Source organism: Loktanella sp. F6476L, from assembly GCF_023015725.1.
GTDB lineage: Bacteria > Pseudomonadota > Alphaproteobacteria > Rhodobacterales > Rhodobacteraceae > Yoonia.
Window position 1 is genome coordinate 99,656 of the sequence record NZ_JALKAR010000002.1, and the last position, 57,101, is coordinate 156,756.

Here is a 57,101-nt window from a genome sequence, read left to right on the forward strand (position 1 = left end):
CAGGAAGAAGCCAACCGCATTGTGGCCATACCACCACTGGGTCATCGCATCTTGAACGCCTGCGAAAACCTGCACCGATTTACTGCCCCAAATGGACACAGGCACGGACAGGTTATTGACGATATGCAGCATCGCGACAGTGACGATAAAGCTCAGGAAGAACCAGTTCGCCACGTAGATATGCTTTTCTTTGCGAGTGAAGATCGTCCCGAGATACACGACAAGATAGGCGACCCAAACAATGGTCAGCCAGATATCAACGTACCATTCAGGTTCGGCATATTCTTTGGATTGGGTAGCGCCGAGGAGATAACCAGTGGCCGCCAAAACAATAAACAAATTATAACCCCAGAACACGAACCACGCGAGGTTCCCGCCCCACAACCGCGACCCGGAGGTCCGCTGCACAACGTAAAACGAAGACATGATCAACGCGTTGCCACCAAAGGCAAAAATCACCGCACTTGTGTGCAGTGGGCGTAACCGACCGAAGTTCGCATAGGGTTGGGCCCATTCAAGGTTGAGCGCCGGAAAAGCCAATTGGAAAGCAATCACAACGCCGACCAAAAATCCGACACAGCCCCAGAACCCTGTGGCAATAACACCGTAACGGATGACGCCATCCATATAACCGTTGGTATCAACCAACGTGACCGGCTCGTCCGTTTGGCGCAAAACCCAAATGAACATGCCGGACGCAACAAGCATGATTAATACAGCGTGGACCTGATAGGCCACATCGCGTGCGAAACTCGACGCGACCGCTGCGAACAAAATAACGATGCCTAACGCAAGAAGCTTTAGGTAGTTCAACATCGCAAATACCCCTTTCTTGAGACCCCGACTCAATTGGACGCGGTCCTATTCATTGGCCCGTTTTGGCTCACGGCGGCGTGAGCGACATTGATCTGGGTCAAGAAATGGAAGGAAAAGATATTGCGCTAGATCAAAGACCCCTTCGACAAGTTACGGCACCTTGCCCGCACAACATCGGAGGATGATCATGACCTACACATCGATAGCGACGATTCTTCACAATAAAGATGCGGACAATTCCGCGCTGGAATTCGCGATTAGTTTTGCACGCCATCACGACGCCCATTTGCATGTGCTTTGCACAGGCGTCGATGAAACAGAGCCTGGTTTCTATTATGCAGGCGCCCACGCCATCGCGGTCCAACAAAACTTCGATTTGGCGCGCGAAGAAGCCGACCAACTTGAAACCGCCGCACAAGCGCGTTTGGCATCAGAAGATATCAAATGGGACGTGCAGTCCGTGACCGTGATGCCGGGCGGGCTTGATCCGTTTTTGGCAGACCATATGCGCTTTTTTGACCTGACAATCCTGCCCGCCCCGCATCAAGGCAACAATGACCGCATTGATGCTATGACCTTTGAGGCATGTTTATTTGGCGCAGACGTGCCTGTTTTGGTGGTGCCCCAAGGCGTTGAAATGAAGGGCAACTTTACCAACATCAAAGTCGCATGGGACGACGGGGTCGAAGCTATGGCAGCAGCCCGCGCAGCGCTCCCCCTAATGAAAGATGCAAAGATTACGACCATTGCGATTGTCGACCCACCGATGCACGCCCCGGACCGGTCGGATCCCGGTGGAAAACTTGCGGCATACCTTGTGCGCAACGGTGCAAAAGTTGACGTCGCTATTCATGCCCGCACGCAGCCGTCTATTGCGGCGCAGCTATTGGCAAGAGCGGCTGAGACAGACGTCGAACTCATGGTCATGGGCGCATATGGTCATTCAAGAATGCGCGAAGCGATCTTGGGGGGCGTCACGCGGGACATGCTACGGCTGACCACCCTACCCTTACTTATGGCGCATTAACCTAGGTCAGATCCCGTTTCTGCCTGAAGGGCACCCACATCAGGGATCGTGATGACACGCTTTCCGTCCATCACGATCAACCCGTCCTTGCGTAGCTTGGAAAATTGGCGGCTGACTGTTTCTAATGTCAGCCCCATGTAATCTGCCATCGCTTCGCGTGTCAGTGGCAAGCTGATCTTCTTATTTGCTACAGCAGCGGGCGTTTTTTCTTCACTCGTCCGGCGCACGATCATCATCAGGAACGTCGCAATTTTCTCGCGGGCTGTTTTGCGGCCAAGCAGCAACATCCAGTCCCGCGCGGCGTCCAATTCATCCAGAGCCATTTCCATCAGACGTTGGGCCACGTGTGGCGTCGCCTCGACCATCTTTTCAAAGCTATCTCTGCGGAAACAGCACAGCGTGACATCGGTGACAGCCGTTACATCATAAGTCGCTGTTTCCCGCCCGGGACGCCCGATAAAATCAGAAGGCAGCAGCAAACCCATCGTCTGCTTACGCCCGTCTTCCATCAGTCGTTCAATTGTTGCGGTGCCGCTTACGACTGACCCTACAAACGCCATAGGGTCACCAGCCCACATAATTGGCTGGCCCGCATCGAATGAACGATAATACTTCATTTCATCGAGCACGAGGATTTCGTCTTCATCACAGGTCGCACACACGGCGCGATGACGAATTGGGCAGCCACTACAGTTGCGATCTTTTTCAAACGACGCCTGAAGGTCCATTATTTGCCTGCTAAATACTGAGATTGATATGAGTATGCCACGATCAGCTAAGGATTGTCAGCTCTTGCGATGTCGCAGGTGACGTTGTGTTAGCCTCTCATTTTGCGAACCGCCAAATGTCATGACCCAAAACGAAAAAAGCCGCGCTAGATGCGCGGCTTAACTCTTCCAAAGATGGGATCAATTTACTTGATCTTACCTTCTTTGTACTCAACGTGCTTACGCACAACAGGGTCGTACTTCTTGATGACCATCTTTTCAGTCATTGTACGTGCGTTCTTTTTTGTGACGTAGAAGTGCCCGGTCCCTGCAGAGGAGTTCAGGCGGATTTTGATGGTGGTAGGCTTCGCCATGGCTCATCTCTCCGGTATGCGGCCCAAACGGCCTGCGGGTGAATATCTATAGAAGCTGCCTTTTACCCGTGCAGCGGTCCGAGTCAACCGCAATAACCCGCTTTTGGGCCAGCATTAGTGCTTTGTTACGGGGCGGGACACCGCGAGCACAGAAGCGACGTCGCCAGCTTCATCAAAAATCGGCGAAATCCGGATGTCCCAGTCAACAGGCAAGCCTTCAGCATTCGGAAACCGCGCCCAATATGTTGAGACGATTCCGCGCCACGCGCGATTTAATGCAACAGTTAACGGGGCATGCGCATCTGCGGGCCATGTCTTGCACCAACTCCGACCAATAATCTGGGTTGCGTCATCAAGACCGATCGTTTCGACAAATACGTCGCTTACCAGTGCGACACGACCCGTGTCAGATAAAACTGCGACGCATGTCGCGGCACTGCGGACATCGTCACGTCTTAGTCTTGGGGCGGTGGCCCCGATCATTTCCAGTGTGGTTGGGTCATTTTGAACTATCATACGATCCCCTCACAAAGCAGAACGACTCACTTCGGGATTGGTTCCAGCTTGGGATGAAATGGTTAACAAACGCCAGAGAAATCAACATTCTGCGAAACAAGAAATTTTGCGCGGACGGCCTATAAGCCGGATTTTGTCCTTCGGGTTGCCCCGAATGGATGACCATTCATCTGACGACGTTGTTGCCAACGCCGCTCTAGCTGCCAACCCGGACCTGCTGGGGGTCAAGCATCCCCGTCTCCCTTGCGGGCGACACGCGGTCCCTATTTGGCATTGCTCCCGGTGGGGCTTGCCGTGCCGTCCGTGTTGCCACGTCCGCGGTGGGCTCTTACCCCACCGTTTCACCTTTTCCCGCGCGGACGCGGGTAGTTTACATCTCTGTGGCGCTGTCCCTAGGGTTACCCCCGCCGGGGATTACCCGGCACCGTGCTTTGTGGAGTCCGGACTTTCCTCGACATCGAAATGCCGCAGCCATCCAGCCATCCGCGCAGATGCCGCTTAGGCCGTGGCCGGGCCTGCGTCAACGGGGAAACGGGTGGCGAGATCAGTGATCAACGCAATGTCGGTGGCATCAAGCGGACCTGCCGCCCATGGCCGGAAACGCATCCGAAACACGGACAACAGTAAATCCGGATCATCACAGCGATAGCCAAATCGCGCGGCCATCTCTGCAAAGCTGACGTCAGACGCACCTGATTCTATGGGCCAAACGCCTAACCCTTCGCACCACAAGCGACGCCAGTCGAACCGCACGCCAGGATCAATCTTGCGTCCTGGCGCCATATCAGAATGCCCAATGATCCGTTCAGGTTTGATTGACCAGCGCTGTGTGATCCCATGAAGCAGCACAATCAGCGCATCTATCTGTGGCATCGCAAACGGGGAAAATCCATCATTCGCGATCTCAATCCCGATCGAGCGGCTGTTCACATCAACAACATCACCCCACGCGCCTGCACCCGCGTGCCAAGCACGCTGATCTTCGGCAACCATCGACCGAACGGTGCCATCCTCGTCAATCAAATAATGGGCTGACACTTCGTTGTCGGGATTACACAACGTTCGGCACGCCGCATCTGCAGACGCCATTGCTGTGTAATGCAAAACAACCATATCCGGCACACACGCTTCTCGGCGTGGGCCAAAGTTCGGCGATGGGTGTGTAAGGGTCAGTTTCCAGCCGCCGCGCGGAATGGCGCAGGATCCCAGCCACAAGCGAACCCGTCACCATCCGGATCAATCCCACGCGGATCGCGTTCTGGGCCACCACGAATCAAGAAATCACGCTGTGCGGCATCTGGACTGCCATAAGTCGCACAGTTGCTTGAAAACCGCGATTCGCCAGACAGGATCGAACGGGAATACCATTCCTGCCCCTTCTGGTTTGGCGCGTTAATCGCATAAGACACGATATTCGGACCAGAATCAGCACGTGTTTCTGGCAGTGGAACAGGTTCGACAACGATCAACGCTTCGGCCTGTTGGGCACGACGCTGCGCGTCACTTTCGATCGTTTCGCGGCTCGACACAGCGTCAAAGCTGTTTTCGTCCGAAATCTCTGGGTTATTTGCCAGGCGACGCTCGCGTTCTTCTGCTGTTTCACCGATTGGTGCCGCAGAGGTCGCGTTGAGCGGCGCAGTCGTCACAGCCGCGCTTGTTCCGATTCCCGCAGCAGCCAAATCTGATGTCGGAATCGCTTGTTCTGACGTGGTAGCGCCTGCCGCGCTTGGTGTTTCATTCGAAATCACAGGCTGACGCGTCGCGGAAAGCGGGGCACCAATAGTTTGGCCCTGCAACTGCGCCTCGCGCCGTGCGCGATCCAATTCGAAATCAGCGTAATCGCCAAAACCGACACCACGCCCGCTATCAGGGACAGCGGGTGGTGTTACTTCACATGCGGCCAAGGCCAAAACAGCCACAAGGCTGAAACTACCAATTTTCACGAGGTCACACCCCAATCGTTTGAAATCAGCGGTGTGTTTACCACCACTTCGCCGGTTTGGCCACAAATCCTGCGGCTTGTTCAAGCGCATAGGCAACGTTCAGCAGATCGCCCTCTTCCCAAGGACGACCAATCAACTGCAGACCCAGCGGAAGACCGTTTTTATCAAGGCCCGCAGGCACTGCGATCCCTGGCAGACCAGCCAAGTTCACTGTGACCGTAAAGACATCGTTCAGGTACATCTGGATCGGATCGGCATCCTTCATAGCGCCAAGCGCAAAAGCAGACGACGGCGTTGCTGGCGTCAGGATCGCGTCAACACCGCTTGCATAAACTTTATCAAAGTCCTGCTTGATCAGCGCACGCACCTTACGGGCACGGTTGTAATAGGCGTCGTAGAAACCGGCGGACAGTACGTATGTCCCCACCATCACGCGGCGCTGCACCTCAGCGCCGAAGCCTTCCGCGCGGGTTTTTTCGTACATTTCGGTGATGCCGTCGCCCGCTTCGAGCTTTGCACGATGACCGAACCGCACACCGTCATAACGGGCAAGGTTGGATGACGCTTCTGCTGGCGCAATCACATAATACGCAGGCAACGCATATTTCGTGTGCGGCAAGGAAATGTCACGAATTTCGGCACCTGCGTCTTTCAGCATTGCGGTGCCGTCTTTCCACAGCTTTTCAATTTCTTCGGGCATGCCGTCCATGTGATATTCTTTTGGAATACCAATGACTTTACCTTTGATATCGCCTGTCAGGGCTGCTTCAAAGTTGGGCACTGCGATGTCAGCGGACGTCGAATCCTTCGGGTCGTGACCACACATCGCTTCCAGCATAATCGCGCTGTCGCGTACGTCTTTGGTCATCGGACCAGCCTGATCAAGCGACGACGCAAAAGCGACAACGCCCCAACGGGATACGCGGCCATAAGTTGGCTTAATGCCGGTTGTGCCGGTAAACGCGGCTGGCTGGCGGATAGACCCGCCAGTATCGGTGCCTGTCGCACCAAGACACAAATCAGCGGCAACGGCAGACGCAGACCCACCAGAAGACCCACCCGGTGTCAGTTCAGCGTCAACTTTCCAAGGGTTCACGGCATTGCCGTAAACAGAGGTCTCGTTTGACGACCCCATCGCAAATTCGTCCATGTTCAGCTTACCAAGCATAACGGAACCCGCGTCGAATAACTGCGTCGTCACAGTCGATTCATATTCCGGCTTGAAGCCTTCCAAGATACCGGACGCCGCTTGGGACGCGACACCTTTGGTGCAGAACAAATCTTTGATGCCCAACGGGATACCGCACATGTCAGGGGCATCGCCCGCTTTGATGCGCACGTCCGCAGCTTTGGCCTGATCCATCGCGATATCAGGGGTGTGATGCACAAATGCGTTCAGCGCGCCGGCCCCTTCGATGGATTTCAGATAGCTTTCGGTCAATTCCGCAGAAGACACGTCGCCCTTGCGCATTGCATCGCGGGCACCAGCAATTGTCAGTTTGGACAGATCAGTCATTATTCAACCACCTTCGGCACAGCAAAGAACCCTTCACGAGCATCAGGGGCGTTGGCCAGCACTTTTTCCTGCTGGTCGCCGTCGGTCACGACATCTTCGCGGCGCTTCAAACGCTGCGGCGTGACAGAGGTCATCGGTTCAACACCGCCCACATCAACTTCATTAAGCTGCTCAATGAACCCGAGAATCGCGCTAAATTCGGACGCCAGCGCAGGCAATGCGTCGTCCTCTACCTGAATGCGGGCAAGTTTTGCCACGCGGCGGGCGGTTTCTGTGTCAATGGACATGGGGCCGTGTCTCCGTCTGATATCGAGGTCGCGTTTACCGTCCCGTGGGGTGGCCTGCAAGGACATGCGGCGGTTGGAATGCGAAAACCTAACGCCTGCGAGACGCAAAGAAGGATTTGAGCATTTCTTCAGACGCGAGCGCATCAATTCCGTCGTAGATTTCGGGGGCATGATGGCACTGGGCATGTGCAAAGACACGCGGGCCCTGAGCGACACCACCTGATTTGGGGTCGGCCGCCCCATAGTAAAGCCGCGCGATCCGCGCATTGCTGATTGCGGCCGCACACATCGGACAGGGTTCCAAGGTCACATACAGGTCGCATCCAGTCAGGCGTTCCTGTCTTAGTTCGGTACAGGCTGCACGAATAGCCAGGACTTCGGCGTGCGCTGTCGGGTCGTTGAGTTCACGGGTCCGGTTGCCGGCTCTTGCAAGCACGGCGCCTTGCCGCACGATCACGGCCCCGACTGGTACTTCACCACGCGCAGCCGCATCTCTGGCTTCGGTCAGCGCAATATCCATGTAACTTTGAAACTTCATGCGGTGTTGTCACGCAAATGTAGTGTCTGGCGCAAGTGTCGGATGCCTCCGGAGGGGATATTTAAGGCCAAAAGAAAGGCGGGCCATTGCCTCGACCGCCTGTGGTGCGTAAGGCTGCACACATGTCAGATGATATCCCAAAGGGCGACCGGATCGCCAAAGTTTTGTCCCGTGCCGGGATTGCGTCCCGCCGAGAAGCCGAACGTATGATCGCCGAAGGGCGTGTCACCGTAAACGGCAAGGTCATTGATAGCCCTGCCCTGAATATCATCGGTGGCGCGCGGATCACTGTTGATGGCAAACTTGTGGGCGAACCTGATCCGCCCCGCATTTGGCTGTATCACAAGCCCGCAGGCCTCGTGACGACCGAACGCGATGAACGCGACAGACCCACCGTTTTTGCAAACTTGCCTGAAGATATGCCCCGCGTGATGTCTGTGGGGCGGTTGGATATCAATTCCGAAGGCCTGCTTTTGTTGACCAATGACGGTGAATTGAAGCGCAAACTGGAATTGCCCAGCACAGGGTGGCTGCGCCGGTATCGCGTTCGGATCAAAGGGTCCGCATCAGAGGCCAGCCTTGACCGTTTGCGTGAAGGTATCAGCGTCGAAGGTGTTAATTACCAGCCTATGACCGTCACCTTTGACCGCCAACAAGGTGCCAACGCATGGCTGACCATCAGCATCCGCGAAGGCAAGAACCGCGAAATCCGCCGCGCAATGGAAGCCATCGGCGCGACCGTGAACCGTTTGATCCGCGTCAGCTATGGCCCGTTCCAATTAGGCGCACTGGCGCAAGGCGAAGTGGAAGAAGTGAAGCAGCGCGTTGTCCGCGATCAATTGGGCCTGTCCGGCAAACCAACCCCGACACGCACGCGCAAACCAGTCAATCGTCCCGTAAAAGGCCGCCCTACGGGGAAAAACACAAGACGTTGAACCCTTGTGGCGGTTTACGGGTTATGCACAATATGCGTGACGCGCGCACTGCCAGAATAGGGAACGACACACGTGGCTGATCTTTTAACACTCGAGAACGCAACCAATCTCATCATGCTTTGCTTTTTGCAGGCGGTTCTGGGGTTCGATAACCTTCTCTATATTTCGATTGAAAGCCAACGCGCGCCCGTCGCCCAGCAGAAGTCGGTGCGCTTTTGGGGAATTATCATCGCGGTGGCACTGCGGGTTGTTCTGCTGTTTGTGATGATCAGCTTGATCGATGCGCTAGCCGCACCGTTTTACACATTCGCATGGGAAGGCGTTCTGGAAGGTGCCGTAAACTTTGCCACATGCGTATTCGTCTTTGGCGGCGTGTTCATCATGTACACGGCGATTAAGGAAATCCGGCACATGCTGTCGGTCGAACACCTTGGCCACGATGTTGAAGGCAAATCCGGAAAATCCGCCGTTCAGGTCGTACTGCTGATCGTCATGATGAACCTGATCTTCTCGTTCGACTCGGTTCTGTCTGCCCTTGCGATCACGGACGTGTTCCCAATCTTGGCAACAGCAATTCTGCTGTCCGGCCTCGCAATGCTGCTGCTCGCCGACGGCGTAACAAAGTTTCTTGAGAAAAACCGCATGTACGAGGTGCTTGGCCTCTTTATCCTGCTGATCGTCGGTGTTGTGCTTCTTGGTGAAGCGGGTGTTGCCGCATCCCACGCGATGCATGACGATTCGATGGGGATCAAGGTCTTTGGCCAAGACATTATTCCAATGTCGAAATCCACATTCTACTTCTCTGTTGTCGTATTGTTTGCTGTTGAAATCCTGCAATCCGGCTACGCGCGGAAGCTGAACGCAGAACGGGCAGCAAACCAGAAACATTCGTAATTTCCGAAACGGTGCTTATCTGTTGACCAACCCGAGGTAACCAACGCTGTGAACCATGATCAAACTATTGCTGCTCTTTTTATTGCTACTCCCCGCAATCATGGGTGGCTTGGTCATATGGGCGTTACTCAGGTGGTTCAACGGGGCACCACCGCAAAAAAGCATTGGGGAAACCTTGCCTGAAACGATCCGGACAATCGCATTCATCGTGCTTGTGATCTTGCTGTTTGGCGTGACCAGCGGCTTTTTGGGGGCAGCGTAATGGCGAAGAAATTTGGCGGAAAATATAGCCCGAACGGGGCGTCTTCTGGTGCGGACATCCGTGAAACACCACCCGACCGGCCAATTGAAGACAACACGAAAGGCACGACTTTGTTATTCGTGCCCGCAATTATTCTTGTCTTCACTTCAATCAATGATGGCCCTGCGATGCTCGCAATCGCACTACTTGGTGCAGCATTGTTGACCTTCGCGGCATGGTTCACGCGCGAGGGACTGCAGGCACAAGCCGAATACGATGCCCGCCGTGTTGCACGTAAACCCGCGATCCCGCGCAAGATGATCGCGTCTTTGGCAACCGGTTTGGGTGTTACTTTGGCCGCATACACTGGCGATACTGGGCTGATCGGGTCCGTGATCTACGGCATTGTCGGGGCAGTCCTGCATACCGTGGCCTTTGGCGTTGACCCGTTGAAAGACAAGCGGATGGAAGGCGTGGATACCTTCCAACAAGACCGCGTTGCCCGCGTCGTGGATCAAGCCGATGCAAGCCTTGCTGCGATGAAAGATCACATCGCCCGTCTCGAAGACCGTGATTTGACGGCACGTGTTGCGTCTTTCGATGCGACGGCCCGTAAAATGGCCCGCACGGTCGAAGAAGACCCGCGCGACCTGACACGCGCCCGAAAGTATCTGGGGGTCTATCTTGAAGGCGCGCGCGACGCGACGGTCAAGTTTGTGGACCTGTATACGCGTAAACCTGATCCGTCTGTGCGGACCGACTACATCGCACTGCTTGACGACCTACAAGACAACTTTGCCGCCCGGACTGACAAGATGATGGAAGATGACCGGACGGATATGGATATCGAAATCAAAGTGCTGCGCGACCGATTGCAGCGTGACGGCCTGTAAAACAGGTCGCTAACCTAGGGGGACAATATGTCTGAAACGATCCGCGAAAAAGCTGCCGCAACGCTGGCTGATGTTGAAAAAGTGACAGCTGTTGTGCTGGCTGAACCGATGGGCGACCTTGTTCCGCTAGCGGCAGCTGATGCACCAACGTCAGCTGAAATCACAAAACGCATGAACGAAATCGACATCACCGAAACACAGTCGATCATTTCTTTTGGGTCCGGCGCACAGGCCGAATTGCAAGAAATTTCACAATCCATGCTGCAAGGCGTGCGCAATAAGGACGTCGGGCCAGCGGGCGACAGCCTGCGCAACATCGTATCAACGATCCGCGGTTTCTCGGTTTCCGAACTCGATGTGCGTCGTAAACGCAGTTGGTGGGAAAAACTGTTGGGTCGTGCTGCACCAATGGCCAAATTTGTCGCGCGTTTTGAAGACGTTCAAGGCCAGATCGACGGTATAACCGAAGACCTGTTGCGCCACGAGGGCGTGCTGTTGCGAGACATCGAAAGCCTTGATGTGCTGTATGACAAGACCCTCGCATTCTACGACGAACTCGCCCTTTACATCGCGGCTGGCGAAGCGAAGCTCGAAGAACTGGATGCAACCGTAATCCCTGCCAAGGTTGCAGAAGTAGAAGCAGCCCCGGAAAACGACGCGGTAATGATGGCGCAAGAATTGCGCGATATGCGTGCGGCCCGTGACGATCTGGAACGCCGTGTGCACGATCTGAAACTGACACGTCAGGTGACAATGCAATCCTTGCCGTCGATCCGCCTTGTGCAAGAAAATGACAAGTCGCTGGTCACGAAGATCAACTCGACTTTGGTCAACACAGTGCCACTTTGGGAAACCCAACTGGCTCAGGCCGTCACTATTCAACGTTCTGCCGAAGCGGCTGAAGCTGTGCGTAGCGCGAACGACCTGACGAACGAACTGCTGACGGCCAACGCCAAGAACCTGCGCGATGCGAACAAAGTTATCCGCACCGAAATGGAACGCGGCGTGTTCGACATCAACGCGGTAAAACAAGCGAACGCCGATCTGATCGCCACGATCAACGAAAGCTTGGAAATCGCGGACGAAGGCAAGCGCAAGCGCGCCGAGGCAGAAGCCGACATGATCAAGATGGAAAAAGAGCTAAAAGACACGCTCGCGTCCGCCAAAGCACGCGGTGACAAAACCGGTGACACCATCGGCACTGCGACAGGTGCTTAAGTGACAAACGCAAGCGGCATTATTCGCGCGGCGGGCCTTACGGGCCTACTGACGCTTGCCGCTTGCGAAACCACACCACCCGTCACGCCAGTCCCCGACACGCCACCGGTCAGTCGTCCGGAACCCGTCGAAGAACTGGCCCCTCCCGTGATCACGGAACCAAGCGAAGCCAGCAAAGCGCTGGCGACGTATTACCGGCGGCTTCAAAATGACCTGCTGACGCAAGGCCTGTTGCGCGGTGATGGCGGCGGTCCCGATACCCCGTTCACCGACACCGTTCTCGCACGTAATTTCGTGCGGATCGCTTTGTTTGACGAATACGTCACCGACGGCGATGTATTGCGTCCGCAGGCCACCCTTTCACGTTTACGCCGCTGGGATATGCCCGTGCGCATGACGATGGAATTCGGGGCCTCGGTTACGCCGGAACAACAATCACGCGACCGCACCACAGTGGCCGCCTATGCGCAGCGACTATCGCGCGTATCTGGTCTATCGATCCTGCAAACGGACGCTGACCCTAATTTCCACGTTCTTGTACTTGGCGAAGATGACCGCGCGACCTACCGCGACCGCCTGCGTGAAATCGTGCCCGGCATCGCCGAAAGCTCTTTGCGAGCGATCACCCAACTGCCGCGCGACCAGCTTTGCATCGTCGTCGCCTTTTCCGAAGGTGGCGGTGCCAGTTATTCCAAAGCCGTGGCGATTATCCGCTCCGAACACCCCGATCTCTTGCGCACGTCCTGTTTCCACGAAGAGCTGGCGCAGGGGCTTGGCCTTGCCAACGACAGTCCACAGGCCCGCCCGTCCATTTTCAACGACGACGAAGAATTTGGGTTGCTGACAACACACGACGAATTGCTGCTGAAAATGCTCTACGATCCGCGGTTCCGCACTGGTATGTCCGCCGCCGAAGCCGCCCCAATTGCGCGGGTCATCGCCCGCGAATTACTCGCTTCCGGTCCTACATAGGGTCCGTTTTTCATGACCTTGCCATGCGGCGCACCGCTGCCTAGCATACCGACAACATCAAATACGAAAGGGCCAAGCACATGGGCATTCTCGACTTCCTCTCTGGCCAATTTATCGACGTCATCCACTGGACCGACGACACCCAAGACACGATGGTTTGGCGTTTTGAACGCGCAGGTCACGAAATCAAATACGGCGCGAAGCTGACCGTCCGTGAAGGCCAAGCCGCTGTTTTTGTGCACGAAGGTCAGATGGCTGATGTGTTCACGCCAGGTCTGTACATGTTGGAAACCAACAACATGCCGATCATGACGACGCTGCAGCACTGGGATCACGGTTTCAAATCGCCGTTCAAATCCGAGATCTATTTCGTCGATACGACCCGCTTTGCGAACCTGAAATGGGGCACCAAGAACCCGATCATGTTGCGCGACCCCGAATTTGGACCAACACGGATTCGCGCTTACGGCACCTACACAATGAAGGTCAGCGATCCCGCACGGTTCATGACCGAAATCGTGGGCACGGACGGTGAATTTACGGCAGACGAAATCAGCTACCAAATCCGCAATATCATCGTACAGGAATTCAGCCGCGCGATCGCGAAATCCGGTATTCCAGTGCTTGATATGGCCGCGAATACAGGCGAAGTTGGCAAGCTGATTGCGGATGCGATCAACCCGACGATTGCGCAATACGGCATCATGCTACCGGAATTATACATCGAGAACATTAGCCTCCCCCCTGCCGTGGAAAAGGCGCTGGATACCCGCACATCGCGCGGCATCACAGGCAATCTTGATGACCATCTGAAATATCAAGCGGCCCAAGCGATGGGGGCTGAAGGGTCTGCCGCTGGTCAAGCAATGGGTATGGGCATGGGCGCAGGTCTTGGCATGAACATGGGTCAAATGTTCAATCAAGCCCCGCAAGCCGGACCATGGGGTGCAGCACCTCAACAACCGGCTGCGATGGCACCTCCGCCTCCACCGCCGCCACCTGCGGAACATGTTTGGCATATTGCCGTCGCGGGCGACGTCACTGGCCCGTTCTCCAAAGCTGCGATGGGCCGCAAAGTCACCGAAGGTGCGCTGACACGTGACACTATGGTTTGGACCCAAGGGCAAGACGGCTGGATGCGTGCCGAAGACGTTGCTGATCTGAACAGCATCTTCACCGTCGCACCACCGCCCCCACCCGGAGCATAATCAATGACGCCACGCATCCCGACCTTTTGTGCGATGACCGCCCTTTTGGCCGGCTGCGTGGCGTCTGATGCAACGACAGATCGCCCCGAAGGACTGTCACCCGTCGACGTGATTGCAACACAGGCCGACCTGACGGCACGGTTTCCGACAGCCAACGCGTTCAGCGCGCTTGCACCAAGCGGCGAAGGCGTGATTTTCGCATTGGACGGCACCGCCACATACATCAATCCAGCCTTTAACACGCGGATCGAAAGCACAATTTCCGGTTTCGATGGCAACACCATGTGCGTCGCAGAAGCGGGCGATTGGAGCGGTATTTGCATTTCGCTGTTCCAGACCCAAGCTGGCAATAACTATTGCGAAGGCACGTTCGGCGATGGTGGCGCACTGAATTTTCCATGCACCTTGCAGCCAGCCCTACCTATTTGACGAAACTTTTTTCGGGCACGTCACGTGTCTGAAGCATGAACAACAGCCGCGCCCTATTCAGCCCAAACAAGCGGTCGCTCGTCAAAGTACTGCATGGCGTGACCGTTCCACTTTTCGTCTGGTTTATGTTGGTGACACCGGAAGATGTGAACCGGATCGGGCGATGGGCCTTCCACGTGCATTCGTTTCTTGGGCTGATCTTCGTCAGTTTCGCCCTGTTTTGGACAGCAACATATCTGAAGCGCGGCCTTGTCGGACGCCCCGGCCCAAAGCTCGGTCCGCGGGCCAAACGCGCCCATCAAGTTTTGCACAAGACACTTATCTGGGGGCTATTTGGCGTCGCACTGACTGGGTTTGGCTTGGGCGTTACATCTGCAACGCAGTTGTGGGCAGGCAATATCGTTCCCATAGGTGTGCCACTGAACCTGCCAAAGTGGAACGATTTCATCGGTCAGGTTCACATCTACGAATTCTACATCCTTGCAGTCATTGCGATTGGTCACGCAGGATTTCACACGTGGCGGCACCTGCGATTGCGCGACAATGCGTTGCGGATCATGGCCCCCAAAGCCTTGCATCGGTTCCTGTGACGCCGTCCATTTTGGGTGGTCGCTGGCCCGCGTTTCCGGCTATGATCAAACCAACCGATTTAGCCGCCCCAGCAGAAGCACGCTTCACATGACCGACACTGATTTCGATACCCTAAACAGCCCGCTCCAAGAACACCGGTTCCCTTGTGATAATTGCGGCTCCGATCTGCGGTTCGATCCCGGCGATCACCGTCTCATCTGTGATCATTGCGGCAATACCGAACCATTAGAATCAGCGGCAGGCGTCGCCAGCGGGATCAAGGAACTTGATTTTAAAGACGCTGTGGCCAACGCACTGGCCGAAGAAGACATCGAAGAAACAAAGGTCATCACCTGCCCCAATTGCGGCGCGCAGACCGAATTTGATAGCGATACGCACGCTGCAGAATGTCCGTTCTGTGCAACACCTGTCGTCACGGATACCGGTACGCACCGCCATATCAAACCGCGTGGCCTTTTACCGTTTGAGCTAGACGAACCGGCGTCCCGTAAAGAACTGACGGATTGGCTGGGATCGCTGTGGTTCGCGCCAAACGGGCTGACGGAATACGCACGTAAGGGCCGGAAAATGAACGGTATTTACGTGCCTTACTGGACGTTCGATGCTGATACCAAATCCAGCTATACTGGCCAGCGCGGCACCCATTACTACGAGACCAAAACAGTCGTGCGAGATGGGAAACGAAAACAGGTTCGGGTTCGCAAAACCCGTTGGCGGGCTGCGTCTGGCCGTGTTGCGCGTTTCTTTGACGACGTGCTTGTTCTCGCGTCAAATAGCTTGCCTAAGAAATACACCGACGGTCTGGAACCTTGGGATCTATCCGCGCTTGAACCATATAAACCCGAATATCTGGCTGGTTTCAGAGCTGAAGGATATCAAGTCGAATTGACTGACGGTTTCACCGAAGCCCGCGCTTATATGGACCGCATGATCCGGCGCGACGTCAAATACGACATTGGTGGCGATGAACAACGAATCAGCAATGTTCAAACGCAAATCAGCGATGTGACCTTCAAACACATCCTGCTGCCGGTCTGGCTCGCGGCCTACAAATACAACGGTAAGACCTATCGCTTTGTCGTCAACGGCCGGACGGGCCGTGTGCAGGGCGAAAGGCCATACTCTGCTTGGAAAATCACATTTGCAGTCATTATCGGCTTGATTATCGCGGCAGGTGTGGGATTTGTTATCGCTAACAGTCAATAGGAGATAGGCGATGATCCTGTGTGCGGGCGAAGCCCTGATCGATATGCTACCGCGTGAAACATCCGCAGGGGAAGCCGCGTTCGCGCCACATGCAGGTGGCGCCGTGTTCAACACAAGCATCGCTTTGGGTCGTCTTGGCGTTCCGACGCAATTCTACTCAGGCATTTCTAAAGATCTGTTTGGCGAAGTTCTGACCGGTGCGCTGGCCGCATCCAACGTCGATGCTAGCCTCGCCCATCGTTCGGACCAACCGACGACACTGGCCTTCGTGAAACTGGTGGATGGACACGCAAGCTACGCCTTCTACGACGAAAACACCGCCGGACGCATGCTGCCGTTGGATAGCTTGCCCGATACATCGGCGGACGCATTGTTCCTTGGCGGTATTTCTTTGGCTGTTGAACCTTGTGCGGGAACTTACGCGGCCCTGCTGAAACGCGAAGCATCCAGCAAGGTCACGATGATCGATCCGAACATCCGCCCGACGTTCATAAAAGACGAAGCCGTGTATCGTGCCCGCATCGCAGAGATGATCGGCCTCGCGGACATCATCAAACTATCCGACGAAGACCTTGATTGGATCGATCCGGAAGGCGACACAGCCGATAAAGCCCGCAAAATGGTCGCGGACAATGATCTGAAATTGTTGTGCATTACCGAAGGGTCGAAAGGCGTGACCGGATACACGCCGACCCAAGAAATCTTTGTCGCTGCGAACAAGGCAACCGTTGTCGACACTGTCGGGGCCGGCGACACATTCAACGCAGGTTTGCTGGCCAGCTTACACAACGCAGGGCTTTTGACGAAATCCGGCGTCGCTCGCCTATCAGACGATGCCGTGCGTGATGCGCTGTCCCTTGGCGCCAAAACTGCCGCGATCACAGTGTCGCGCGCTGGTGCGAATCCACCGTGGGCCTCTGAATTGTGAGAGCCCTGATCCAACGCGTCACTGACGCACGTGTTGTTGTTGACGGCGAAACCATCGGTGAAATCGGTCCCGGCCTGCTGATCCTCGTTTGTGCGATGCAGGGTGATACCGCAACGCAGTCAGCCAAACTTGCCGCAAAGATCAGCAAGCTGCGGATCTTCACCGACGATGCTGGCAAAATGAACATGTCGCTTGCCGACACGGGCGGATCAGCTTTGATTGTCAGCCAGTTCACACTGGCAGGCGACACATCTCGCGGCAATCGTCCCGGCTTTTCGACTGCGGCACGACCTGAAGAGGGGCGCGCGCTATACGAGCAATTCATCGACGATGTCGCGGCTTTGGGGATCACGACGCAAACCGGATCATTCGGGGCTGATATGAAGGTCAGCCTCACCAACGATGGTCCTGTTACATTGTGGTTGGATGTCTAGGCGCGGACCATTACGCCCGCAAGCGCCCCAAAATCGTCGTCGCGGCAAAAACGCAGGCCGCCGCCACCACGATTGATGGCCCCGTTGGCGTGTCGAACATCAAGGACGCTTGCGTACCTGCAAATGCAGCCAATGTCCCAACAATGATTGACGCAACGGCCATGCCCTCAGGCGTGCGAGCCAATTGGCGTGACGCGGAGGCGGGAATAATCAGCAAAGCCGTTATCAACAACGCGCCGACGACCTTAATGGCCACGGCCACGACCAACGCCAGCAGAATTGTCAGCAGCAGTTCCTGCCTGCGCGGGTCGATACCCGCCGCATAGGCCAAATCGGGGCTCAGCGTGGCCGTCAATAGATGCGACCATTGCCACCACAAAACGCCAACCACGACGAACGCCCCCCCCCAGATGATTGCAAGGTCTGTCGTTCCGACGCTCAGGACGTTCCCGAAAAGGTAAGCCGACAGGCTAAGCTTCGCACCTGACAACAATGACACGATCACAAGGCCCAGCGCCAAGGCGCTATGAGCCAGCACCCCAAGCGCCGCGTCAGCCGTTTGCCCAGCGCCAGTTAATTGCAAGAATATCAAAGCGATACAGATCGCTGTGATGATCACGCCCACATAGATCGACATTGAAAACGCCAGCGACAATGCCACGCCCAAAACCGCCGCATGTGCCATCGCATCCCCGAAATAGGCCATGCGCCGCCACACGACGAAACAGCCCAGAACGCCTGTCGCGACAACAGTTCCAAGGGCCGCAAGGACCCCGCGTACCACAAAATCGTCAAGCATTATTCGGCTGCCTCATGGGTATGGTCGTGGTCGTGATCATGGTGGTGGTGATGATCGTGGTCATGCCGGTACAGCGCCAAAGCGCCCCCCGTCCCGGTGCCGAACAATTCGCGATATGCTGGTGCCGCGCTGACAACTTCAGGCGTTCCTTCGCAACACACATGACCGTTCAGACAAATCACGCGGTCAGAGGCGCTCATCACGACGTGTAATTCGTGGCTCACCATTAAGACTGCGCAACCCAATTCTTGGCGGACCGCTTCGATCTGACGGTAGAAGCTCGCAGAGCCCGGTTGATCCAACCCCTGCGTCGCCTCATCAAGCATCAGAATATCCGGGCGTCCAAGGATCGCTCGCGCAAGCAGAACCCGCTGGAACTGCCCCCCAGACAAATCCGACATCTGCCGTTTGCCGAGATCAGACAGCCCAGCGGTTTCAAGCGCTTCACAGGCCTGCGCATCGCTGACTTTTTTCGGCAAATCCAAGAAACGGCGCACCGTCAGCGGCATTGTCTGATCGATGTGCAGTTTCTGCGGCACATAACCGACCTTGATGCCCTTGGACCGCGTGACAGTCCCCGTGCTTGGCTTCAGCGCACCAATCAATACACGCAAAAGCGTTGATTTTCCGGACCCGTTTGGCCCCACAATCGTAACGATTTCACCGGGCACCAATGCCATGGTGACACGATCCAGAACCGTTTGACCGCCGTAGCGGACTGCAACCTTGTCAGCCGTCAAAAGTGTCATGACGGGTCCTGACAAGTTGGGCACAGACCTTCGGCTTCGATCACAGTTTGCTCGATCTGGAACCCGGCAGAGGCCGCACTTTGACCCAAGTCGCTATTGCCTGCCTGCGCTTCAGCAACAGTTCCGCAACTGCGACAAATCATGAATGCCGGATCGTGGGTCGTATCAGGATGCGCGCAAGCCACGAAAGCATTCAGACGTTCGATCCGGTGCACAAACCCTTGATCCACAAGGAAAGACAACGCGCGGTAGGCCACAGGTGGCTTCGCCCCAAAACCGTCAGCATCAAGCCGCGCCAAGACGTCATATGCGCCAAGGGCTGCATGTGCTTCGAGCAAGATTTCAAGCGTCCGACGCCGCACCGGCGTGAACTGCACCTTCCGCTCCAGACACGCAGCATCCGCCGCAGATAGCGCGGTTGCCACACAGGCACGATGGTCGTGCTTTGCGAATCCTTTGGCGGGTGTCGTTTCCATCTTGCCATCCATGTTACGTTATAACATACCACAATTTATGTTGATTCACTCAAAGAGGCAAGTCATGTCCCTACGTTCTCTCCCACTTTTGTCACTACTGGCGGCCCTACCTGCCGCGGCTTGGGCGGACGCGCCACAAGTTATGACCGACTTTGGCCCAACCCATAGCATCGTGACGACATTGATGCAGGGCGTTGGGACGCCAGACGTCCTGCTAGCCCCGGGTGACGATCCCCACGATTTTACATTGCGTCCATCACAGGCTCGTACACTTTCCCAAGCTGATCTCGTGATTTGGGTGGGCGCATCCCTGACACCTTGGCTGGTTGATCCGCTTGAAAACCTCGCAGGTGACGCCGCGCACCTGTCACTGCTTGAAACGGAAGGATGGAACCTGCTGCCATTCCGCGATCTTGATGAGGCCATGGACCATGATGATCATGCAGAGCACGACGATCACGCGGAACATGATGGTCATGATGATCACGAAGACCACGACGACCACGCGGAACACGGCGATCATGATGACCACGAAGACCATGGCGATCATGCGGGCCACGACCATGGTGAATTTGACCCGCATGCGTGGCTCGACCCTACCGTCGTATCCGTTTGGGCCGATGCGGTGGCACAAGCCTTGATCGTTCAAGATGCGGAGAACGCGGAACAATACACCGCGAACCTTGCTGCATTCCAAACGGACCTGACAACGCTCTCGGCAGAGCTGGCCGCCATTGCGACACAGATCGACGGCACACAAATCATTTTGCCGCACGACAGTTTCCAGTATTTTGAAGTCGGTGTCGGTCTGACCCCTGCGGGCTTTATCTCCAACTCCGAAGACGCCGATCCTGGCCCTGGCCACCTGCGCGAGCTGCGTGAGATGGTCGAAGCGGGCGACGTGACCTGCGTGCTGCACGAATCCAACAGTGACGCGGAATGGGCCGCCGTTCTGATTGAAAACACACCGGCACAAACGGCGATGGTTGATGTCACAGACCGCGCAGGCGTGGGTTACATCGCGATGATGACTAACCTCGCAGCTACCCTGCGCGATTGCGCCAACTAAGGGTCAGCTGCCGCTTCCAGTGCGGGGTATTTCATGCCCAGTGTGATGCCCCGCACCACAAAACTTAACAATAGCCCAAGCCATAACCCGTGGTTTCCAAACGCGGCCATCAATGGAAACACACAGGCGAAATAAACCAAGGCCGAAATGATCATCATATTGCGCATGTCTTTGGTTCGTGTGGCCCCGATAAAAATACCGTCCAACATCCACGACGCGACCCCCACCAAAGGGGCGGCAATCATATATGGCAGGAAAGTACGGCCCGCCGATTGGACCTCTGGCGCTTTGGCCATGGTGTCGATGATCGCAGGTCCGAAGATTGCAAAGCAGGTCGCTAGAAGTAGTCCGGTCGCAGCCCCCCAGCCAAAAGTCAAAATGGCAGCGCGGCGCAACGCAGCGCGTTTTTTGGCCCCCAAAGCTTGACCGACAAGCGATTCCGCCGCGAAGGCAAATCCGTCTTGCGCATAAGACGTGATATACAGAAACTGCAGAAGCACTTGGTTCGCGGCGAGGTTCACATCACCAAAATCAGCGCCCCAAAACAGGAAACTGACAAAGATCGCCTGCAATAGAACGGAGCGGATCATGATATCCGTGTTTACAACCGCCATGTTTTTCAGACGGATGCGGTCGAAAATGCGTTCTGTATTGCGCCATGCTGTGCCTTTGAAAGCGTCGCGGCAAAGCCATAGACCCAAAGCAAGTCCTGCCCATTCGGCGATAAACGTGGCCCAGCCAACGCCAGCTACGCCCCAATCAAAGCCCAGCACGAATACCAGATCGAGGATGATGTTTGCCCCGTTCATCAACACTTGGATCGCGAGGATTGCTTTGGTGCGCTCCAATGCCACCAACCAGCCCGTGATCCCGTAAAGCGCAATAGTCGCAGGGGCGGACCACACCCGAATTGCCATATATTCACGGGCAAGGCTTTCGACTTCGGGACTGGCGGGCGACAGGTTGAACGCGCCATAAAACAGCGGGATTTGCAGCAGAATCATCGCAAACCCTGCCGTCGCGCCAATTAACAAGGCGCGCGATAGCAAAGCGGCGACTTCGGGTTGATCCCCTGCCCCATGCGCTTGGGCGGCAAGGCCTGCGGTCCCCATCCTTAGAAACCCAAAGATCCAATAGAACGCGGTTAAGATAATCGCGCCAATGCCAACTGCCCCAATTGGCGCGGCTTCGCCCATCTGCCCGACAACACCCGTATCCACAGCCCCCAAGATCGGCACGGTCGCATTCGACAGCACAATCGGGAGCGAGATTTGCAGAACGCGGCGATGCGTCAGGCTATCGATCTTCATCAGGGTTTAGACCTATCCGGCATCAGGAAGTGACCCGTCGCTTGGGCGAATAGCTTGGTCCGGTTGTCTTGCCAGCCTTCGACGTGCACCGATGCGTAACGGCGGCCAGACCGGTTCACCCGCGCACGCGCATAAGCATCACGCGGCAGGCCAGAGCGTAGGTAATCGACGGTAAAGTCGATGGTCTTTGGCAGCAAAACGCGGGTCGGCACATCGGTTGTCGGGGTTTCGACATCGTCCCAGATCATTTCCCAACTCAGCTGGATGATTGCCGTAATCTCAAGAAACGCAGCTGTCACGCCGCCATGGATCGCGGGAAGCATGGGATTGCCGATATGATCGTCTTTGAACGGCAGCACTGCAGTCAATTCGTCACCGCGGCGATCGAATTGCACACCTAGAAACTGAATGTAGGGCACGTCGGCCAAAAGGTTCTGAAGGGCCGCATCACGCCTTTGTTTGACGACCTGTACGGGTTCTGGCTTCTTCATGTCGCCACCTTTTTCACTTGTGGGACGGTGAATGCACCGGTCGCCGTCGCCACTGGGCGATCTTTATCGTCATCCGTGGCAACTGCGCGCACAAAGGCCACGTTGCGGGTCACGTGATAACATGTGGCGGTCGTGGTGATTGCCTGTCCGGGCGTCGCAGAGCGCATATAATCGATACGTAGATCCAGCGTGGCTGTGGGTACACCCGCATTCGGGTGACACATAACGGCTGTGCCACAACACGTATCCATCAATGCAGAAACCGCACCACCATGGATCACGCCTGTTTCAGGATCGCCAATAAGGCGTTCGTCGTAGGGCATGGAAATCACCGCTTCGCCATCGCCGGAATGTTCCACATGCATCGCGAGCGCTTTGGCGTGGGGCATGTTTTGTATGAACGATGCAACCATCGTTGCTTGCTCGTCTGGTGTCATCTGGTGACCCTCGCAATTGGTATTGCCCCACACCTGACATTCTCGGACGCTTACGAAAAGCTGTTTCTTGGCATCCTCAATGAAGGGCGATTGGCACGTTGCCTTGGATTTAGTGCGCGCTATACTAGCGTCATGGAGAACGAAATGTCTGAGCCCCGCCTGTCCTTTAAAGAAATGTGTGCCAAGTTCGATGTGACCCCACGGACGCTGCGCTACTACGAGTACATCGAACTACTCAGCCCCGAAAAAGAGGGCCGTTCTCGTTTCTATGGCAGCAAAGAGCTTGCACGCATGACTTTGATATTGCGTGGACGCCGCTTCGGATTCGCGTTGGAAGACATTCGCCAGTGGCTGCAAATCTACGAAAACGAAGGTACGCAAGCGCAGATGGAAACGTGGGTCAAACTGGCTGACAAACAGTTGGTTGAACTGGACGAACAGCGCAAACAGCTGGATGACACGATGACCGAATTGAAGCGTTTGCGCGATCTGACAGCCAAAAACGTCGGATGACCTCAGGTCAATTTTGATCACGGACCCGCATGGGCCCCGTGATCAGGCCCGTCGTGCGGATATCAGGATGCTATACAAATCCTGCACACGTTTTGCCTGAATTTTTGACGCTTCGTGAAACCGCAGGCATCGCAAAGCCCTTATTATTAGACGAATCCGGTTTGGAAATCCTTACCCGCTTTCCCGTCTGAGGGGAAAACCAACTTTCCCTTCCCTCTTATTAAATTACGCGTGACCTAGGGTGACTTTTGCTGACCTTTCGTCAGGCGCAAAATGACGCCACGTTCCGTTTACGTTAACGTCAACAAAGCTTGTAAGGTTCGAGTCGACGGCGCACCTCGGCTGCACAACGAACAACATGCAGCCCAAGGATTGCACAATGACAACTGAAACAATGACCATTCGCGACATGTGCGCGAAATACGACGTAACCCCCCGCACTTTGCGGTTTTATGAACAGAAAGAACTTTTGTTTCCTATGCGTGACGGCCAGCGCCGGATGTTCACAAAGCGTGATCAAGCCCGCCTCAAACTGATCCTCCGCGGTAAGCGGTTCGGGTTCAGCCTAGAGGAAATCAGGCAGCTGCTGGACATGTACCACATGGGCGACAGCCAACAGGCGCAGCTCGCGAAAACATACGAACTGGCCAAAACGCACCTCGCCGACATGATCGCACAGCGCGATGAACTGAATGTCGCCATCGAGGAGCTGAAGACACAAATGGAATGGGGCGCACAGCGCCTTGAAGATTTGGCAAACGGCAAGATCGCCGCTGCCTAAGAGTTGATACCGGAGGAGACCCGCACATGCCGATCTACAATAGCCCTACTAAAGACATGCAGTTTGTGTTGCACAATCTGTTGAACGTCAGCGCCCAAGACGTCCCGGGCTACGACGATCTTGATGCGGAATTCACAAGCGCCGTGCTTGAAGAAGCCGGAAAAGTCGCAACCGACGTATTGCTGCCGCTGAACGCAGTTGGCGACACCGAAGGATGCGTGCTTGAAAATGGCATCGTGCGGACACCAACCGGTTTCGACGAGGCCTTTAAGGTCATGAAAGAAGGCGGCTGGACTGCAATGGATTGCGATCCGGAATATGGCGGCCAAGGTCTGCCGTATGTGATGCATTCTGCCGCACAAGAATCATTCGTGTCCGCCAACATGGCCTTCAACATGTACCAAGGCCTGACACACGGTGCCTATTCCGCGATCCACGCCCACGGCACGGACGCGCAAAAGCAAAAATGGCTGCCAAAGATGGTCACATGCGAATGGACCGGCACCATGAACCTGACAGAACCGCATTGCGGGACTGACTTGGGCCTCATGCGCACCAAAGCGGTGCCACAAGATGATGGTTCGTTTAAAATCTCCGGTCAGAAGATCTTTATCTCTGCAGGTGATCATGATCTGGCGAACAACATCGTCCACCTCGTCTTGGCCAAAATTCCGGGTGGCCCTGAAGGCATCAAAGGTGTTTCATTGTTCATCGTTCCAAAGATTATGGTCGATGATGAAGGCAACCTTGGTGATCCCAACGGCGTGTCCGTCGGTAAGATCGAAGAAAAGATGGGCATCCACGGCAATTCCACCTGCGTGATGAACTACGACGAAGCGACCGGCTACCTTTTGGGCGAAGAGCACAAAGGTATGCGCGCGATGTTCACAATGATGAACGAAGCACGTCTCGGTGTGGGCCTGCAAGGGTATGCACAAGCTCAAATCGCGTACCAAAACGCCGTGTTCTACGCGAACGACCGTCTGCAAGGGCGTGCCGTGACTGGCGTCGAATACCCTGAAAAAGCTGCTGATCCGCTGATCGTGCATCCTGACATCCGTCGTAACCTGATGGACCAGAAAAGCTTTGTCGAAGGGGCGCGTGCCTTCACGATGTGGGGCGCAAGCCTGATCGACCGTGCGCACAAGAACGACGACAAAGACGCGGACGGCCTGATTTCATTGATGACGCCAGTGCTGAAAGGCTTCTTGACCGACAAAGGTTTTGAATACGCAACAGCAGCGCAACAGGTTTACGGCGGCCACGGCTACATCGAAGAATGGGGCATGTCCCAATTCGCCCGTGATGCACGGATCGCGATGATCTACGAAGGTGCAAACGGCGTGCAAGCGCTTGACCTTGTTGGCCGTAAACTGGCGCAAGACGGCGGCAAGCACGTGATGGCGTTCTTTGACATGGTGAAGAACTTCATCAAAGAAAACGATGGCGACGAAGCGCTGAAAGCTGACTTCCTTGAGCCACTGAAAGCGGCATCCAAGGACATGCAGGCAGCGGGCATGTATTTCATGCAGAACGGCATGAAGAACCCGAACAACGCGCTGTCAGGGTCTTACGACTTTATGCACCTGATGGGTCACGTTTGCCTTGGCCTGATGTGGGCACGCATGGCGAAAGCCGCGCAAGAAGCGCTGGATGCTGGCGACACCGATGTAGACTTCCTGAACACGAAAATCGCGACCGGGAAATACTACATGGCACGTCAATTGCCTGCGACGGCAATGCACCTCGCGCGGATCAACACCGGCGCGGACACTGTGATGGCACTGGACGCCGCACAGTTCTAACGACACGATGGAAGGCGGGCTTTGCGGCCCGCCTTTCCCCAAGGAGGAGTGTCATGCCCAAACGGTTTCGCCTCACACGTCGGTTTCCTGTCGGAATGACAGAAGACGGGTATCGGAGGTTGACCCGCTTTGCGGATGACGCGGGATTGGAAAAAGGGGAGGCTTTGAGTTTTGTGTTCGAAAACTTCGATGCGTTGATGGACGGCGACAATCTGCGCAGCAGATTGCGGCAGTTCACGACAACATTGGAGCATCGCAAGCGGTGACGTCGCATTTTCGAGTTGTTTTGGGCAGATGAAACAGCAACGGTGCAGCTTCATCCCATTCGGCTACTCGCACAATGGCGACTAATCAGCATGGGCCGTTAATTGGACGCAGCGTTCTGCTTTCATCTGTCCAAGAACAACTCAAATCTCTGTCCTATGATCTGGACGCACCCTCGAAAGGGACCACACCATGACAATGACCTTGCACTGCTTCGGCGAAAGCGGAAATGCTTACAAAGCGGCTCTGACACTCGAACTCGCAGGTGCCGACTGGACGCCGAAGTTTGTTGATTTCTTCAACGGTGAAGGCCGGTCCGACGCGTTCCTCGACTTAAACGTCATGGGCGAAGTTCCAGTGCTGGAAGATGGTGATATGGTCCTGCCCCAGTCCGGCGTGATCCAAGATTATGTCTCTTCAAAGACTGGCAAATTAGGCGGCAAATCGGCAGCGGAACGTCGCGAAGTTCTGCGCTGGATGTTCTTTGACAACCATAAGGTATCCGGCGTTGCTGGTAACCTGCGGTTCTTGATGAATTTTATGCCAGAAGACCGCCGCAACGCTGATGTGATCGCCTTTCAAGCTGCCCGCCTTAAGTCCGCATTGAAGGTTGTCGAAACGCAATTGGGCCGTACTGCATGGCTGGCTGCCGACGACATCACAATCGCTGACATCGCCGTCGCCGGATACTTGTTTTACCCAGAACCGTTCACATTTGACCGTAAAGATTACCCCAATATCGGCCGCTGGATGGACGCAATCGCCGCCCAACCCGGTTGGAAACACCCATACGACTTGATGCCCGGCTCACCTGCCGATCGCACCTAAATACCCGGAGGAAACTATGACCGAAGCCTATATCTATGATGCTGTCCGCACCCCGCGCGGCAAGGGCCGCAAGGACGGCAGCCTGCACGAAGTGACGTCAGCCCGCCTGTCTGCAGGCGTGATGAACGCACTGAAAGACCGCAATGGTCTGGAAGGTCACGCCGTGGAGGACGTGATTTGGGGCAACGCCACGCAGGTTGCCGAACAAGGCGGCTGCTTGGCCCGTACTGCAGTGCTGGCTTCGGATCTGGATCAATCCATCCCCGGTCTGTCGATCAACCGCTTCTGTGCCTCTGGCATGGAAGCTGTGAACCTTGCTGCGAACCAAATTCGCGGAGGATCCGGCCAGGCCTATATCGCAGGCGGCGTCGAAATGATGAGCCGCGTTGCGATGGGGTCTGACGGTGCAGCCATCGCTGTTGATCCGTCTATCGCAATGGATCAGTACTTTGTTCCACAGGGTATTTCGGCTGATATCATCGCCACCGAATATGGGTTTACACGCGAACAGGCCGACCAACTGGCTGTTGAATCCCAGAACCGCGCTGCGGCTGCATGGGCGGACAACCGGTTTGCCAAATCCATCGTTCCTGTGAAAGACCAGAACGGTCTGACCATTCTGGACCACGACGAATACATTCGTCCGGGCACTGATATGGACGCACTGGCCAAGCTGAACCCTGCGTTCCAGATGATGGGCGAACAGATGCCTGGCTTCGATAAAGTCGCGCTGATGAAGTACCCGCATCTTAAGAAGATCAACCACATCCACCACGCTGGTAACTCTTCCGGTATCGTGGACGGCGCTGCTGGCCTGTTGATCGGGTCCAAGGAATACGGCGAAGCGATGGGTATCAAACCCCGCGCGATCATCAAGCACACCGCTAAAATCGGCCTTGATCCAACGATCATGCTGACTGGCCCTGTTCCTGTGACCGAGAAGATTCTCAAGGACAGCGGCATGGCGATTTCCGACCTCGACCTGTTCGAAGTAAACGAAGCGTTCGCGTCCGTTGTCCTTCGTTTCATGCAGCGTTTCGATGTCGATCCGTCCCTCGTGAACGTCAATGGCGGCTCTATCGCCATGGGGCACCCGCTGGGCGCCACAGGTGCGATTATCATCGGCACATTGCTGGACGAACTGGAACGGACTGGCAAAGGCACTGGCCTTGCCACCCTCTGCATCGCATCCGGCATGGGTGTCGCAACAATCATCGAACGCGTGTAAGGAGCCACCGATATGACTGATTTTACTATGAAAATCGATGCCGACGGTGTTGCAACCATCACTTGGGATGTCGCTGGCAAATCCATGAACGTCCTCAGCCTGCAAGGGTGGGAAGATCTGGAATCCTGCATTGATATGGCGTTGGCAGATGATGCTGTGAAAGGCATCGTTATCACATCTGGCAAGGATACGTTTGCCGGGGGCATGGACCTGAATATTATTGCCAAGATGAAGGCCAGCGCGGGCGACAACCCTGCCAAAGGCCTGATGGACGGCTTGATGAAATCCCATGGCATCCTGCGCAAGATCGAACGTGCGGGCATGGACCCAAAGACCAACAAAGGCGGCAAACCGATTGCTGCCGCCCTGCCCGGCACCGCCTTGGGCATCGGTTTGGAGATTCCGCTGGCGTGTCACCGGATTTTTGCTGCGGACAACCCCAAAGCCAAGATCGGTCTACCAGAAATCATGGTCGGCATTTTCCCCGGTATGGGCGGTACGACCCGTTTGGTGCGCAAACTTGGTGCGATGGCGGCATCGCCGTTGTTGCTTGAGGGCAAATTGAACAATCCGCAAAAGGCCAAGGCCGCTGGTGTGATCGATGAAGTTGTGGACGCTGACGAAGTTGTGGCCAAGGCCAAAGAATGGGTTTTGTCAGAACCTAAGATCGTAAAACCATGGGATGAAAAGGGCTACAAAATGCCCGGCGGCGCGCCGTATCACCCTGCTGGTTTCATGACATTCGTCGGTGCATCCGCGATGGTGAACGGCAAGACGCAAGGTGTCTATCCTGCTGCGAAAGCGTTGCTTTCCGCCGTCTACGAAGGCGCGATGGTACCTTTTGATACGGCCATTAAGATCGAGGCCCGCTGGTTTACCTCTGTCCTGCTGAATCCATCCTCCGAGGCGATGATCCGGTCACTGTTCATCAACAAAGAAGCGTTAGAAAAGGGGGCGAACCGTCCTGACGTGGCAGACCAGAAGGTGTCCCAAGTTGGCATCATCGGCGCTGGCATGATGGGTGCGGGCATCGCGCTTGTCTCTGCTTTGGCGGGGATCAAGGTCGTGCTGATCGACGCGAAACAGGAAGCTGCGGACAAGGGTAAAGACTACACCGCTGCCTACATGGACAAAGGCATCGCCCGCAAAAAGGCGACACCTGAAAAGAAAGAAGCAATCCTTGGCCTGATCAACGCGACGACTGACTACGGCGCGCTGAAAAGTTGTGATCTGATCGTAGAAGCCGTGTTCGAAGACGTGGGCGTCAAGGCCGACGTGACAGCCAAGGTACAAGCCGTGACTGGTCCTGACTGCATCTTCGCTACGAACACATCAACGCTGCCGATCACTGAACTTGCGAAGGCATCAAACGATGCTGAAAAGTTCATCGGTATCCACTTCTTCAGCCCTGTGGACAAGATGATGCTCGTCGAGATCATCAAAGGTGCGCAGACCGGTGATGTAGCCGTGGCCAAGGCACTCGATTTCGTACGTCAAATCCGCAAAACACCTATCGTTGTGAATGACGAACGGTTCTTCTATGCGAACCGCTGCATCATTCCATACATCAACGAAGGTATCCGGATGGTGAAGGAAGGTGTTGAACCTGCCCTGATCGAAAACGCTGCGAAACTGGTTGGTATGCCGCTTGGTCCGCTTCAGTTGACCGACGAAACGTCCATCGACCTCGGCGTGAAGATTGCGAAAGCGACAAAAGCCGCGATGGGCGATGCCTACGACGACGCGCAGGATGAAGTGTTGTTCTGGATGTTCGACGAAGGCCGTCTTGGCCGCAAATCTAACAGCGGTTTCTATGCTTACGACGCCAAAGGCAAACGCCAAGGTCTGTGGGAAGGGCTTTCCGCCAAGTACCCAGCAGCCGACGAACAGCCTGATCTGATCGACGTGCAGCACCGTCTGCTCTTTGCGCAGACATTGGAAGCCGTGCGTGCGCTGGAAGAAAACGTGCTGGAAGACATCCGCGAAGGCGATGTTGGCGCGATCTTGGGTTGGGGCTTTGCGCCTTGGTCCGGCGGCCCGTTCAGCTGGCTTGATATCATCGGGACGCCTTACGCGGCAGAACGCTGTGATCAACTAGCGGAAACATACGGCGAGCGTTTCAAAACACCTGCCCTACTACGTGAAATGGCTGACAAAACCCAGTCGTTCTACGGTCGGTTCGGGACCAAAGCGAACGCTGCTTAAGCCTACCAAATCATCGAAAGGCCCGCCAATGTGCGGGCCTTTTTGCGTTTAGCGGCCTCTTTTCCAGATGATAAGACCCGCCAGAACGATCACGCTTGCGCCAACAATCTCGATTGCATCGGGATACAGCGCAAAGATCAGGATGTCCGACGCCATCATGTAAATGAGATAGCTGTACGAGATCGGCATCAACGCATTTGCAGGTGCGATATTATGGGCACGTGTCAGAATTTCATGCCCTGCCCAAGCGCACAGGCCCAGCATGCCCCACATCGCCAAATCCGGCCACGTCTTCGCAGGTTCCCAGACCGCATAAGCCATCGGTGCAATCACAATCGTACCGGTCAAACCGCCGTAAAACTGTAGCGTTTGGGTTTCGACATCTTGAGTCAAATACCGCGTCAACAGCGAATAGGCCGCCAGCAAGAACGCGTTCACCACGCACAATAGCGCCGCCCAATGGTAATCGACGCCAAAAGGCTGGATCACGATGATGACGCCCACGAACCCAAGTAGGATCGCGCCCCACCGCCAAGGTCCGACCTGCTCGCCCAGAACCTGAACGGACAAGAGACACACGATGATGGGAACTGAGAACGCGATGGCCGAAATGATCGTCAGCGGCAGATAGGTGATCGCGATGAAATTCAGCATCGTCGCGACCACCAAAAGCAAGGCCCGCAAAACAATTAACGGCAGCTTGGGGTGGCGCAGCGGGGTTTGTCCGGTCGCAGCAATCCCTGCGCTAATGGCAAAGTGGCCCGCATAGCGAAGAAAGGCAACCTGCAGCGCCGGAAACCCTAGCCCAATCAACCACTTCGCCGTTGTGTCCACCATGGTGAACAACAAATAGACGACGAGCATCATCAAGATGCCGACGCCTATTCTATCGGGCGTTGTGGCATCTCTCACCTAGTTTTGGCCGAACATTTTGGAATAGAAATCGACCATTTGCGACACCATTTCATCGCCGTGGCCTGCGTCTTTCGCGGATTTCATCGCATTCAACGGGCCACCGACAAGCGCGGACTCTGTGCCCGCATCTTTTGCCATTTGGTCGTAATACCCAAGGTCTTTGGCCGCATTACCGATACTGAAAGCCAACATATCTGGATTGCCGTCGATTGCGTAGCCTTTGACCAGGTCCATCATCATCGATTTCAACGGACCCGCCGCAATGACATCAAACACCTGCTGACGGTCCACACCTGCGACGTCCGACATCGCGAACACTTCGCCCATCGCGTTTGCAACGGTCATCCCGAAAAAATTGTTCATCAGCTTGATTGTGTGACCCGATCCAACGGCCCCCAAATGAAAGACGTTTTCGCCCAAGTCATCCAAAACTGGTTTGATCTTGTCAAAAGCGGCTTTGTCGCCGGAAGCCATGATATTCAATTTGCCGTCGTAGGCCTGCTGGGGCGTCCGACCCAATGGACCGTCCAGCATCGTGCCGCTAGCAGCCGCGACTTTTTCGGCCAAGGCGCGCGTGCTTCCGGGCAGTGACGTGCCGAAGTCGATGACGACTGCGCCTGATTGAAGTCCTGCAATCACGCCATCTGCGCCGGTCATGCGGGCTTCCACACTTGCGGATGTATCCATGCACAGCATGACGATATCACTGGCACTGGCCACGTCGCGCGCGGTGTCCACTTCGGTCGCCCCGCGTGCAACAGCCGCATCAATGTTCGGGCGAGACCGGTTCGCAGTCACGGTCACCTGATAACCCAAGTCCTGAAGGCGAGAGACCATAGCCGATCCCATCAGCCCCAGTCCGATAAATCCAATGGTGGGTTTCGTCATGCTATCTTTTCCTTCGTATCTTCGGGCTGCAGTATTTGCTGCGCCAAGAGCGTTTCAATGTCACGCGTTACCTTCAGCGTCCGCGCAGCATCATCGACATCAATTATCGGTTCGGCAGTGCCCGCAATCACTTGGCAAAAATGCGTCAGTTGCGCGATCAATGGTACCGTCTTGTTAGCAGATAAGGTTTGCGCTGTCGCGGGCTGTGACCAATCAGAGGCACCACCCCAAAGTGTGAGAGATGGGAACGCGATCCCACCCTGCGTGCCCGTAATCCACCACATATCCTGACCGGTGGTACCAATGTTGGGGTTCTCTGCGGTTCCGGCTTCAAACCCCCACGGGCTGGGCGCGGTATCAGCAAAGCTGATTGCCGCACACAGCCCGCTTTCAAACCGCAAAACAGCGCCGCCGCTTTCGACTTTGTCGCTGCCGCGTTGGGCATTTGATCCAAGGGCTGCAATGTCGGTGATCTCGCCAAAGATAAACCTGAGCAAGTCGATGTCATGCACCAGGTTAATCATCACCGGACTGCCATCCGCACGCCGCCAATCCGCGTTAAAATAGTTGTCATGCTTACGCATCGCCCATATCAACGTAGAGGTCACGGGCGCGCCGATCTTGCCAGACAAGATTGCGTCCCGCAGGACGTCAATAGATGGATGATAGCGTCTGTGGTGGCCAACAAGACACCGTACACCGTGCGTACGGACGGCCTGCCCAAGATCGCGGGCTTCGTCGAATGTCGCCGTAACCGGCTTTTCGATCAACATATGCCAACCGCGCTGCGCACATTGCAGTCCGTGGGACGCATGCAATCCGGTAGGTGTCGCGATGATCGCACCATCGACGTGCACACTCACATCGGCAATGTCGCGAAAAACAGGTGCGGCGATCCCGTCCACCTGGACCGGATCAACAACACCTGCCAGCGTGCAGTCAGGATGATCCTGCACAGCCGCCACGTGCCGCGCGCCGATCAGTCCGGCACCTATAACAAGAATATCAGGCACAGAATGGACTATCCGCTTGCCACCGATGTTGGTCGATATGCGGTGACGTGGCCGCTGTCGTCCGCGCCTGTTGCCACTGACCCAGCCACGTGCGCCAGTTCCGCAATTCCGTCTGCGGCTGCGCCCGCGATCTGGCAACAAAATCGGGGAACTGCTGACGTCCTGTGTTCTGCCCGCTTACATTATATCGAATATCAAACGACCATCTGTAACCGTCAGACGTGTTTGGCCCCGAACAATGTGGGGTCAGCGGGTGTATTAACAGGATACTGCCTGCCGTCATTTCCGCATCAATTGCGCGATCCTGATCGAGGTGTGCGTCAGGAATCGCAGTTTGAATTTGCGGGCAATGCGGCAACATATCGTCAGGCGGATTGGGGATCAGGCGCAAGCACCCGTTTTTCACTGTCGCATCCGTCACTGCGATCCACACCGTAATGATATCTGTTTCATCAGCCAACGGATGCCCGACGCCGCGATCCTGATGCCATGCAGTGACGCCGATATGGGCACGCGTTTCGCCTTCAGGCACTTCGCGTTGCGGCGGCTTAATGCGGACATGTTGGATCGGATTTGACGTCAGCTCACCGCCAAGAACGGTTTCGACGACATCAAGGATCGGATCATGTGTGACCAGATCAAACACCGCACGACCAAAATGAAATGGCGTGTCTTCCGTGATATCAGCATGAGGAAGCGAGATATCGAGCGGTTGAAACCATTCAACTCCAGCCGCCCGCGCCCGATCAAGCTTCGCCCAGAAATCAAGTCCTTCGGCTGGATCAGTCACCAAACCCTGCGCGAACCAATCGTCGTACAAGCGGTCCATGACCCCATCGTATTCTCCCCGAATTGCACGCAGCAAATCGGGGGACACGACGTCTTTGACGATCAAGTAGCCGTCCTTCTTGAACTGCGCAATTTGATCTGCCGTAAGGGTCATAGCAATATCGTCACGATGGATGGCCACACGAGCAGCACGGTGATGGCGATCAACTGCACACAGATAAACGGCAAGAACCCACGGAAGATGTCCGTCAACGAAATATGCGGCGGTGCCACCGACTTCAGGTAGAACGCAGCTGGTCCAAATGGTGGCGACAAGAAACTGACCTGCATGTTCATACAGAACAAAACACCGAACCAGATCGAGATTTGAGATGGCTCAAGTTGACCGATAAAGCCGATTTCTTCGATCGGTAGACGTTTTACGATGGGCAAGAACACTGGAATAATCAGCAATACGATCCCGACCCAATCCATAAACGCACCCATAAAGAGCAAGATTAGCATCATCGTCAGCAATACGGCCATGGTCGGCATGTCCGCGCCAACGATCAGATCCGCGATGTAGGATGGACCGCCTGCAAGCGTGTAGGCCCCAGCCAAGGCGGCCGCCCCGATAGTCACCCAAATGATCGTGCCCGTGGAGCGCAACGTCCGCATCAGTGCATCCCACACCAGTGATTTCGATGCTTCACCACGGATCAACGCGATCACAAAGACGGCCAAGGCGCCCATGCCTGCCGCCTCTGTGATGCCGGAAATACCGCCGTAGATGGACCCTAAAACGATGCCGATGACAGTGAAGGGCGGGACAAGTCCCTTGCCATGTTCCCAACCGACTTTGACCCGTTCCATCCCGAACACGAAGAAAGCCAGCACCAGTGCCGCGACCAAATAGCCGATAATATAGGGGATATGATATGTCATCCCCCACGCAATCGGATCAACGTTTTCGCCCATGTTTGTGTTCTGACCTGTTACGGTAAAGAACAAGGCCCGCAGCAGCAACAGCGTCGTGAAGCCGGCCATCAGCACCGACAAGAACGCACCGAACAGACCTAGTTTTTGACGTCCTGTCGGCTCACCGGGTTGCGGTTCTGGCAACGGGGCCAGCGACGGGTTCAGGTTCGTCCGGACCAGAATGTAGATGATAAAGAAACTGGCCAACATGAAACCGGGCAGGAACGCGCCAGTGAAAAGCGCCTTAATCGACGTTTCAGTGATCAGGCCGTAAATGATCAAAACGATGGACGGCGGGATCATTGTGCCAAGCGACCCTGACGCACAGATCGTCCCGATGGCGAGGTTCTGATCGTAGCCAAGCCGTAACATCTGTGGCAGTGCGATCAGGCCCAACAGAACGACTTCACCGCCAATAATGCCCGACATGGCCGCCATAATCACAGCCATCAAAGACGTGACAATCGCGATGCCACCGCGCACGCGGGACAGCCAGTAATCAAGCGATGTGTACATTTCCTTGGCGATGCCGGACCGTTCCAGAAGCGCAGCCATAAAGATGAACAAGGGCACGGATATCAGGACGTATTCGGTCATAAGGTCGAATATTTTCTGGGTGAGCAGGTATAGCGGCCCCGTCCCCGGTCGCCCCGTCAGCATGCCATCACCCCATGAAAACGGGTTTGTCAGCAATGCCGGTTCAAATTTCATCACCAGCACCGCGACCGCCAAAACAGCAGACGCAAAGCCAAGCGGCATACCAATCGCTAGCAGGACCAACAGGCCCAGAACCAGCACAATCGAGATTGTTCCGACGTCCATTATTTCGCCCCTACGCTGCGTTTGATCGCTTCAAGTTCTTCGTCATCCATGTCCGTCGCACTCGCGATCACGGGTTCGGTGTTCCAATCGGCGATCAAGTTGATCACAGACTGGATCGCTACCAGCGTGATGATGATCAGGATCATCGGCTGGATCGTCGCGGGGATCGGCGGATCAAAGGCGGTGCCGAACATTTCCCACCGGTAAAATTTGGTCAGAAACACCTGCTTGTAGCTGCCAAAGACGAGGAAGAAGGCGAAAACGCAGATGAAGAAGACCGACGCCGTATCGCACGCTTTTTGCGCCCAGCGCGGCATCACCTCGTAAAGGATGAAAATACGGATGTGGCTGCGTTGCTGCATGGCGTAAAAGCCTGAACACAAAAACACAAAACCCGCGATCCACAATGTTAGCTCATTTGCCCAAAGTGTTGGTTTCTCAATCGCGTAGCGCAGGAACACCTCGTACATCATCACCATCGTCATCAGCAAAACCAGCATCATAGTGACGCGACCGATGAAAATCGCCACGCGGTCGATGGCGCGCCAGTCTTGGAATTCCATCGTCGCGACTTTGATGGTCCGCATCCCCAAGACGAACAGGATTGGAATAAGGACCAGCGCTGTCAGGTCGATGATATCAATGTGCCCGCCGACCACGGCCCCGAGATTAGGCGTGACGTCTTTGCGCAATTGCAATGCTTCGATCTGGCCATACAGGCTTTCGTTCGCGGGCGGCAGAAAGTCGAGAATGAACGACGGCATGTGCCAAATCACCCATCCCATGCAGATGATAAACGCCAATGGAATAATCCATTCCAATAGGCCTCCTGTTTCTGCTTCGTCCATGACTGTCCCCTCCCAAGGTCGTCTAAGTAATCTCGAACTCTTTGATGAAATCCGTGTTTGGCGTAACACCTATTCCCGGTTTGTCCGGAATTTTGACGGTGCCGTTGGTCGTCTTCACCTGGCCTGCGATGTCCAGCGGGTCTTCCAAAAGATCATCGCGGAAATGATTATGTGTGGTGTCGAATTCCAACATCGGTTCCCACGGGTGTAGCCCCCCGGGCATAGGCGGCATTGCTGCAAGCAGTTGCAGGTTCACCGCAACGGCAATGTCAGAGCCCCAGACGTGGTTAATAACGGGCGTGAAATGCGCGTGGCAAAGGGCCAGCACCCGTAGATATTCGCTGATCCCGCCAAGTGCGCAGACTTCGGGCTGTGCAATATCAAGACCGCGGTTTTCAAGGATTTGGCGCCAGCCCCAGCGGTTGAACTCGGCTTCTCCGCCCGAAATATTGATGTCGAGACCAGCGCGCAATTCGCGATAGCCATCGTGATCTTCAGGCGCGATGGGTTCTTCGAACCAATACGCATCAAGGTCTTGCAATGCACGGCCAACGTAAAACGCGTCCGACGTGGTGTAGCAATGGTTGGCATCCACCATGAAACGGAAATCGTCGCCGACACCGCGTCTGACCGCTTCGGCCAATTTCACATCCGGTTTCGGCCCCAACCCGACTTTCGTCTTGGTTGCGGCAAAGCCCATTTCTTTAATCTCAGCGGCTTCATCCACGAAACGCGCCGCCAAGCTGTCGGCGGTTTCATCAGGGCGCAGCATCATCCCATAGCCGTAAACGGTCACGTGGTCGCGGTGTGCGCCGCCGATCAGTTTGTGAATGGGAAGGCCTGCGACCTTACCCGCGATGTCCCACAGCGCGATATCAACGCCGGATAGGGCCTGCATCGGCATGCCCTTTTGTCCGTGGTCGCGGAGCAGATTGTAAACTTTGTGCCAAATCACATCGCGATCCATTGGGTCCATTCCCAAGATCAGCGGTTGGATCACACGTTCAACGATGGCTTTGTTGGCCAGCGCCACGTTGCCCGGACCAAAACATTCGCCCCATCCGGTGATACCTTCGTCGGTCGTCACTTCCACCAAATGGGCAGACCGTTTCACATAATACTGCTGCGAATAGCCCAAAGGCTCTGGCAGGTCGTACTGCAAAACATGGCTTTGAATCTTAACGATTTTCATAGGTGCCTGGCGGGGAAAGAGGTGAAAACGGCAGGGCCATCAAATAGCCCTGCCGAATGTCTGTCAGTCGTGCGTCTGAAGGATTACTTCAACAGACCCATCTGTGTCAGGAAGGCAATGTGGCTTTCCAAAAGTGCTTCTGCCTCTGGTGTCGTGGCAAAGCTTGTCCAACCAGCTTTCACAGCTTCACGGTACTGTGCCAGCTCTGCTTCAGGCCACTCGTACAGGTTCACACCCTTCGCACGCAGATCAACAGCGGTCTGTGCGTTTTGCACTTCGTTTGCTGTTGCGTTCTTCAGCGCCAATGCTTCCATCGCAACGGTCATAATGCGCTTGTGGTGCTCTGGCATCGCGTCCCAAATGTCCTTGCGGCAAGCAAGGTGGTCGGCTGGCATCGAATGGAAACCCGGGAAGTTCGTGTGCTCTGCAATGTCATACAGACCAAGGCCCACGTTGTTAGTCAGGTTGGCCGCATCAGCACCGTCGATGATGCCTGTTTCAAGCGCCGTAAAGATTTCGTTGAAATCCATCACGATCGGGGAAGCACCCATTTCGGCAAACACGAGCGTTGCCAAACCCGGTGGTGAACGGAATTTCCACCCTTCAAAGTCGGCAACACCTGCAATTGGCTTAGTCGACGCAAGCGATTCAGGACCAGGGATCCACCAGCCGACAAATTCCATGTCGTATTGGTTGTACAGATCGTTGATTTTCGACGCACCGTCAGCGTGCAGCATCCAAGCAAGCTGCTGATACGGGTTCGTGTAGCCACCCAGCAAATCGCCAGTGAATTGGAACGCAGGGTTTTTACCGGTCTGGTAAGCACCACCGGTCATGTCGCAATCCAGAATACCTGTTGCAGCGGCATCAAACGTTTCTGCCGCTTTCACAACAGAACCGGAATAAAACATTTCGATCTGGATCTCACCGTTGGACATCGTCTGGATGTCTTCGATGTATTCTGCAGCCATCTGGCCAGACAGCGTTTCAGGCGAAAAGTGGGTTTGAATACGCAATACAGTTGAGGCATGCCCATCTGCGTAGGCAGCAGACGCAATCATTGCCACACCGGCAACAGCCGTCGTCAGTTTCGTCATCAATTTCATTTTAGTCCTCCCTAGGGCCAAATCAGCTTTTTCCCAGCTCCTCCCAGAGACTGGCATTGATTTTGGTAAGTTTAACGCTAGCGGCGGGTTTACGCTGCGACAACAAAATTCTTGCTTTTTCCATAATTTTGATAATACCTCAAAATCTCAAAATTTTTTTCGGATGTAGTTGCGGACATGGCCATTGAAATACCAATTTTTGATACCGTCCGAGATCGGATCGTCAACGGAGAATTTGCGCCAAATCAACGCCTTAAGTCTGCGGACCTTGCACAAGAATACGCGATCTCTGCATCCAGCATGCGTGAAATCCTGTTCCGGCTTTCGACCGTCGGTTTGGTAAATTTTCAAGAACAGCGCGGGTTTCGGGTCCCCGAACAATCCGACCGCTTGCAGCACGATCTGACACAATTTCGCGTTTTACTCGAGTCAGAGGGCGCGGTGCTGTCGATTCGTCACGGCGACATCGACTGGGAATCCCGACTGATGGCCGCCCACCACCGCCTGTCCCATATTGAAAACCGGATCAACGGCGGACCCTTTGCGACCGGCCTGCTCACGCTTTGGACGCGCGCGGAACAGGCTTTTCATCAAACTCTGATCGAAGCTTGCGGATCAGACGTTTTGAAAGAAGCACATGATGTCGTTTACCATCGTTTCCGCCAACAGATGATCGCGAAGGATCGCGATTTTGAATACGTTCCTGAAAATGTCACCCAACATCAAGGCATCTTGGATGCAGTGCTTGCCAAGGACGAAGCCCTAACGCGCAGTCGCATTCACGAGCATTTATCTCGGAACTTTACGCGCCCGGTTTAGGGTTTGCCTAACGGCAACCCATTGAGATCAAGCAACTCTTCAAACAATCCCGAATGATCACGATCGCCTGCATCCATCTGGGTCATATAACGATGAAATCTGTCGCGCACATGCTGAACAACGGGCAGTTTCAGCGATCCTGCCTCCGCTAGCACGTTGTCGAGATCCTTTAGCTGCAGCTTGGTCAGGCCGCCTGGAACGAAATCGCGTTTCGTCATCCGCGCCCCATGCTGCTGCAAAATCGTGCTATCCGCGAATCCGCCTTTCAGCGCGGAACGCACCGCAGTGGCATCTGCCCCATTCTGTTCAAGCAACAACATTGCCTCGGCGACGGCGCCGATGGTCACCGCCACAATGGCTTGATTGGCCAGCTTCGCCAATTGCCCAGCGCCGGTCGGTCCGACAAGCGTAGGCCGCCCCATGGTTTCAAACACGGCTTTTGCGCTTTCAAAAACAGTAGCGTCGCCCCCCGCCATAATCGCAAGCGTCGCAGCCTCTGCTCCCTTCGATCCGCCGGATACTGGCGCATCAAGAAAGGAAACATCCGACGTTGCGAGGGTGTCCGCGAATGCGCGGGCCTCTTCCGGTTTGGTGCTGGACATATCCAGCCAAACTGCACCGGATTCCAACGCTGGTTTTGCATCCGCAATGATGCTTTCGACCGCCGGACCGTCCGACAACATCGAAATCACAACATCCGCGTGCGTGACTGCATCGACGACGGTGTCCGCAACCATTACGCCGTGCGCGGTTAACCCTTCTGCCTTCGTGCGGCTGCGGTTCCAGACGGTCATATCGAACCCGGCCGACGCGATGTTTCGGGCCATCGGGTAGCCCATCAAGCCTGTGCCAAGCAGTGTGATTTTGCGCGTCATGCGGGACCCTTTCGGTTCGTCGTAGCGTTGCAAACCTGCCGCGAACCTGCGTAGGCTTTCGGTATTCATGCGGCGAAGATCGCGTGATTGCAAGAAGCCCCAGCCTGTCGTTCATCTACCAAAGGACCTTACCGTGCCAAAGATAACCCCCGAAAACCTGCGGTCCCAAAAGTGGTTCAACAACCCTGAAAACCCTGAAATGACAGCGCTTTACCTTGAACGCTACCTCAACTACGGCTTGACCCGCGAAGAGCTGCAATCAGGCAAACCTATCATCGCAATTGCGCAAACCGGCAGCGACCTTAGCCCTTGTAATCGTCACCATATCGAACTGGCGAAACGCACGCGTGACGGGATCATTGCAGCGGGCGGCGTCCCTCTCGAGGTGCCAGTGCACCCCATCCAAGAAACCGGCAAACGCCCCACCGCGAACCTTGATCGCAACCTCGCATATCTTGGTCTGGTAGAGGCATTGTTCGGGTATCCAGTCGATGGCGTCGTGTTAACGATTGGCTGCGATAAAACCACGCCTGCCCTGCTTATGGCCGCCGCGACAGTCAACATTCCAGCAATTGCATTGTCTGTCGGACCGATGCTGAACGGCTGGTACGAAGGTGAACGCGCGGGGTCCGGCACCGTAATTTGGAAGGCCCGCGAAAAGCTGGCTGCAGGCGAAATCACCGACGCCGAATTCATCGAAATTGCCGCTGCATCTGCCCCGTCGGTGGGTTATTGCAACACGATGGGGACGGCCACGACGATGAATTCGCTGGCCGAAGCATTGGGCATGCAATTGCCCGGATCGGCCGCCATTCCTGCTCCTTACCGCGAACGTGGGCAGATTAGCTATGAAACCGGTAAACGCATCGTCGACATGGTCTGGGAAGATCTGCGCCCCACTGACATCATGACGCGCCAAGCGTTTGAAAACGCGATCGTTGTGAACTCTGCGCTCGGCGGGTCAACCAATGCCCCCATCCATCTGAATGGCATCGCCAAGCACCTTGGCGTCGATCTGAACAACGACGATTGGCAGGCGTATGGCCACGCCGTCCCGTTGCTCGTAAATCTCCAGCCAGCAGGCAAATATCTTGGCGAAGATTTCCATCGCGCAGGCGGCGTTCCGGCAGTTATGGGCGAATTGATGCAGGCCGAAATGTTGCCGCATCCAGATGCGATAACCGCGAATGGCAGGACCATGGGCGACAATTGCGGACTACGCCGAACGATCAATGATGACGTGATTTTACCCGTCGCAGACCCGCTGATGCAGGAGGCCGGATTCATCAATCTCAAGGGCAATCTGTTTGACAGCGCGATCATGAAAACCAGTGTGATTAGCCCCGCGTTCCGTGAAACTTATCTGTCGAATCCGGATGACCCCGACGCGTTCGAAGGGCGTGCTATCGTGTTCGACGGGCCTGAAGACTACCATCATCGGATTGATGACGAGGCAGAAGGCATCGACCAGAACTGTATCCTCGTGATGCGCGGCGCTGGCCCGAAAGGGTATCCTGGCGGGGCCGAAGTCGTGAACATGCGCGCCCCATCTTACCTTCTGAAACAAGGGGTTGAAGCATTACCGTGTATCGGTGACGGGCGGCAATCAGGCACATCAGGATCCCCTTCTATCCTGAATGCATCACCCGAGGCCGCGGATAACGGCGGGCTCGCGTTACTGCAAACTGGCGATACGATCCGCATCGATCTGAAATCTTGCACCGCGAACATTCTGGTGTCCGATGACGTTCTGCAAGCGCGGCTTGAAGGGTTGATCGCTGCGGGCGGCTTCCCGATCCCCGTGTCACAATCCCCGTGGCAGCAGTACTTCCGCGACATGGTCGAACCGCTCTCCGACGGGATGACCTTGCGCGACGCGTCCAATTACCAAGACATCGCACGCAAACACATGCCGCGCGACAACCATTGAGGCCACAATGACCGACCTTTTCACAATCGCCCCGCTGAACCCCACAATCCGCGCCGCTTTGGACACCGCATTTACTGTGCATCACGTGGATGACATGGACGATCCTGTCGCGTGGCTCGCCGAAAACGGCGCGGGTATCGCGTATGCGCTAACAGACGGACATTACGGGATAAAACCGGAATATCTTGCTGGACTGCCTGACCTGAAATTGGTCAGTTCCAATGGTGTGGGCTATGACGCAATCGACACAGATACTGCTGTCAAACGCGGCGTCATCGTTACGCATACGCCTAATGTTCTGAACGCCGAAGTCGCAACAACAACGCTAATGCTTCTGATCGCTTGCTACCGCAATTTCACGCTCGAGGTTGATCATGCCGTATCGGGCCGTTGGGCGGAAACAGGTAATCTGCCGCTCTCGCGGAGCGTCGACAATCGGACCATCGGGATTTTGGGTTTAGGCCGGATCGGGATGGAAATCGCGCGGAAACTCGCGCCGTTCAACTCAAAAATCCTGTATCACACGCGTACAAAGCGTGATGTGGACTACACCTACTACGACGATTTGGCTGCGATGGCGCGCGACGCAGACGTGCTGATTTCCATCGCACCAGGTGGCGCCAGCACGCATCATTTGGTGAATGCCGACGTCATGGCAGCCTTGGGTCCCGATGGTGTCTTGATCAATGTAGGGCGCGGTTCCGTTGTCGATGAAGTGGCGCTGATCAATGCGTTAGAGACAGGAAAACTAGGCATGGCGGGCCTGGATGTCTTTGAAAACGAACCACATATTCCCGAAGCATTGCGTAAGATGCGTAACGTCGTTTTGACGCCGCACATTGGATCAGCCACGGTTGAAACGCGTGCCGCGATGGCGCAATTAGCGGTCGATAATCTGTTGCAGCACAGCAAAGATGGTACGGTGATTTCCCCTGTGCCGGAATGCGCATCGCTGCTTTAGCCGTGCATTTGCGCAAAAACCGCGCAGGCTAGCCCTTTTCGACGGCGCCTACGACCAAAGCACCCGCGCCCTGAATGACACGTCCCGCCAGCGCACACCCTGCCGCGATCTGGTCTTCGACGTTCCCTTCAGTGCCAAGAAATCCGGCGTTAAAGCTGTCACCAGCCGCCGTCGTGTCGCGAACCTTGTCGGCCATCTGCGGGGCGAAGCTGCCGCTTTCATCGCCGGATAAGTAACTAATTTCACCACCGCCATTCTTCACAATTATCGTGGTGCAGCCCGCGCCCTGATACCGCGCTTGGGTCGCCGCAATATCTGCATCACCAAAGAACAACGCTTCTTCATCGTGTGACGGGAAAACGATGTCGCTGACGCTGGCAAAATCCATGACAGCCGCGCACATCGTCGCCACATCAGGCCAAAGCCGCAGACGCAGGTTCGGATCAAACGCAATCGTAGCCCCGCTTTCACGCGCCGTGATCAAGGTTTCACGTAGTGCCGCACGTCCGGCATCATCAAGAATTGCGATAGAAATCCCAGAGAGATAGACAATATTCGCGCCAGCCACAGCGCCCGCAACAAGCCCGTCTTGCCGCATCATTTCGCGGGCCGCCGCTTGCCCGCGCCAATACGCAAAACTACGTTCACCGTCTTCCAGATGGATCATGTAAAGACCCATCGTGTGCGTGGTCAAACGCCCGATATGTTCGGTGCCGATGCCAGCCGCTTGGGTGAAGTCCGCCATCTTGTCGGACATTGTGTCGGTCCCAATACACGTTACATAATCGACATCCCAGCTGGGTTGTAGCTGTGCAAGATACCAAGCGGTGTTGAACGTATCCCCCGCAAATGACGCAGCAAAGTGATCAGGCGTCCCCGTGGGTGCCATTTCGACCATGCATTCCCCGATGGACACAATACGTTTTGCCTTGGTGATCATGTGCTTCCCTTTATCGCGTACTAGTATACTAGATTGACCTTCCCTAGCAATGTTCAGTCTCAACGGCAAGATCAACGCTATGGAGTTCCTTACCTTTATCGTAAACCGATCCATGCCTATGTATTAACCACGTCCAAGACGGACTGGAGGCACGCGAATGATTAAAATTGCAGGGACCGGCGCTGCGCTGCCCGAAAATTGCGTCACGTCGTCCAGCCTTGACCTCATCCACGGGTACGACGGGTCACTTGCAGAGGTGACAGGTGTCGATCAACGCTATGTCGTTGATCAAGAAACACAAATTGACCTTGCGAAAACTGCTGCCCTTGCAGCGCTGAAGGATGCTGGATTAGCCATTTCCGATATCGACACAGTAATTTCAGGCTGCGCTGTCCCCTACCAAAGTCTACCAGCGACCGCCCCGTTAATCATGCAGCACTTGGGGATCGTTGACGGCGCGGCCAGTGCATTTGACGTCAACAGCACCTGTCTCAGTTTCCTCACGGGGATCGAGATGGCTGCCGGATTGATTGCATTGGGTAGGGCGAACACAGTCTTGGTTGTCGCCTCAGAAATCGCATCCCGCGCGCTGCCTTGGTCGACGGCACCGGAAACAGCCGCGCTCTTTGGTGATGGCGCAGGTGCAGCTGTGATCACCAAAGGGGAAACACCCTACACAGCCCTGATGCGTACATATCCATCTGCCTATGACGCCTGTCAGCTAGGGGCAGGTGGGACACGATTTGACTACCACAACGACCCCGTCGGATTCGACAACAACGCCCTTTTCCAAATGGATGGCAAGGCTCTATTCCGGCTTAGCGCTGCACACTTCGCTGATTTTGTTGATGAATTACTGATGTGCGCTGGCTGGAAAATTGGTGAGGTTGATGTCATCGTCCCCCATCAGGCGAGCCCCCACGCGCTACGCCATATGATCCGCCAACTTGCTGTCCCACGCGAAAAAGTCATCGACATATCCGCGACCGTCGGGAACCAAATCGCGGCCTCTTTGCCGATCACGTTGGACTATGCGCGGCGGAATAATCGGATCAAAGACGGCACAAAACTGCTCATGCTCGGGACGTCCGCAGGCGTGTCTTTCGGCGGTCTCACGATGGAGGTTTCGGAATGACGAAAACGCTCGTCACGGGCGCTACAGGTTTTCTAGGCGGTGCAGTCGTCGCAGCGCTACGCGAGGCGGGTGAAACCGTCGTCGGCACCGGTCGCAACCTGCAGAAATGCGCCGATCGCGGCTTCACTGCTGTTAATCTTTCAACGCCTATCGAAAGCTGGCCAGATCTAGGTGAAATTAACCAAATCGTGCATTGTGCTGCGCTGTCTGCACCATACGGCCGGTATGCGGATTTTGTGAACGCGAACGTCGTGGCCACACAAAATCTTGTCACATTCGCGAAACGACAACACGTCAGTCGTTTCGTCCACGTCTCGACATCGTCTGTGTACTTCGCACCCAAAGATCAACTGAACGTCACCGAAGACAGCCCACTACCCCGCCCCGTGAACGCCTATGCCAAGACCAAACAGCAATCCGAAGACATTGTGTTGAACGCAGGCAACCTATCCCCCATCGTTTTGCGACCAAGGGGCATTTACGGCAAAGGCGATACGGCTCTGCTTCCCCGGCTTTTGCGTGTCGCAGCGCGGCGTCCTCTGCCGATTTTTCGCGATGGGATCGCCGAAATTGATCTGACGCATGTCGATGACGTCGTAGATAGCGTGTTAGCCGCGCTGAACGCCCCAAAAGTGACGGGCATTTTCAACATATCGGGGGGCGAACCCCTTCTGATCCAAAACATCGTTAACGCGGTAGCGGGTAAAGCAGGCGTATCAGTTGCATGGCGGAAACAGCCGCTGAAACTGGCGATGGGCTTTGCCGCTGCGCTTGAAAACCTAGCGCGCATTGATCCGTTCAGACGTGAACCCATCATCACGCGTTATGCGTTGGGGCTGTTCGCCTACAAGCAAGGACTGTCCATTCAGAAGGCGCGTGTTCAGCTCAACTGGTCCCCCAAAGTGAACTTCGCCGAAGGGCTGGAACGGACCTTTTCGCCATGAAAGTCGCATTTGCAAATAGCGCAACAATGCCAACGCTTGAACGCTTGATCTTGCGCAAAGGGAGGTGGCGCAAAGTACCGCTGTGTGTCCGCTACGGTATTGTACTTCATCCAGAATTAGGCCCCACGTTGATCGACACAGGGTATACACCAGAGACAACCCAAGGGCCGCGATCTTGGCCATTACGCCTCTATGGCATGCTGTTTCGGCCCCGACTTTTGCCAGATGGCCAGATCGTTTCGACGCTTCAAAAGTTCGGATTGATGGCAGACGATATCAAACACGTCATCATCACCCATTTTCACGCCGATCACATTTCTGGACTGCGCAGATTTCGTAATGCCCGTTTTTATGTCGATCAAGACGCGGCGCAAAGCGTCTTGGCCGGACCTCGTTTCGCAAACATCAGACATGGTTCCTTCAAAGAACTGTTGCCGGACGACTTCGCGGAACGTTTGATCGACTTGAAAGCCCAGCCAAGATTTGAAACCGGCAACGCCCTACCAGACGGTTTTGACCTGGCGGGAGATCATAGCATGATCGCGATCCCGCTACCGGGCCATACACACAGCCATTTCGGCATCTATTTCCCAACACTTGAACGACCATTTTTATATGCGACCGATGTCCAATGGTTAACCTCGGCGATCATGGACGACCGCTTGCCTGGCTTCCCGTCTAGCTTCGCCACTGCCAACACAACAAAAGCCGCTGCAGCAGCAGACATCGTCCGACAATACGTCTGTGCGGGCGGCGAAGTCGTCTTATGCCATGATCCCAAACAAACCGCTTGGGACATATGATGCTGACCGAAACCGCACGCGCATTTGCATCGACGCGCTGGCATTCACGCGCCCACCAAAGCCGCGCAAACTTTGAACGGTGGCAGAAACGGCGCCTTAAGACATGGCTGCAAAAATCTGTTCCGAATGTCGCCGCCTACCCTGATCCTGTGAGCCGTTTGGACGATCTACCGATCATAGAAAAGGCCGATCTTATGGGTGCGTTCGATCAGTACAACGTGCCCCGCATAACCGCACAAAACGCGTGGCAGGCTTTGTCGTCAGGCGATCAGATTGGTGACATGATCGTCGGGGCCAGCACCGGAACGACCGGTAATCGCGGGCTTTTTGTGATTTCCCAGCAGGAACAATATCGGTGGCTTGGGACAATTCTGGCCAAGACGATGGCGGACATGTTGTGGCAACCGCAAAGGGTCGCAATCATCCTGCCCCGTAACACCAGCCTGTACGACAGTGCCAACCGGACGCGGCATTTGAATTTGCGGTTCTTTGATATTACGCAAGGTGTAGTGGCTTGGATCGACGCGCTCATACACTTCAATCCAACGGTGATCGTCGCCCCGCCACGTATTTTGCGCCATCTTGCGGAAGCCGATATCCCCCTGTCGCCGAAGCGTGTTTTCAGCGCCGCCGAAACCTTGGATCCAATAGATGAGACAATCATCACGGATCGATTTGGCGGCCCGCTGCGCCAGATTTACATGGCAACCGAAGGATTGTTCGCCGTGTCGTGCAAGCGCGGCACGCTGCACCTAGCCGAAGAGTCCGTGTTCTTCGAACTCGAAACCGTGGATGGTGGGTTGGTGTCCCCAATCGTCAGCTGCTTTCAGCGCGAAACACAAATCATGGCGCGCTACCGGATGAACGATCTCTTGCGCCTTTCAGCAACCCCCTGCCCCTGCGGGTCTCCGTTAACGGCTGTATCAGAAGTAGTGGGGCGCACAGACGACACGTTCGATTTTGGCGCGACTTTTGTGACGCCCGACGTCATACGTGACGCGGTTGTACAGGCGCACCCCGACATTGCGGATTTCAGGGTCGTACAAAGTGGTAAATCGACGGTGATTTTAACATTACCAACGTCATCTGCGCCCGATGTCGCTGCTCGGGCGTACGACGGCCTGCGTTCCTTGTTCTATGCGCGCGGAGTTTGCGTGAACGTGAATTTGCAGCACGCGGATCTGACATTGGAAACCGACCAAAAACTGCGTCGGGTCCACAAGGATTGGACCGGATAGCGATGTCAGCCTCCACAAACCGCGCCCAAGACTTTGCAGCCTTATTCAATGCTTTTCCGGTAAACGCGCTCATCGCGAACCTTCAAACGACAGTGCAATCGATCGACGTGGATGGGGCGACGTTACCACTCACGCTGAACGATGGGGGCGCCGATAAAACCTGTTATATCTGCTGCCCTTCGACGGCTTACATTGACTACGCCATTGATGAAACGCGCCATTTCGTCAGGCGGCACATGCTCCGCCGCCTGATTGAAGGTCTAATCAAAGCCTGTGGGCCCATTGTACAAGCCGCGGGCCTGGATCGTCAGGTACAGGTGAATAACTGGCTGCTTTCGACCAACCCGATTCCCGCTATCTCAGATGCGGCGGACCTGCGGGATCGACTGCTAGCAACGTATCCCGACCACGCGATTATCATCAGATCGCTCAATGACATCGCTGATCCGACAACCATCGATCAACTGCGTCAAAGTGGCTTTCGCATGCTGCCCGCACGTATGGTCTACATCGCGGCCAGCCTTGATGACCGCAGTTTGTCGAACAACATGAAACATGACCGCCGCCTTCTACGGAACACCCCGCTGCAAATCGTCAGTAACGACGCATTTTCCGACGCTGATTACGTGATCGCCGCACGGCTTTATGCCCAGCTTTATCTTGAAAAATACACACCACTGAATCCACAATACACGGCGACCTACATCCGCGAAATGCACCAGCGTGGGCTGTTCACGCTGATGGGGCTGCGGGATGAGACTGGAACGCTGGTTGGTGTCACAGGATTATTTGAAAACGCTGGCACCCTGACCCAACCGATTGTGGGATACAATACAAATCGGCCGCAGTCCGAGGGGTTGTATCGGATGGTGATGGGTTTGGCCCAGAACCACGCCATTGAAAACGGGCTGTTCTTTCACATGAGCGCGGGTGCCGCATCTTTCAAACGCCTGCGTAGGGCAAAGCCGACCGTCGAATACACCGCCGTTTACGTCGATCACCTGCCGCGCAAACAACGTCTCGCCGTGCGGGTGATGGAACAGGTTCTGTCCCGCATCGGCGTTCCGCTATTGAAAAGGTTTTCCCTATGACATCAGACCATTGGCAGGCCGTCGCGCTTTCAAAAGACATAGGCCGAAAACCCTTGCGCGTGATGTTGGACGGCACCCCAATTGTCTTGTTCCGCGCGACGGACGGTCTCACCGCGCTGACCGACAGATGCCCGCATCGCTTAGTCGAACTATCGAAAGGTCGGGTGATCGATGGAGAGATCGAATGTCCTTACCATGGGTGGCGTTTTGGCGGTTCAGGGCAATGCACGGCCGTCCCTGGTCACGCAGGTAATCTGCCGAAAGCCCGCGTGAAAACGTGGCAGGTGTGCGAAAAGGATGGGGCTGTTTTCATCCGTCACAGCCCGCAGTCGGCAACCCCATACACACATTGTGCCGCCGGGCAGGACGTGATCACGCGCATGGTCCGATCAAACACACAATCGACCGTCATCGATGCCGCCGAAAACATCCTCGACGCGACCCACACGCATTTCACCCACAAGGGATTACTGCGGGGGCTCAGTTCAAAACGAGTGTTGGTCGACGTGACCGTCACCGGCGGCGATGGCTGGGTCGAGGCCTGCTATACCGGCGAAGACAAACAGCAGGGTGTCGTCAGCCGCACATTGGAAGGGACGCGCACAAAAACGATTGGGCGGTTTCGGGCACCCGGCATCGCGGAATTGGAATACTGGGGGCCCGACGGTCTGACCCTTGCCACCACCTTTCATCTTCGCCAAGCGTCACCGGATCGTGTCGAAGGGATCGGGTGGTTGATTGGTCCAAACACAGGGATCGGCGCACAGATAAAGGCATTGGCGTTTAAACCGATGTTCAAACTTGCGCTGCATCAGGACCGTCGGGTGCTGTCGTCGGCCAGTCGCAACGCCGCTTTGTGGCCTGATGCCAAACCCGTCTTGGGGCCATTGGATTTCCTACGCAACGATATCGCCGCCATCATGTCAGGCCGCTTACCGGACTGCGCTGAAACCCCAAGAATCCATCAGATTCAGCTTTGATCCGGTCCATTCCATTCAATATCTCGGGTTGATGCGGACTGAAGGCTGACCCGATCGCGCAGTGCAATTTTTCCGATTTCCACCAAAGCATTGAATTGCTGACGCTTTGGACGCGGGTCAGTGGGCCAATCCAACGGGTCTTGGGCGGTCCGATACCTGCGCCAGAATTCTCGAATCTCTCCAGTCCTGATCGCTTTGGGCAGCCCATAGACCCACATCGCCAGTTTCACGGCTTGGGTTTGCGATACACCAGACACAATTGCGGGTCCTCTACCGCAAACTGCGGCTCCAAAGGCCGCTGGATCACGGAAAAAATGCACGCCACTTGTGGCCCGCGGATTGCATTCAAGCGGCATGATCGTGTCATCAGCCTGCCGGATGAAATCAAATGAAATCTGTCCCGTCCAACCTGTGCCAGCAACAAAACGGGTCACAAAATCCGTGATCTGATCATCATGAACAGGCGCGAAACAAATGCCCGCACCTTTGCCCGCGCGATACAACGATTGATACTGCGCCAACCCCAACATTTTACCATCTCTCGCAATGGCATAGGTGCTCATTTCAACACCATCGACAAACGCCTGCGCGACCCATGGTAATGCGGCCGAAGGGGCCAATGTGGCACGTTGCCGGGCGGTCGGTTTGATCATGACTTCCGATGCAAAGCGTGACCACTGCGGTTTAAACACGACGCCTTCAGGCTGCGCGTTCCGATCAGCCTTCGACTTCAACAACGCTGTTTCGGGCGCGGGCAAGCCCAAGTCCTTCACTGTCTCAATAAAGGCGTACTTGTCATGAACTCGGGCAAGATCCGCCAAATCAGGGCACCAAATTGGGACCTTGATGTCGGCTTTTATCATCGCAAGGTAAAAGACCTCTTCACACGTCGGGATAATAAGATCGACGTTGTGATCAGTCGCAATCCGTTGAATTGTCGAACGAAACGCAGAATGCGTGCTGCGTGGTGACGGCAAAAGGTGGAACTGTGTGCAGGCAACACTGGCAGCGGCCATCGGCGATGGGATGCTACAAGCAAGATGAACGCGGTGTCCCGCAAAATGAAATAACCGCGCAAGATGTAGCGCAACTGGCGCGCGCGCGCCCGTGATGAGGATGGTTCTCGCAGTCATTCGGCCAGTTTAGCCGAAAACATCTGCCTGTTCTGTAAGTTTCTTATGCCGCGACTTGATACGGCGTTTGCATCGCAATCTCGCCCAAACCGTCAAGTTCCATGACCGCCACCAACGCACGCGCGGCTTCTAGCGACAACGTGCTATAGACGGACAATCCAGCGTCAAAAATGTCGTTGGATTTCGGGCAGAACATCAACGCGCCTGTGTTGGCAAAGATGATTTCGTCTTGAGCAAACACCAATGTGATCAATTCGATCTGCTCTGCTGGCGGCACGCGTACGATCCCGCGAAATCCTTCCAACGCAAGTGCCGGGATCATCGCGAACGGATCGCCAAATACTTCTTCTGCCGCGTCCGCTTCGATCATGACGGATTGGGTCGGCATCAAGATCATGTCGTCGCGATTGCCCAACGCTTCGGCTGGAACAAACAGCGGCCACGTATCTGCAGGGGCCAGTTCGCCGCCAGTGACCAGTATTTGACGGTGCACGGCGGCAACTGTCTGCATGCCCCCGTCGAATGTCAAAACCAGATCGCCAACAGCAACTGCCGCGACATCGCGCCACCCGAATTGCGTTGCGACCTGTGTGCCGGCGACAAGCCCAGTCGCCAATTCTGCCAACGTCGCGTCAGCCAATAAGCCAGCCTCGGCTACTGTACTGCGTCCCCAAATGTCTTTTTTAAACTCAAACATTGGCACAATCCCCTTTTCCCGTGGCACCGACCGAATTGGTTTCAGTTCTCGCCGCTTGCACAACCAGTAGGCGACGATTCTCAAGACGATCGTGCGTTGGAAAAAGGGCAAGTTTGCGTCTTTGTTGCGTGGTTGATGGGGAATTAACCCTTATCGGCGGTATTCATCACAAACTCGAAACAAATTTCGATCCCAACGGCAACCCGCACAACCCTAACGCTTAAATTTATATCCGAAATTGGCGATATCATCGGCACACACCGTTGCGATAATCTGTGCATCAGCGTCGTTGTAATAGTGTCGCCAGTCACGTTCACGGTCGGACGCATTGACGCGATTCACTTTACAAGCAAAGCCCAGATGATCCCAAAGCGGCCGCAGATCATCTTCCAAGGCTTCAAGCCGTGCAAATAGATTGCAGCGCAAAACGCCATCTGTGTCGGTGACATAGGACCGATATGGCTGAGATTGGAATCCTGCCATAATCGCCTTATGATTGATGAATTCGCTGAATGTCAGGCTTTGCGCTAATCCCACCGCAGGGTGCTGAAAACGTTGCGATTGCAGCCAATGGTAATAGCTAACCGCCCTATCCCAAGGGTTTCGCACAATCGTAAAGACGAAAAAATCCGACGGATCGACAACTCCCGCGACATCGGCCAGCGTACTGTGTTTCCAAAGCCGCCCCGCAGGTGTCAGGTCTTTCAACCGTCCTTTGCGACGTTTTGCCTTGGGCGTGTCACCGATCAGGATATCATCTTTCATCGCACGATCTTCTAGCGCCAAGGCCAGCGATGTCCCCCCCGTTTTGGGGATATGCACAAAGATATACTGACGGCCCTTTGAAATGATCATACCGCGGCTTCGACTTGTCCTGTGCGCAGCGAAATGATGATGCCGGACGCCACGATCAGCAGAAGTCCGATTGCCCCCACGCCGTCCGGCACCTCGCGCCACAATGCGATGGCCCAGAGCGTCGCAAATACGATCATGCTGTTTTCAAAGACGGCCACAAAACTAGCTTCGCCTAACTGATATGACTTGATGATCAGGCCGACCCCGATCAACGATCCGACGCCTTGTATCAGCGTCAGGATCATAAACGTCCCCTCAAAAGGCACCCACCCACGGAACACAAATCCGTCGGCGCCCGCAGGGACATCTGTCACGAAATGGCCGATCAGGATCATACCAACCCCGCCAATCACCAACATAAAGCCAAAGAACATCGCAAGCAGCGAAAGCGTCCCTTCGCCGTCACACCACCGCCGCGTTGTAATGATCCCCATCGCGTGAAACGCGCCCGCTATCATGGGGGCGAAAGTCCACAAAGACAGGCTTTGCATATCCGGTCGCAGCACCAGGACGATACCGACAAACCCGATGATCACAGCCGCGCTGCGTCGCAATCCAACCGTTTCGCCGAAGAACAGAACCGAAAAAATGACCACAAATATTGGCGCGGTGAATAACCCTGCCACGGCCTGCGCAATCGGCATGATCCCCAGACAGCCGAAATAGATCAACATGGCGACGGTCGCAAAAAACGTCCGCCCTAGAACCAAGGCCGGACGCTTCGGGCGCAGTCCGATTTTCATGAAGGCCGCAAGAACGCCTAGAATCCCTAATGCGATCAAAGACCGCAAAAAATGGAACTGCCACAAACCGCCGGTTTCAGCGGCTAAGCGCATGAAATTGTCGATCAATCCGAACAACGCCATGGCGCTCAGCGTGCAAAGAACTGCAAGCTTCGGGTTTTGGTCTGATACGGCCAATTCGGTCTCCTTATTTCGTTCTTTGACCTTGTCGTTTTCGATAATCCCTGACTAGTCTAATTCGGACAACATTTGGGAGGTGTGCGTCATGGCGTGGATGAAAGACGAAACCGGCTTGGACAAATGTGCGGCCAATCATGTGCCGCTCACACCTTTGTCGCATTTGATACGAGCGGCGTCCGTCTTCGCGGATCGGACCGCATTAATCTACGGCGACACGCGATTGACCTATGCCGACTACTACACCCGCGTGACCCGCTTGGCGTCCGCTCTGGTGAAATCCGGCGTCAAACCCGGTGACGTGGTGGCGACGATCCTGCCGAATATTCCTGCGCAATCCGAAGCCGCCTTTGCCGTGCCTGCCTGTGGTGCTGTTTTGAATACCATCAACACGCGCCTTGATGTGGACACGGTCGCCTACATCTTCGATCACGGCGAAGCGTCCGTTGTGATCTGTGATAGCCAGTTTCTACCCATATGCATGAATGCCGTGGCGCTCATGGACGGCCCAGCCCCTTTGATCATCGAAGTCCCCGATCCCGTTGCAGGTGTGCCCGGCATCGGCGAACAGCAAGATTACGAAGATTTTCTAGCAACCGGTGATGCAGATTTCACGTGGACCATGCCCGAAGACGAATGGGAAAGCCTCGCGCTGAATTATACGTCCGGCACGACAGGCCGTCCCAAAGGCGTCGTTTACCACCATCGCGGCGCATATCTGATGACGATGGGTACGCCGATCTCGTGGCAATTGCCGCTGTTTCCGATCTACCTGCAGATCGTACCGCTATTTCACTGCAATGGCTGGAACCATACGTGGATGATGCCAGCACTTGGTGGAACGGTCGTTTGCTGTCGCGATATTACGGCAGCAGCAATTTTTGACGCCATTGCCGATCACGGCGTCACGCACTTCGGGGGCGCTCCGATTGTCCTGAACTTAATCGTGAACGCAGCCACGCGCCGCGACTTTGACCACACCGTAGAGGTTTACACCGCAGGCGCCCCACCCGCCCCTGCGACACTGGCCGCGATTGGCAAGCTTGGCTTCAATGTCACGCAGGTTTACGGGCTGACCGAAACCTATGGCCACGTGACCGAATGCATCTGGAACGACATGTGGGATGACCTGCCAGCGGATGAACAATCGGCGATCAAAGCGCAACAAGGCGTGGCTTTCCCGATGATGGACGACATTACGGTGGTCGGTGAGAACATGACCCAAGTGGCGATGGACGGGGCCACGCAGGGCGAAATCGTGATCCGCGGGAACGCGGTTATGAAAGGGTATTACAAAAATCCGGAAGCGACCGCCAAAGCTTTTGCTGGCGGTTATTTCCATTCCGAAGATCTCGCGATCCAACACCCCAACGGCTACATCCAAATCTCGGATCGGGCCAAGGACATCATCATTTCCGGTGGTGAAAACATCTCGTCTGTCGAAGTCGAGGCCGCACTGATGCACCATCCGGCTGTGAACCTATGTGCCGTCGTGGCCAAACCGGATGATAAATGGGGCGAAGTGCCTTGCGCCTTTATCGAACTCAAAGACGGGGCTATGGCAGACGAAGCAACCATCATCGCGTTCACCCGCGAACGGCTTGCTGGCTTCAAAACGCCCAAAAAGGTCGTCTTCCAAGACCTCCCCAAAACGTCGACCGGCAAAATTCAGAAGTTTGAACTGCGCAAATTGGCAAAAACGCTCTGATTTCATCTGCCCACCACAACTCATTTCGACATCAGCGGCAGGCGCATCTATTCAACGTCGTTCCAGCACGCTAAACTATTGAAAAGAGTGAAACAGGCATATGACGGCACTGACCCAATTTGAGCGGCTGGAAAGCGGCGGCGTTTGGCGCGAAACCGCAACGTCGGATCCTATCGAGGTGACCGTTTCCTTTGGCAAAGCCACACTGGTCTTGCACGACAGCACGGAACAACCCGTGACACATTGGTCCCTGCCTGCCGTGATGCGGCGCAACCCCGGTGTGCGACCTGCCCTGTTTGCGCCAGCGCCCGACGCCGAAGAAACCCTTGAAATTGAAGACGACCTGATGGTCGACGCCATTGAAACGATCCGCAAGGCTTTGCTTAAATCCGCCCCCAGTGCACCACGCCTGCGCGGGTTCGTCACATTGGGCATTCTTGCTGCGATCATAGGCGCCGCTGCCTTTTGGGGGCCTGGGGCCTTCATGCGGCAAACGCTTTCGGTTGTTCCTGATTCAAAGCGTAACGAAATCGGCGCTACCATATTGGGGCATTATCAACGCCTCACCGGACCGACCTGTCGCAATCCTTTGGGGGCGGCACCTCTCTCAAAGCTGAAAACACGCCTCATGGGACGTGATGCGAAAGGCCAGATCGTTGTCGTGCAGACACTCCCGCAAGGGGCCACTGTCCTGCCCGGCAACATCGTCTTGATTGACCGTGCCTTGATCGAACAACTTGACGATCCGGCCATTGCGTCCGGCTTTATCGTTGCTGCGATTGCTGGCCGCGATAGCCACGATCCACTCGGCGATGTTCTGACGGATGCAGGCCTGAATACAACTGTGCAGCTATTCACCACAGGCGATATCCCCGGTGACGTCCTGTCGAACTATGCCAAGTCGGTCCAAGCGC

General features: G+C 55.4%; 61 protein-coding genes and 1 other RNA gene (2 of these 62 running past the window's edge). 32 read left to right on the forward strand and 30 right to left on the reverse strand.

Annotated features, from left to right (window positions below):
• Positions 1-816, reverse strand: partial view of a cytochrome-c oxidase, cbb3-type subunit I gene (gene ccoN / locus MWU61_RS05725; protein WP_247127329.1) — the 5' portion only. The gene continues 783 nt to the left of window position 1, outside the view; 816 of the gene's 1,599 nt are visible here — the first part of the coding sequence; it begins with the start codon at positions 814-816; its stop codon lies off the left edge, out of view.
• A gap of 187 nt (positions 817-1,003) precedes the next feature.
• Between ccoN and MWU61_RS05730 the strand changes: the two genes are divergently transcribed.
• Complete coding sequence (locus MWU61_RS05730) at positions 1,004-1,843, forward strand: universal stress protein (protein WP_247127330.1); 840 nt, start codon at positions 1,004-1,006, stop codon at positions 1,841-1,843.
• Here MWU61_RS05730 and MWU61_RS05735 read toward each other — a convergent pair.
• The 9 genes from MWU61_RS05735 to MWU61_RS05775 form a co-directional block, all read right to left on the reverse strand.
• Positions 1,840-2,571, reverse strand: coding sequence for a transcriptional regulator FnrL (locus MWU61_RS05735; RefSeq protein ID WP_247127331.1), 732 nt, complete (start codon positions 2,569-2,571; stop codon positions 1,840-1,842). The genes MWU61_RS05730 and MWU61_RS05735 overlap by 4 nt on opposite strands.
• Positions 2,572-2,756: 185 nt before the next feature.
• Entirely contained in the window at positions 2,757-2,924 is a 168-nt protein-coding gene (gene rpmG, locus MWU61_RS05740) for a 50S ribosomal protein L33 (RefSeq protein WP_072857731.1), read from the reverse strand.
• Positions 2,925-3,038: 114 nt separating this feature from the next.
• The gene (locus MWU61_RS05745; protein ID WP_247127332.1) at positions 3,039-3,440 is read right to left on the reverse strand and encodes a PAS domain-containing protein; all 402 of its coding nucleotides are present in this window, start codon (positions 3,438-3,440) and stop codon (positions 3,039-3,041) included.
• Between the two features lie 106 nt (positions 3,441-3,546).
• Positions 3,547-3,927, reverse strand: an RNA gene (rnpB, locus tag MWU61_RS05750) — RNase P RNA component class A.
• A gap of 11 nt (positions 3,928-3,938) precedes the next feature.
• Positions 3,939-4,553, reverse strand: a complete 615-nt coding sequence (locus tag MWU61_RS05755) for an N-acetylmuramoyl-L-alanine amidase (protein ID WP_247127736.1) — start codon at positions 4,551-4,553, stop codon at positions 3,939-3,941.
• 56 nt (positions 4,554-4,609) lie between these two features.
• Positions 4,610-5,383 (reverse strand): hypothetical protein, encoded by a 774-nt coding sequence (locus MWU61_RS05760; RefSeq protein WP_247127333.1) that lies wholly within the window; start codon positions 5,381-5,383, stop codon positions 4,610-4,612.
• A 37-nt stretch (positions 5,384-5,420) separates the two neighbouring features.
• Complete coding sequence (gene gatA, locus MWU61_RS05765) at positions 5,421-6,899, reverse strand: Asp-tRNA(Asn)/Glu-tRNA(Gln) amidotransferase subunit GatA (protein WP_247127334.1); 1,479 nt, start codon at positions 6,897-6,899, stop codon at positions 5,421-5,423.
• The gene (gene gatC / locus MWU61_RS05770; protein WP_247127335.1) at positions 6,899-7,186 is read right to left on the reverse strand and encodes an Asp-tRNA(Asn)/Glu-tRNA(Gln) amidotransferase subunit GatC; all 288 of its coding nucleotides are present in this window, start codon (positions 7,184-7,186) and stop codon (positions 6,899-6,901) included. The genes gatA and gatC overlap by 1 nt, the downstream gene beginning before the upstream one ends.
• Positions 7,187-7,274: 88 nt before the next feature.
• Positions 7,275-7,724: a nucleoside deaminase gene (locus MWU61_RS05775; RefSeq protein WP_247127336.1), complete on the reverse strand. Its 450-nt coding sequence runs from the start codon at positions 7,722-7,724 to the stop codon at positions 7,275-7,277.
• Positions 7,725-7,846: 122 nt separating this feature from the next.
• Here MWU61_RS05775 and MWU61_RS05780 point away from each other — a divergent pair, with 122 nt between their 5' ends.
• The 12 genes from MWU61_RS05780 to dtd all read left to right on the forward strand — a co-directional run bounded on the left by MWU61_RS05780 (position 7,847) and on the right by dtd (position 17,673).
• Entirely contained in the window at positions 7,847-8,659 is an 813-nt protein-coding gene (locus MWU61_RS05780; RefSeq protein ID WP_247127337.1) for a pseudouridine synthase, read from the forward strand.
• 72 nt (positions 8,660-8,731) lie between these two features.
• Positions 8,732-9,553, forward strand: a complete 822-nt coding sequence (locus tag MWU61_RS05785; RefSeq protein WP_247127338.1) for a tellurium resistance protein TerC — start codon at positions 8,732-8,734, stop codon at positions 9,551-9,553.
• Positions 9,554-9,608: 55 nt separating this feature from the next.
• Positions 9,609-9,815 (forward strand): hypothetical protein, encoded by a 207-nt coding sequence (locus tag MWU61_RS05790; RefSeq protein WP_247127339.1) that lies wholly within the window; start codon positions 9,609-9,611, stop codon positions 9,813-9,815.
• A complete protein-coding gene (locus MWU61_RS05795) occupies positions 9,815-10,687 on the forward strand; it encodes a 5-bromo-4-chloroindolyl phosphate hydrolysis family protein (protein ID WP_247127340.1) in 873 nt (290 codons plus the stop codon). The genes MWU61_RS05790 and MWU61_RS05795 overlap by 1 nt, the downstream gene beginning before the upstream one ends.
• Positions 10,688-10,714: 27 nt before the next feature.
• Entirely contained in the window at positions 10,715-11,905 is a 1,191-nt protein-coding gene (locus MWU61_RS05800) for a toxic anion resistance protein (protein WP_247127341.1), read from the forward strand.
• On the forward strand, positions 11,906-12,877 hold the full coding sequence (locus MWU61_RS05805) for a DUF2927 domain-containing protein (RefSeq protein WP_247127342.1): 972 nt from the start codon (positions 11,906-11,908) through the stop codon (positions 12,875-12,877).
• An 80-nt stretch (positions 12,878-12,957) separates the two neighbouring features.
• Positions 12,958-14,085 (forward strand): SPFH domain-containing protein, encoded by a 1,128-nt coding sequence (locus MWU61_RS05810; RefSeq protein ID WP_247127343.1) that lies wholly within the window; start codon positions 12,958-12,960, stop codon positions 14,083-14,085.
• A gap of 3 nt (positions 14,086-14,088) precedes the next feature.
• A complete protein-coding gene (locus tag MWU61_RS05815; protein WP_247127344.1) occupies positions 14,089-14,514 on the forward strand; it encodes a hypothetical protein in 426 nt (141 codons plus the stop codon).
• A gap of 35 nt (positions 14,515-14,549) precedes the next feature.
• The gene (locus MWU61_RS05820) at positions 14,550-15,104 is read left to right on the forward strand and encodes a cytochrome b/b6 domain-containing protein (protein WP_247127345.1); all 555 of its coding nucleotides are present in this window, start codon (positions 14,550-14,552) and stop codon (positions 15,102-15,104) included.
• A gap of 88 nt (positions 15,105-15,192) precedes the next feature.
• Entirely contained in the window at positions 15,193-16,311 is a 1,119-nt protein-coding gene (locus MWU61_RS05825) for a TFIIB-type zinc finger domain-containing protein (RefSeq protein ID WP_247127346.1), read from the forward strand.
• A 10-nt stretch (positions 16,312-16,321) separates the two neighbouring features.
• Complete coding sequence (locus tag MWU61_RS05830) at positions 16,322-17,239, forward strand: carbohydrate kinase (RefSeq protein ID WP_247127347.1); 918 nt, start codon at positions 16,322-16,324, stop codon at positions 17,237-17,239.
• A complete protein-coding gene (gene dtd / locus MWU61_RS05835; RefSeq protein ID WP_247127348.1) occupies positions 17,236-17,673 on the forward strand; it encodes a D-aminoacyl-tRNA deacylase in 438 nt (145 codons plus the stop codon). The genes MWU61_RS05830 and dtd overlap by 4 nt, the downstream gene beginning before the upstream one ends.
• A gap of 10 nt (positions 17,674-17,683) precedes the next feature.
• Here the strand turns inward: dtd and MWU61_RS05840 are convergent, their stop codons facing one another.
• From MWU61_RS05840 to MWU61_RS05850, 3 genes are read right to left on the reverse strand one after another with little or no spacing between them, the layout of a single operon-like run.
• The gene (locus MWU61_RS05840) at positions 17,684-18,472 is read right to left on the reverse strand and encodes a metal ABC transporter permease (RefSeq protein ID WP_247127349.1); all 789 of its coding nucleotides are present in this window, start codon (positions 18,470-18,472) and stop codon (positions 17,684-17,686) included.
• A complete protein-coding gene (locus MWU61_RS05845) occupies positions 18,472-19,221 on the reverse strand; it encodes a metal ABC transporter ATP-binding protein (protein WP_247127350.1) in 750 nt (249 codons plus the stop codon). The genes MWU61_RS05840 and MWU61_RS05845 overlap by 1 nt, the downstream gene beginning before the upstream one ends.
• Positions 19,218-19,697, reverse strand: a complete 480-nt coding sequence (locus tag MWU61_RS05850) for a transcriptional repressor (protein WP_247127351.1) — start codon at positions 19,695-19,697, stop codon at positions 19,218-19,220. The genes MWU61_RS05845 and MWU61_RS05850 overlap by 4 nt, the downstream gene beginning before the upstream one ends.
• Positions 19,698-19,761: 64 nt before the next feature.
• On the opposite strand from MWU61_RS05850, the gene MWU61_RS05855 reads away from it, so the two are divergent.
• A complete protein-coding gene (locus tag MWU61_RS05855) occupies positions 19,762-20,766 on the forward strand; it encodes a zinc ABC transporter substrate-binding protein (RefSeq protein WP_247127352.1) in 1,005 nt (334 codons plus the stop codon).
• Here the strand turns inward: MWU61_RS05855 and MWU61_RS05860 are convergent.
• The 3 genes from MWU61_RS05860 to MWU61_RS05870 are packed head-to-tail and all read right to left on the reverse strand — an operon-like array spanning position 20,763 to position 23,004.
• A complete protein-coding gene (locus tag MWU61_RS05860; RefSeq protein ID WP_247127353.1) occupies positions 20,763-22,076 on the reverse strand; it encodes an MATE family efflux transporter in 1,314 nt (437 codons plus the stop codon). The two genes, MWU61_RS05855 and MWU61_RS05860, sit on opposite strands and share 4 nt — an antisense overlap.
• Positions 22,076-22,567, reverse strand: coding sequence for a PaaI family thioesterase (locus MWU61_RS05865; protein WP_247127354.1), 492 nt, complete (start codon positions 22,565-22,567; stop codon positions 22,076-22,078). Before MWU61_RS05865 ends, MWU61_RS05860 begins: the two co-directional genes overlap by 1 nt.
• Complete coding sequence (locus MWU61_RS05870) at positions 22,564-23,004, reverse strand: PaaI family thioesterase (RefSeq protein WP_247127355.1); 441 nt, start codon at positions 23,002-23,004, stop codon at positions 22,564-22,566. The genes MWU61_RS05865 and MWU61_RS05870 overlap by 4 nt, the downstream gene beginning before the upstream one ends.
• A 144-nt stretch (positions 23,005-23,148) precedes the next feature.
• On the opposite strand from MWU61_RS05870, the gene MWU61_RS05875 reads away from it, so the two are divergent.
• From MWU61_RS05875 to MWU61_RS05905, 7 genes are all read left to right on the forward strand, one after another.
• Positions 23,149-23,517, forward strand: a complete 369-nt coding sequence (locus MWU61_RS05875) for a MerR family DNA-binding transcriptional regulator (RefSeq protein ID WP_247127737.1) — start codon at positions 23,149-23,151, stop codon at positions 23,515-23,517.
• 379 nt (positions 23,518-23,896) lie between these two features.
• Entirely contained in the window at positions 23,897-24,298 is a 402-nt protein-coding gene (locus MWU61_RS05880; RefSeq protein WP_247127356.1) for a MerR family DNA-binding transcriptional regulator, read from the forward strand.
• A 26-nt stretch (positions 24,299-24,324) separates the two neighbouring features.
• Positions 24,325-26,103: an acyl-CoA dehydrogenase C-terminal domain-containing protein gene (locus MWU61_RS05885; protein ID WP_247127357.1), complete on the forward strand. Its 1,779-nt coding sequence runs from the start codon at positions 24,325-24,327 to the stop codon at positions 26,101-26,103.
• 53 nt (positions 26,104-26,156) lie between these two features.
• Positions 26,157-26,369, forward strand: coding sequence for a hypothetical protein (locus MWU61_RS05890; RefSeq protein WP_247127358.1), 213 nt, complete (start codon positions 26,157-26,159; stop codon positions 26,367-26,369).
• A 190-nt stretch (positions 26,370-26,559) separates the two neighbouring features.
• On the forward strand, positions 26,560-27,195 hold the full coding sequence (locus MWU61_RS05895; protein WP_247127359.1) for a glutathione S-transferase family protein: 636 nt from the start codon (positions 26,560-26,562) through the stop codon (positions 27,193-27,195).
• Positions 27,196-27,211: 16 nt separating this feature from the next.
• Positions 27,212-28,423, forward strand: coding sequence for an acetyl-CoA C-acetyltransferase (locus tag MWU61_RS05900; RefSeq protein ID WP_247127360.1), 1,212 nt, complete (start codon positions 27,212-27,214; stop codon positions 28,421-28,423).
• 12 nt (positions 28,424-28,435) lie between these two features.
• Positions 28,436-30,628: a 3-hydroxyacyl-CoA dehydrogenase NAD-binding domain-containing protein gene (locus MWU61_RS05905; protein WP_247127361.1), complete on the forward strand. Its 2,193-nt coding sequence runs from the start codon at positions 28,436-28,438 to the stop codon at positions 30,626-30,628.
• 48 nt (positions 30,629-30,676) lie between these two features.
• Here the strand turns inward: MWU61_RS05905 and MWU61_RS05910 are convergent, their stop codons facing one another.
• The 8 genes from MWU61_RS05910 to MWU61_RS05945 form a co-directional block, all read right to left on the reverse strand.
• Positions 30,677-31,540, reverse strand: a complete 864-nt coding sequence (locus MWU61_RS05910; RefSeq protein WP_247127362.1) for a DMT family transporter — start codon at positions 31,538-31,540, stop codon at positions 30,677-30,679.
• The gene (locus tag MWU61_RS05915; RefSeq protein WP_247127363.1) at positions 31,541-32,431 is read right to left on the reverse strand and encodes an NAD(P)-dependent oxidoreductase; all 891 of its coding nucleotides are present in this window, start codon (positions 32,429-32,431) and stop codon (positions 31,541-31,543) included.
• Entirely contained in the window at positions 32,428-33,444 is a 1,017-nt protein-coding gene (locus MWU61_RS19855) for a Gfo/Idh/MocA family oxidoreductase (RefSeq protein WP_247127364.1), read from the reverse strand. Before MWU61_RS19855 ends, MWU61_RS05915 begins: the two co-directional genes overlap by 4 nt.
• Complete coding sequence (locus tag MWU61_RS05925) at positions 33,437-34,387, reverse strand: phytanoyl-CoA dioxygenase family protein (RefSeq protein ID WP_247127365.1); 951 nt, start codon at positions 34,385-34,387, stop codon at positions 33,437-33,439. Before MWU61_RS05925 ends, MWU61_RS19855 begins: the two co-directional genes overlap by 8 nt.
• Positions 34,384-36,012 carry a TRAP transporter large permease subunit gene (locus tag MWU61_RS05930; protein ID WP_247127366.1) on the reverse strand — a complete coding sequence of 543 codons (1,629 nt, stop codon included), beginning with the start codon at positions 36,010-36,012 and terminating at the stop codon, positions 34,384-34,386. The genes MWU61_RS05925 and MWU61_RS05930 overlap by 4 nt, the downstream gene beginning before the upstream one ends.
• Positions 36,012-36,860, reverse strand: a complete 849-nt coding sequence (locus MWU61_RS05935; protein WP_247127367.1) for a TRAP transporter small permease subunit — start codon at positions 36,858-36,860, stop codon at positions 36,012-36,014. Before MWU61_RS05935 ends, MWU61_RS05930 begins: the two co-directional genes overlap by 1 nt.
• A gap of 22 nt (positions 36,861-36,882) precedes the next feature.
• Entirely contained in the window at positions 36,883-38,052 is a 1,170-nt protein-coding gene (locus tag MWU61_RS05940; protein WP_247127368.1) for a mandelate racemase/muconate lactonizing enzyme family protein, read from the reverse strand.
• 83 nt (positions 38,053-38,135) lie between these two features.
• The gene (locus MWU61_RS05945) at positions 38,136-39,158 is read right to left on the reverse strand and encodes a TRAP transporter substrate-binding protein (RefSeq protein WP_247127369.1); all 1,023 of its coding nucleotides are present in this window, start codon (positions 39,156-39,158) and stop codon (positions 38,136-38,138) included.
• 177 nt (positions 39,159-39,335) lie between these two features.
• Between MWU61_RS05945 and MWU61_RS05950 the strand changes: the two genes are divergently transcribed.
• Positions 39,336-39,977 (forward strand): GntR family transcriptional regulator, encoded by a 642-nt coding sequence (locus MWU61_RS05950; RefSeq protein ID WP_247127370.1) that lies wholly within the window; start codon positions 39,336-39,338, stop codon positions 39,975-39,977.
• Here MWU61_RS05950 and MWU61_RS05955 read toward each other — a convergent pair.
• Positions 39,974-40,852, reverse strand: coding sequence for an NAD(P)-dependent oxidoreductase (locus MWU61_RS05955; RefSeq protein WP_247127371.1), 879 nt, complete (start codon positions 40,850-40,852; stop codon positions 39,974-39,976). The genes MWU61_RS05950 and MWU61_RS05955 overlap by 4 nt on opposite strands.
• A gap of 133 nt (positions 40,853-40,985) precedes the next feature.
• Here MWU61_RS05955 and MWU61_RS05960 point away from each other — a divergent pair, with 133 nt between their 5' ends.
• Positions 40,986-42,782 (forward strand): IlvD/Edd family dehydratase, encoded by a 1,797-nt coding sequence (locus MWU61_RS05960; RefSeq protein WP_247127372.1) that lies wholly within the window; start codon positions 40,986-40,988, stop codon positions 42,780-42,782.
• A gap of 7 nt (positions 42,783-42,789) precedes the next feature.
• A complete protein-coding gene (locus tag MWU61_RS05965; RefSeq protein WP_247127373.1) occupies positions 42,790-43,743 on the forward strand; it encodes a 2-hydroxyacid dehydrogenase in 954 nt (317 codons plus the stop codon).
• 28 nt (positions 43,744-43,771) lie between these two features.
• Here MWU61_RS05965 and MWU61_RS05970 read toward each other — a convergent pair whose 3' ends face one another.
• Positions 43,772-44,683, reverse strand: coding sequence for a sugar kinase (locus MWU61_RS05970; protein WP_247127374.1), 912 nt, complete (start codon positions 44,681-44,683; stop codon positions 43,772-43,774).
• A 157-nt stretch (positions 44,684-44,840) separates the two neighbouring features.
• Here MWU61_RS05970 and MWU61_RS05975 point away from each other — a divergent pair, with 157 nt between their 5' ends.
• Genes MWU61_RS05975 through MWU61_RS06000 form a run of 6 tightly spaced genes read left to right on the forward strand, consistent with a single transcriptional unit; the run spans position 44,841 to position 50,874 of the window.
• On the forward strand, positions 44,841-45,818 hold the full coding sequence (locus MWU61_RS05975; RefSeq protein WP_247127375.1) for a 3-oxoacyl-[acyl-carrier-protein] synthase III C-terminal domain-containing protein: 978 nt from the start codon (positions 44,841-44,843) through the stop codon (positions 45,816-45,818).
• Positions 45,815-46,762: an NAD(P)-dependent oxidoreductase gene (locus tag MWU61_RS05980; protein WP_247127376.1), complete on the forward strand. Its 948-nt coding sequence runs from the start codon at positions 45,815-45,817 to the stop codon at positions 46,760-46,762. The genes MWU61_RS05975 and MWU61_RS05980 overlap by 4 nt, the downstream gene beginning before the upstream one ends.
• Positions 46,759-47,565 carry an MBL fold metallo-hydrolase gene (locus MWU61_RS05985; protein WP_247127377.1) on the forward strand — a complete coding sequence of 269 codons (807 nt, stop codon included), beginning with the start codon at positions 46,759-46,761 and terminating at the stop codon, positions 47,563-47,565. Before MWU61_RS05980 ends, MWU61_RS05985 begins: the two co-directional genes overlap by 4 nt.
• On the forward strand, positions 47,565-48,803 hold the full coding sequence (locus tag MWU61_RS05990) for a F390 synthetase-related protein (protein ID WP_247127378.1): 1,239 nt from the start codon (positions 47,565-47,567) through the stop codon (positions 48,801-48,803). Before MWU61_RS05985 ends, MWU61_RS05990 begins: the two co-directional genes overlap by 1 nt.
• 2 nt (positions 48,804-48,805) lie before the next feature.
• Positions 48,806-49,894 (forward strand): GNAT family N-acetyltransferase, encoded by a 1,089-nt coding sequence (locus tag MWU61_RS05995; RefSeq protein WP_247127379.1) that lies wholly within the window; start codon positions 48,806-48,808, stop codon positions 49,892-49,894.
• Positions 49,891-50,874 (forward strand): Rieske 2Fe-2S domain-containing protein, encoded by a 984-nt coding sequence (locus MWU61_RS06000; RefSeq protein ID WP_247127380.1) that lies wholly within the window; start codon positions 49,891-49,893, stop codon positions 50,872-50,874. The genes MWU61_RS05995 and MWU61_RS06000 overlap by 4 nt, the downstream gene beginning before the upstream one ends.
• Here the strand turns inward: MWU61_RS06000 and MWU61_RS06005 are convergent.
• The 4 genes from MWU61_RS06005 to MWU61_RS06020 all read right to left on the reverse strand — a co-directional run bounded on the left by MWU61_RS06005 (position 50,865) and on the right by MWU61_RS06020 (position 54,479).
• The gene (locus tag MWU61_RS06005) at positions 50,865-52,007 is read right to left on the reverse strand and encodes an ATP-grasp domain-containing protein (protein WP_247127381.1); all 1,143 of its coding nucleotides are present in this window, start codon (positions 52,005-52,007) and stop codon (positions 50,865-50,867) included. The two genes, MWU61_RS06000 and MWU61_RS06005, sit on opposite strands and share 10 nt — an antisense overlap.
• Before the next feature lie 43 nt (positions 52,008-52,050).
• Positions 52,051-52,704 carry a Hint domain-containing protein gene (locus MWU61_RS06010; protein ID WP_247127382.1) on the reverse strand — a complete coding sequence of 218 codons (654 nt, stop codon included), beginning with the start codon at positions 52,702-52,704 and terminating at the stop codon, positions 52,051-52,053.
• Positions 52,705-52,917: 213 nt separating this feature from the next.
• Complete coding sequence (locus MWU61_RS06015) at positions 52,918-53,559, reverse strand: sulfotransferase family 2 domain-containing protein (RefSeq protein WP_247127383.1); 642 nt, start codon at positions 53,557-53,559, stop codon at positions 52,918-52,920.
• Complete coding sequence (locus MWU61_RS06020) at positions 53,556-54,479, reverse strand: DMT family transporter (RefSeq protein WP_247127384.1); 924 nt, start codon at positions 54,477-54,479, stop codon at positions 53,556-53,558. Before MWU61_RS06020 ends, MWU61_RS06015 begins: the two co-directional genes overlap by 4 nt.
• A gap of 88 nt (positions 54,480-54,567) precedes the next feature.
• Here MWU61_RS06020 and MWU61_RS06025 point away from each other — a divergent pair, with 88 nt between their 5' ends.
• Both MWU61_RS06025 and MWU61_RS06030 read left to right on the forward strand, forming a co-directional pair.
• Positions 54,568-56,187: an AMP-binding protein gene (locus MWU61_RS06025; RefSeq protein WP_247127385.1), complete on the forward strand. Its 1,620-nt coding sequence runs from the start codon at positions 54,568-54,570 to the stop codon at positions 56,185-56,187.
• A 100-nt stretch (positions 56,188-56,287) separates the two neighbouring features.
• Positions 56,288-57,101 carry the 5' portion of a hypothetical protein gene (locus MWU61_RS06030; protein ID WP_247127386.1) on the forward strand. 188 nt of this gene lie beyond the right edge of the window, so 814 of the gene's 1,002 nt are visible here — the first part of the coding sequence; it begins with the start codon at positions 56,288-56,290; its stop codon lies beyond the right edge, outside the window.

Coding starts and splice junctions, on each gene's coding strand:
- MWU61_RS05730 (WP_247127330.1), top strand. CDS start 1,004: ATGACCTACACATCGATAGCGACGATTCTTCACAATAAAGATGCGGAC.
- MWU61_RS05945 (WP_247127369.1), bottom strand. CDS start 39,158: ATGAAATTGATGACGAAACTGACGACGGCTGTTGCCGGTGTGGCAATG.
- MWU61_RS05885 (WP_247127357.1), top strand. CDS start 24,325: ATGCCGATCTACAATAGCCCTACTAAAGACATGCAGTTTGTGTTGCAC.
- MWU61_RS05990 (WP_247127378.1), top strand. CDS start 47,565: ATGCTGACCGAAACCGCACGCGCATTTGCATCGACGCGCTGGCATTCA.
- MWU61_RS05950 (WP_247127370.1), top strand. CDS start 39,336: ATGGCCATTGAAATACCAATTTTTGATACCGTCCGAGATCGGATCGTC.
- MWU61_RS06025 (WP_247127385.1), top strand. CDS start 54,568: ATGGCGTGGATGAAAGACGAAACCGGCTTGGACAAATGTGCGGCCAAT.
- MWU61_RS05850 (WP_247127351.1), bottom strand. CDS start 19,697: ATGGAAACGACACCCGCCAAAGGATTCGCAAAGCACGACCATCGTGCC.
- MWU61_RS05735 (WP_247127331.1), bottom strand. CDS start 2,571: ATGGACCTTCAGGCGTCGTTTGAAAAAGATCGCAACTGTAGTGGCTGC.
- MWU61_RS05900 (WP_247127360.1), top strand. CDS start 27,212: ATGACCGAAGCCTATATCTATGATGCTGTCCGCACCCCGCGCGGCAAG.
- MWU61_RS05755 (WP_247127736.1), bottom strand. CDS start 4,553: ATGGTTGTTTTGCATTACACAGCAATGGCGTCTGCAGATGCGGCGTGC.
- gatC (WP_247127335.1), bottom strand. CDS start 7,186: ATGTCCATTGACACAGAAACCGCCCGCCGCGTGGCAAAACTTGCCCGC.
- MWU61_RS05890 (WP_247127358.1), top strand. CDS start 26,157: ATGCCCAAACGGTTTCGCCTCACACGTCGGTTTCCTGTCGGAATGACA.
- MWU61_RS05905 (WP_247127361.1), top strand. CDS start 28,436: ATGACTGATTTTACTATGAAAATCGATGCCGACGGTGTTGCAACCATC.
- MWU61_RS05985 (WP_247127377.1), top strand. CDS start 46,759: ATGAAAGTCGCATTTGCAAATAGCGCAACAATGCCAACGCTTGAACGC.
- MWU61_RS05820 (WP_247127345.1), top strand. CDS start 14,550: ATGAACAACAGCCGCGCCCTATTCAGCCCAAACAAGCGGTCGCTCGTC.
- MWU61_RS05980 (WP_247127376.1), top strand. CDS start 45,815: ATGACGAAAACGCTCGTCACGGGCGCTACAGGTTTTCTAGGCGGTGCA.
- MWU61_RS05895 (WP_247127359.1), top strand. CDS start 26,560: ATGACAATGACCTTGCACTGCTTCGGCGAAAGCGGAAATGCTTACAAA.
- MWU61_RS05825 (WP_247127346.1), top strand. CDS start 15,193: ATGACCGACACTGATTTCGATACCCTAAACAGCCCGCTCCAAGAACAC.
- MWU61_RS05800 (WP_247127341.1), top strand. CDS start 10,715: ATGTCTGAAACGATCCGCGAAAAAGCTGCCGCAACGCTGGCTGATGTT.
- gatA (WP_247127334.1), bottom strand. CDS start 6,899: ATGACTGATCTGTCCAAACTGACAATTGCTGGTGCCCGCGATGCAATG.
- MWU61_RS05795 (WP_247127340.1), top strand. CDS start 9,815: ATGGCGAAGAAATTTGGCGGAAAATATAGCCCGAACGGGGCGTCTTCT.
- MWU61_RS06005 (WP_247127381.1), bottom strand. CDS start 52,007: ATGACTGCGAGAACCATCCTCATCACGGGCGCGCGCGCGCCAGTTGCG.
- MWU61_RS05860 (WP_247127353.1), bottom strand. CDS start 22,076: ATGAAGATCGATAGCCTGACGCATCGCCGCGTTCTGCAAATCTCGCTC.
- MWU61_RS05930 (WP_247127366.1), bottom strand. CDS start 36,012: ATGGACGTCGGAACAATCTCGATTGTGCTGGTTCTGGGCCTGTTGGTC.
- MWU61_RS05865 (WP_247127354.1), bottom strand. CDS start 22,567: ATGAAGAAGCCAGAACCCGTACAGGTCGTCAAACAAAGGCGTGATGCG.
- MWU61_RS06010 (WP_247127382.1), bottom strand. CDS start 52,704: ATGTTTGAGTTTAAAAAAGACATTTGGGGACGCAGTACAGTAGCCGAG.
- MWU61_RS05880 (WP_247127356.1), top strand. CDS start 23,897: ATGACAACTGAAACAATGACCATTCGCGACATGTGCGCGAAATACGAC.
- MWU61_RS05830 (WP_247127347.1), top strand. CDS start 16,322: ATGATCCTGTGTGCGGGCGAAGCCCTGATCGATATGCTACCGCGTGAA.
- rpmG (WP_072857731.1), bottom strand. CDS start 2,924: ATGGCGAAGCCTACCACCATCAAAATCCGCCTGAACTCCTCTGCAGGG.
- MWU61_RS05925 (WP_247127365.1), bottom strand. CDS start 34,387: ATGACCCTTACGGCAGATCAAATTGCGCAGTTCAAGAAGGACGGCTAC.
- MWU61_RS06015 (WP_247127383.1), bottom strand. CDS start 53,559: ATGATCATTTCAAAGGGCCGTCAGTATATCTTTGTGCATATCCCCAAA.
- MWU61_RS05965 (WP_247127373.1), top strand. CDS start 42,790: ATGACCGACCTTTTCACAATCGCCCCGCTGAACCCCACAATCCGCGCC.
- MWU61_RS05815 (WP_247127344.1), top strand. CDS start 14,089: ATGACGCCACGCATCCCGACCTTTTGTGCGATGACCGCCCTTTTGGCC.
- MWU61_RS05810 (WP_247127343.1), top strand. CDS start 12,958: ATGGGCATTCTCGACTTCCTCTCTGGCCAATTTATCGACGTCATCCAC.
- MWU61_RS05955 (WP_247127371.1), bottom strand. CDS start 40,852: ATGACGCGCAAAATCACACTGCTTGGCACAGGCTTGATGGGCTACCCG.
- MWU61_RS05845 (WP_247127350.1), bottom strand. CDS start 19,221: ATGACACTTTTGACGGCTGACAAGGTTGCAGTCCGCTACGGCGGTCAA.
- MWU61_RS05870 (WP_247127355.1), bottom strand. CDS start 23,004: ATGACACCAGACGAGCAAGCAACGATGGTTGCATCGTTCATACAAAAC.
- MWU61_RS05840 (WP_247127349.1), bottom strand. CDS start 18,472: ATGCTTGACGATTTTGTGGTACGCGGGGTCCTTGCGGCCCTTGGAACT.
- MWU61_RS05970 (WP_247127374.1), bottom strand. CDS start 44,683: ATGATCACCAAGGCAAAACGTATTGTGTCCATCGGGGAATGCATGGTC.
- MWU61_RS05790 (WP_247127339.1), top strand. CDS start 9,609: ATGATCAAACTATTGCTGCTCTTTTTATTGCTACTCCCCGCAATCATG.
- MWU61_RS05975 (WP_247127375.1), top strand. CDS start 44,841: ATGATTAAAATTGCAGGGACCGGCGCTGCGCTGCCCGAAAATTGCGTC.
- MWU61_RS06000 (WP_247127380.1), top strand. CDS start 49,891: ATGACATCAGACCATTGGCAGGCCGTCGCGCTTTCAAAAGACATAGGC.
- MWU61_RS05875 (WP_247127737.1), top strand. CDS start 23,149: ATGTCTGAGCCCCGCCTGTCCTTTAAAGAAATGTGTGCCAAGTTCGAT.
- MWU61_RS05935 (WP_247127367.1), bottom strand. CDS start 36,860: ATGGACGAAGCAGAAACAGGAGGCCTATTGGAATGGATTATTCCATTG.
- MWU61_RS05915 (WP_247127363.1), bottom strand. CDS start 32,431: ATGACGAAACCCACCATTGGATTTATCGGACTGGGGCTGATGGGATCG.
- MWU61_RS05940 (WP_247127368.1), bottom strand. CDS start 38,052: ATGAAAATCGTTAAGATTCAAAGCCATGTTTTGCAGTACGACCTGCCA.
- MWU61_RS05775 (WP_247127336.1), bottom strand. CDS start 7,724: ATGAAGTTTCAAAGTTACATGGATATTGCGCTGACCGAAGCCAGAGAT.
- MWU61_RS05855 (WP_247127352.1), top strand. CDS start 19,762: ATGTCCCTACGTTCTCTCCCACTTTTGTCACTACTGGCGGCCCTACCT.
- MWU61_RS05995 (WP_247127379.1), top strand. CDS start 48,806: ATGTCAGCCTCCACAAACCGCGCCCAAGACTTTGCAGCCTTATTCAAT.
- MWU61_RS05780 (WP_247127337.1), top strand. CDS start 7,847: ATGTCAGATGATATCCCAAAGGGCGACCGGATCGCCAAAGTTTTGTCC.
- MWU61_RS05745 (WP_247127332.1), bottom strand. CDS start 3,440: ATGATAGTTCAAAATGACCCAACCACACTGGAAATGATCGGGGCCACC.